The organism is Enterococcus salsurae, from assembly GCF_054784955.1.
Genome location: NZ_BAAHWY010000005.1, coordinates 173,015 through 221,611, shown reverse-complemented (window position 1 = coordinate 221,611; position 48,597 = coordinate 173,015). Strand labels below are relative to the sequence as shown.

The 48,597-nt window shown below is 40.7% G+C and carries 56 protein-coding genes, 3 pseudogenes and 2 other annotated features (1 of these 61 running past the window's edge); of the genes and pseudogenes, 50 read left to right on the top strand and 9 right to left on the bottom strand.

Annotation, left to right across the window (positions count from 1 at the left end; translation table 11 throughout):
- The first annotated feature begins 145 nt into the window (after positions 1–145).
- The 5 genes from ACYVRS_RS13350 to ACYVRS_RS13330 all read left to right on the top strand — a co-directional run bounded on the left by ACYVRS_RS13350 (position 146) and on the right by ACYVRS_RS13330 (position 4,207).
- Positions 146–703, top strand: coding sequence for a YopX family protein (locus ACYVRS_RS13350; RefSeq protein ID WP_461203546.1), 558 nt, complete (start codon positions 146–148; stop codon positions 701–703).
- A gap of 81 nt (positions 704–784) precedes the next feature.
- Positions 785–973 (top strand): hypothetical protein, encoded by a 189-nt coding sequence (locus tag ACYVRS_RS13345; protein ID WP_461203545.1) that lies wholly within the window; start codon positions 785–787, stop codon positions 971–973.
- A 282-nt stretch (positions 974–1,255) separates the two neighbouring features.
- Complete coding sequence (locus tag ACYVRS_RS13340) at positions 1,256–1,669, top strand: ArpU family phage packaging/lysis transcriptional regulator (protein ID WP_312540914.1); 414 nt, start codon at positions 1,256–1,258, stop codon at positions 1,667–1,669.
- Positions 1,670–2,123: 454 nt separating this feature from the next.
- Complete coding sequence (locus tag ACYVRS_RS13335) at positions 2,124–2,954, top strand: terminase small subunit (RefSeq protein WP_461203544.1); 831 nt, start codon at positions 2,124–2,126, stop codon at positions 2,952–2,954.
- The gene (locus ACYVRS_RS13330) at positions 2,939–4,207 is read left to right on the top strand and encodes a PBSX family phage terminase large subunit (protein WP_461203543.1); all 1,269 of its coding nucleotides are present in this window, start codon (positions 2,939–2,941) and stop codon (positions 4,205–4,207) included. The genes ACYVRS_RS13335 and ACYVRS_RS13330 overlap by 16 nt, the downstream gene beginning before the upstream one ends.
- A 23-nt stretch (positions 4,208–4,230) precedes the next feature.
- On the opposite strand, the gene ACYVRS_RS13325 is transcribed toward ACYVRS_RS13330, so the two are convergent.
- Positions 4,231–4,731, bottom strand: a complete 501-nt coding sequence (locus ACYVRS_RS13325) for a DUF2321 domain-containing protein (protein ID WP_461203542.1) — start codon at positions 4,729–4,731, stop codon at positions 4,231–4,233.
- 55 nt (positions 4,732–4,786) lie between these two features.
- Between ACYVRS_RS13325 and ACYVRS_RS13320 the strand changes: the two genes are divergently transcribed.
- The 24 genes from ACYVRS_RS13320 to ACYVRS_RS13205 all read left to right on the top strand — a co-directional run bounded on the left by ACYVRS_RS13320 (position 4,787) and on the right by ACYVRS_RS13205 (position 23,775).
- A complete protein-coding gene (locus ACYVRS_RS13320) occupies positions 4,787–6,286 on the top strand; it encodes a phage portal protein (RefSeq protein ID WP_461203541.1) in 1,500 nt (499 codons plus the stop codon).
- The gene (locus ACYVRS_RS13315) at positions 6,246–7,907 is read left to right on the top strand and encodes a phage head morphogenesis protein (protein WP_461203540.1); all 1,662 of its coding nucleotides are present in this window, start codon (positions 6,246–6,248) and stop codon (positions 7,905–7,907) included. Before ACYVRS_RS13320 ends, ACYVRS_RS13315 begins: the two co-directional genes overlap by 41 nt.
- Positions 7,908–7,920: 13 nt before the next feature.
- The gene (locus tag ACYVRS_RS13310; protein ID WP_461203539.1) at positions 7,921–8,250 is read left to right on the top strand and encodes a hypothetical protein; all 330 of its coding nucleotides are present in this window, start codon (positions 7,921–7,923) and stop codon (positions 8,248–8,250) included.
- Entirely contained in the window at positions 8,247–8,441 is a 195-nt protein-coding gene (locus ACYVRS_RS13305; protein ID WP_461203538.1) for a hypothetical protein, read from the top strand. Before ACYVRS_RS13310 ends, ACYVRS_RS13305 begins: the two co-directional genes overlap by 4 nt.
- A 136-nt stretch (positions 8,442–8,577) precedes the next feature.
- Positions 8,578–9,159, top strand: a complete 582-nt coding sequence (locus ACYVRS_RS13300) for a phage scaffolding protein (protein WP_461203537.1) — start codon at positions 8,578–8,580, stop codon at positions 9,157–9,159.
- A 19-nt stretch (positions 9,160–9,178) separates the two neighbouring features.
- The gene (locus tag ACYVRS_RS13295) at positions 9,179–10,111 is read left to right on the top strand and encodes a hypothetical protein (protein WP_016608630.1); all 933 of its coding nucleotides are present in this window, start codon (positions 9,179–9,181) and stop codon (positions 10,109–10,111) included.
- Positions 10,111–10,407 carry a hypothetical protein gene (locus ACYVRS_RS13290; protein ID WP_461203536.1) on the top strand — a complete coding sequence of 99 codons (297 nt, stop codon included), beginning with the start codon at positions 10,111–10,113 and terminating at the stop codon, positions 10,405–10,407. The genes ACYVRS_RS13295 and ACYVRS_RS13290 overlap by 1 nt, the downstream gene beginning before the upstream one ends.
- Positions 10,408–10,441: 34 nt before the next feature.
- Positions 10,442–10,975 (top strand): hypothetical protein, encoded by a 534-nt coding sequence (locus ACYVRS_RS13285; RefSeq protein ID WP_461203535.1) that lies wholly within the window; start codon positions 10,442–10,444, stop codon positions 10,973–10,975.
- 8 nt (positions 10,976–10,983) lie between these two features.
- Positions 10,984–11,301: a head-tail adaptor protein gene (locus ACYVRS_RS13280; RefSeq protein WP_461203534.1), complete on the top strand. Its 318-nt coding sequence runs from the start codon at positions 10,984–10,986 to the stop codon at positions 11,299–11,301.
- Positions 11,301–11,699 carry an HK97 gp10 family phage protein gene (locus ACYVRS_RS13275; RefSeq protein WP_461203533.1) on the top strand — a complete coding sequence of 133 codons (399 nt, stop codon included), beginning with the start codon at positions 11,301–11,303 and terminating at the stop codon, positions 11,697–11,699. The genes ACYVRS_RS13280 and ACYVRS_RS13275 overlap by 1 nt, the downstream gene beginning before the upstream one ends.
- A 3-nt stretch (positions 11,700–11,702) precedes the next feature.
- Positions 11,703–12,083, top strand: a complete 381-nt coding sequence (locus ACYVRS_RS13270; protein WP_461203532.1) for a hypothetical protein — start codon at positions 11,703–11,705, stop codon at positions 12,081–12,083.
- A 1-nt stretch (position 12,084) separates the two neighbouring features.
- Entirely contained in the window at positions 12,085–12,705 is a 621-nt protein-coding gene (locus ACYVRS_RS13265; RefSeq protein ID WP_461203531.1) for a hypothetical protein, read from the top strand.
- A gap of 15 nt (positions 12,706–12,720) precedes the next feature.
- Positions 12,721–12,945: a hypothetical protein gene (locus ACYVRS_RS13260; protein WP_461203530.1), complete on the top strand. Its 225-nt coding sequence runs from the start codon at positions 12,721–12,723 to the stop codon at positions 12,943–12,945.
- Positions 12,942–13,484, top strand: a complete 543-nt coding sequence (locus tag ACYVRS_RS13255; protein ID WP_461203529.1) for a hypothetical protein — start codon at positions 12,942–12,944, stop codon at positions 13,482–13,484. The genes ACYVRS_RS13260 and ACYVRS_RS13255 overlap by 4 nt, the downstream gene beginning before the upstream one ends.
- 95 nt (positions 13,485–13,579) lie before the next feature.
- Positions 13,580–13,801 carry a hypothetical protein gene (locus tag ACYVRS_RS13250; protein WP_461203528.1) on the top strand — a complete coding sequence of 74 codons (222 nt, stop codon included), beginning with the start codon at positions 13,580–13,582 and terminating at the stop codon, positions 13,799–13,801.
- 10 nt (positions 13,802–13,811) lie between these two features.
- Positions 13,812–15,950, top strand: coding sequence for a phage tail protein (locus ACYVRS_RS13245; protein WP_461203548.1), 2,139 nt, complete (start codon positions 13,812–13,814; stop codon positions 15,948–15,950).
- Entirely contained in the window at positions 15,940–16,674 is a 735-nt protein-coding gene (locus tag ACYVRS_RS13240) for a phage tail protein (RefSeq protein ID WP_461203527.1), read from the top strand. Before ACYVRS_RS13245 ends, ACYVRS_RS13240 begins: the two co-directional genes overlap by 11 nt.
- The gene (locus ACYVRS_RS13235) at positions 16,656–19,448 is read left to right on the top strand and encodes a phage tail spike protein (protein ID WP_461203526.1); all 2,793 of its coding nucleotides are present in this window, start codon (positions 16,656–16,658) and stop codon (positions 19,446–19,448) included. Before ACYVRS_RS13240 ends, ACYVRS_RS13235 begins: the two co-directional genes overlap by 19 nt.
- Positions 19,449–19,460: 12 nt before the next feature.
- A complete protein-coding gene (locus ACYVRS_RS13230; RefSeq protein ID WP_461203525.1) occupies positions 19,461–21,668 on the top strand; it encodes a BppU family phage baseplate upper protein in 2,208 nt (735 codons plus the stop codon).
- Positions 21,669–21,684: 16 nt separating this feature from the next.
- The gene (locus tag ACYVRS_RS13225) at positions 21,685–21,900 is read left to right on the top strand and encodes a hypothetical protein (protein WP_461203524.1); all 216 of its coding nucleotides are present in this window, start codon (positions 21,685–21,687) and stop codon (positions 21,898–21,900) included.
- A 70-nt stretch (positions 21,901–21,970) separates the two neighbouring features.
- Entirely contained in the window at positions 21,971–22,264 is a 294-nt protein-coding gene (locus ACYVRS_RS13220; RefSeq protein ID WP_461203523.1) for a hypothetical protein, read from the top strand.
- 1 nt (position 22,265) lies between these two features.
- Positions 22,266–22,511 carry a phage holin gene (locus ACYVRS_RS13215; RefSeq protein ID WP_461203522.1) on the top strand — a complete coding sequence of 82 codons (246 nt, stop codon included), beginning with the start codon at positions 22,266–22,268 and terminating at the stop codon, positions 22,509–22,511.
- Between the two features lie 44 nt (positions 22,512–22,555).
- Positions 22,556–22,807 carry a DUF5960 family protein gene (locus ACYVRS_RS13210; protein WP_461203521.1) on the top strand — a complete coding sequence of 84 codons (252 nt, stop codon included), beginning with the start codon at positions 22,556–22,558 and terminating at the stop codon, positions 22,805–22,807.
- Positions 22,808–22,809: 2 nt separating this feature from the next.
- Positions 22,810–23,775: an N-acetylmuramoyl-L-alanine amidase gene (locus ACYVRS_RS13205; protein ID WP_461203520.1), complete on the top strand. Its 966-nt coding sequence runs from the start codon at positions 22,810–22,812 to the stop codon at positions 23,773–23,775.
- A gap of 171 nt (positions 23,776–23,946) precedes the next feature.
- Here the strand turns inward: ACYVRS_RS13205 and ACYVRS_RS13200 are convergent, their stop codons facing one another.
- The 5 genes and pseudogenes from ACYVRS_RS13200 to ACYVRS_RS13180 form a co-directional block, all read right to left on the bottom strand.
- Entirely contained in the window at positions 23,947–24,564 is a 618-nt protein-coding gene (locus ACYVRS_RS13200; RefSeq protein WP_461203519.1) for a hypothetical protein, read from the bottom strand.
- Between the two features lie 109 nt (positions 24,565–24,673).
- Positions 24,674–24,832, bottom strand: a pseudogene (locus ACYVRS_RS13195) (LysM peptidoglycan-binding domain-containing protein); the annotation flags it as partial.
- Between the two features lie 1,032 nt (positions 24,833–25,864).
- Positions 25,865–26,065, bottom strand: a complete 201-nt coding sequence (locus tag ACYVRS_RS13190) for a hypothetical protein (protein WP_461203518.1) — start codon at positions 26,063–26,065, stop codon at positions 25,865–25,867.
- A gap of 107 nt (positions 26,066–26,172) precedes the next feature.
- The gene (locus tag ACYVRS_RS13185; protein WP_461203517.1) at positions 26,173–26,457 is read right to left on the bottom strand and encodes a hypothetical protein; all 285 of its coding nucleotides are present in this window, start codon (positions 26,455–26,457) and stop codon (positions 26,173–26,175) included.
- 183 nt (positions 26,458–26,640) lie between these two features.
- Positions 26,641–26,997 carry a hypothetical protein gene (locus ACYVRS_RS13180; protein WP_461203516.1) on the bottom strand — a complete coding sequence of 119 codons (357 nt, stop codon included), beginning with the start codon at positions 26,995–26,997 and terminating at the stop codon, positions 26,641–26,643.
- 542 nt (positions 26,998–27,539) lie between these two features.
- On the opposite strand from ACYVRS_RS13180, the pseudogene ACYVRS_RS13175 reads away from it, so the two are divergent.
- The 5 genes and pseudogenes from ACYVRS_RS13175 to ACYVRS_RS13155 all read left to right on the top strand — a co-directional run.
- A pseudogene (locus ACYVRS_RS13175) lies at positions 27,540–27,659 on the top strand (cell division protein FtsK); the annotation flags it as partial.
- Positions 27,614–27,973: a zeta toxin family protein gene (locus tag ACYVRS_RS13170; protein WP_461197546.1), complete on the top strand. Its 360-nt coding sequence runs from the start codon at positions 27,614–27,616 to the stop codon at positions 27,971–27,973. The pseudogene ACYVRS_RS13175 and the gene ACYVRS_RS13170, both read left to right, overlap by 46 nt.
- The gene (locus ACYVRS_RS13165) at positions 27,952–28,026 is read left to right on the top strand and encodes a hypothetical protein (RefSeq protein WP_461197924.1); all 75 of its coding nucleotides are present in this window, start codon (positions 27,952–27,954) and stop codon (positions 28,024–28,026) included. Before ACYVRS_RS13170 ends, ACYVRS_RS13165 begins: the two co-directional genes overlap by 22 nt.
- Positions 28,027–28,052: 26 nt before the next feature.
- Entirely contained in the window at positions 28,053–28,178 is a 126-nt protein-coding gene (locus tag ACYVRS_RS13160; RefSeq protein ID WP_461203515.1) for a hypothetical protein, read from the top strand.
- A gap of 23 nt (positions 28,179–28,201) precedes the next feature.
- Entirely contained in the window at positions 28,202–28,978 is a 777-nt protein-coding gene (locus ACYVRS_RS13155) for a class C sortase (protein WP_461197923.1), read from the top strand.
- A 49-nt stretch (positions 28,979–29,027) separates the two neighbouring features.
- On the opposite strand, the gene ACYVRS_RS13150 is transcribed toward ACYVRS_RS13155, so the two are convergent.
- Complete coding sequence (locus ACYVRS_RS13150) at positions 29,028–29,975, bottom strand: Gfo/Idh/MocA family protein (RefSeq protein ID WP_313540207.1); 948 nt, start codon at positions 29,973–29,975, stop codon at positions 29,028–29,030.
- A gap of 12 nt (positions 29,976–29,987) precedes the next feature.
- The gene (locus ACYVRS_RS13145) at positions 29,988–30,863 is read right to left on the bottom strand and encodes a MurR/RpiR family transcriptional regulator (RefSeq protein WP_054115005.1); all 876 of its coding nucleotides are present in this window, start codon (positions 30,861–30,863) and stop codon (positions 29,988–29,990) included.
- Between the two features lie 205 nt (positions 30,864–31,068).
- Between ACYVRS_RS13145 and ACYVRS_RS13140 the strand changes: the two genes are divergently transcribed.
- From ACYVRS_RS13140 to ACYVRS_RS13105, 8 genes and pseudogenes are all read left to right on the top strand, one after another.
- Positions 31,069–32,091, top strand: a complete 1,023-nt coding sequence (locus ACYVRS_RS13140; RefSeq protein WP_461197545.1) for a Gfo/Idh/MocA family oxidoreductase — start codon at positions 31,069–31,071, stop codon at positions 32,089–32,091.
- A 133-nt stretch (positions 32,092–32,224) separates the two neighbouring features.
- Positions 32,225–32,683 (top strand): heme-binding protein, encoded by a 459-nt coding sequence (locus tag ACYVRS_RS13135; protein ID WP_313540215.1) that lies wholly within the window; start codon positions 32,225–32,227, stop codon positions 32,681–32,683.
- Positions 32,680–33,657, top strand: coding sequence for a Gfo/Idh/MocA family protein (locus ACYVRS_RS13130; RefSeq protein WP_461203514.1), 978 nt, complete (start codon positions 32,680–32,682; stop codon positions 33,655–33,657). The genes ACYVRS_RS13135 and ACYVRS_RS13130 overlap by 4 nt, the downstream gene beginning before the upstream one ends.
- Positions 33,658–33,669: 12 nt before the next feature.
- A complete protein-coding gene (locus ACYVRS_RS13125) occupies positions 33,670–35,100 on the top strand; it encodes a 6-phospho-beta-glucosidase (protein WP_461197544.1) in 1,431 nt (476 codons plus the stop codon).
- Positions 35,101–35,124: 24 nt separating this feature from the next.
- Positions 35,125–36,171 carry an NAD-dependent epimerase/dehydratase family protein gene (locus tag ACYVRS_RS13120; protein ID WP_461203513.1) on the top strand — a complete coding sequence of 349 codons (1,047 nt, stop codon included), beginning with the start codon at positions 35,125–35,127 and terminating at the stop codon, positions 36,169–36,171.
- A gap of 159 nt (positions 36,172–36,330) precedes the next feature.
- Complete coding sequence (locus ACYVRS_RS13115) at positions 36,331–37,656, top strand: dihydrolipoyl dehydrogenase family protein (RefSeq protein WP_461203512.1); 1,326 nt, start codon at positions 36,331–36,333, stop codon at positions 37,654–37,656.
- A 305-nt stretch (positions 37,657–37,961) separates the two neighbouring features.
- Positions 37,962–39,392, top strand: a pseudogene (locus ACYVRS_RS13110) (AbgT family transporter).
- Positions 39,392–39,574: an AbgT family transporter gene (locus ACYVRS_RS13105; protein ID WP_461203511.1), complete on the top strand. Its 183-nt coding sequence runs from the start codon at positions 39,392–39,394 to the stop codon at positions 39,572–39,574. The pseudogene ACYVRS_RS13110 and the gene ACYVRS_RS13105 overlap by 1 nt, the downstream one beginning before the upstream one ends.
- Before the next feature lie 441 nt (positions 39,575–40,015).
- Here ACYVRS_RS13105 and ACYVRS_RS13100 read toward each other — a convergent pair whose 3' ends face one another.
- Positions 40,016–40,375: a hypothetical protein gene (locus tag ACYVRS_RS13100; protein WP_461197541.1), complete on the bottom strand. Its 360-nt coding sequence runs from the start codon at positions 40,373–40,375 to the stop codon at positions 40,016–40,018.
- 185 nt (positions 40,376–40,560) lie between these two features.
- Here ACYVRS_RS13100 and ACYVRS_RS13095 point away from each other — a divergent pair, with 185 nt between their 5' ends.
- The 8 genes from ACYVRS_RS13095 to trpA all read left to right on the top strand — a co-directional run.
- Positions 40,561–41,823, top strand: coding sequence for a glycosyltransferase (locus tag ACYVRS_RS13095; protein ID WP_461203510.1), 1,263 nt, complete (start codon positions 40,561–40,563; stop codon positions 41,821–41,823).
- 50 nt (positions 41,824–41,873) lie between these two features.
- Positions 41,874–42,086, top strand: a binding site (T-box leader).
- A gap of 50 nt (positions 42,087–42,136) precedes the next feature.
- Positions 42,137–42,408: a binding site (T-box leader), on the top strand.
- 61 nt (positions 42,409–42,469) lie between these two features.
- Positions 42,470–43,858 carry an anthranilate synthase component I gene (gene trpE / locus ACYVRS_RS13090; RefSeq protein WP_461203509.1) on the top strand — a complete coding sequence of 463 codons (1,389 nt, stop codon included), beginning with the start codon at positions 42,470–42,472 and terminating at the stop codon, positions 43,856–43,858.
- Complete coding sequence (locus ACYVRS_RS13085; RefSeq protein ID WP_461197538.1) at positions 43,855–44,442, top strand: anthranilate synthase component II; 588 nt, start codon at positions 43,855–43,857, stop codon at positions 44,440–44,442. The genes trpE and ACYVRS_RS13085 overlap by 4 nt, the downstream gene beginning before the upstream one ends.
- Before the next feature lie 3 nt (positions 44,443–44,445).
- A complete protein-coding gene (gene trpD / locus ACYVRS_RS13080) occupies positions 44,446–45,495 on the top strand; it encodes an anthranilate phosphoribosyltransferase (RefSeq protein WP_461203508.1) in 1,050 nt (349 codons plus the stop codon).
- A gap of 23 nt (positions 45,496–45,518) precedes the next feature.
- Positions 45,519–46,277 carry an indole-3-glycerol phosphate synthase TrpC gene (gene trpC, locus ACYVRS_RS13075; RefSeq protein WP_313539874.1) on the top strand — a complete coding sequence of 253 codons (759 nt, stop codon included), beginning with the start codon at positions 45,519–45,521 and terminating at the stop codon, positions 46,275–46,277.
- Positions 46,274–46,936, top strand: a complete 663-nt coding sequence (locus ACYVRS_RS13070) for a phosphoribosylanthranilate isomerase (protein ID WP_313539871.1) — start codon at positions 46,274–46,276, stop codon at positions 46,934–46,936. The genes trpC and ACYVRS_RS13070 overlap by 4 nt, the downstream gene beginning before the upstream one ends.
- Complete coding sequence (gene trpB / locus ACYVRS_RS13065; protein WP_461203507.1) at positions 46,917–48,110, top strand: tryptophan synthase subunit beta; 1,194 nt, start codon at positions 46,917–46,919, stop codon at positions 48,108–48,110. Before ACYVRS_RS13070 ends, trpB begins: the two co-directional genes overlap by 20 nt.
- Position 48,111: 1 nt before the next feature.
- Positions 48,112–48,597 carry the 5' portion of a tryptophan synthase subunit alpha gene (gene trpA / locus ACYVRS_RS13060; RefSeq protein ID WP_461203506.1) on the top strand. Its footprint extends 279 nt past the window's final position, so the window shows 486 of its 765 coding nt (coding positions 1–486); it begins with the start codon at positions 48,112–48,114; its stop codon lies off the right edge, out of view.

The following is a 48,597-nucleotide window of genomic DNA, read 5'->3' as shown; positions in this document are numbered from 1 at the left end:
TGGGTGGAATTATCCTGATGAACTTGACACAGAAAATCTTAGTTACCTTTTTAGCAACGTTCTAGAAAATGCTAGAGCTTTGGAACAGGAGGAAGAGTGACTGATAATTCCGCAATCGTCAGCGATAGCGAACAGGAGGGATAAAATGATACCAAAATTTAGAGGTAAAAGAAAAGACAATGGAGAGTGGGTTGTAGGAGTTCCGATTCCAAATAGCTTTTGCGACGTGGTCCACATGATTCCTATTCTTTTGACAGACAAAGTAGCCTATCCGCCAGAACGACTACATGAATATTTAATTGAAATAGTGCCTGAGACACTTGGGAAATCCACTGGTTTGAAAGGGTATATGTCAGATTCACACGAAGACGATGAAGAAAAGGACGTTTATAGAGGTGACATCATTGATATCTTTTGGGAAGAGTGGCCAATGGGCTATTACCAAGAAAATCATATGATCGGTGTGGTTGATAAAGACGAAACAGGAACAGCATGGATTATCAAAGATGCCAAGTATGATTTCGATACTCCCAAACCTATACCTAGTGAAATTGATGGTATTTCTGTTTCCATGAGTTTACCTGATGCGGAAGATTTAGAAGAAATATTTTTGCACAATTTTAACTTAACATCTAGCGATATAACTATTTTAGGCAACATCTACGATAACCCAGAACTATTGGAGCAAGCCAATGAAAGTTGATTATTCTATCATCATAATACTGTTGCTGATGATCGCTGGTCTAAGTTGGCTATCCTATACGATAACTGAAAGGGGCAAACAATGAAGAATGTCTATAAAGTTATTTTGATCATATTTGTTTTTCTGGTAGTTGCAACATTCTCCTACACGATTAAAAATCAACAGAACAAGATTGCTAAACTGGAATCAGAACTGCAACTGCTGGAAACTAAGTACAAGATTATTATCAATGACCCGTTAGCAAGAGACGCCATGGAAGCAGGAGGATAACTATGACAATTGCAGTGTTAGTGTTTTTAGGATTCGTTTTACTAATGGTGGGGAGTGTCGTGATCGGCAAGGCTACCGATAAAAAGGAGCAGAGTTATGGAAGAAGCAATCATTTGGAACAAGATGGCTTTGATCATCGAAGTGATCGTCACAGAGCAGTTAAAAGAGATTGAAAAAAACGCAAAATAAAAAGCATTAAGCAATCGCCCAATGCCCCCCAAAATAATGATTTTGTCCCCGCCAAGGTAAATTCATTATACCAAATAAAGGGGCGATTGAGCAATGTTGCTATTAAGAGAAGTAGATTTTCGAAGAACTAGGCAGAACGCAAGAAACATTTTGAAAAATTATCGACGTTGGGAACGGATTGCTGGTCGTTCAAAGATAGATGTCCGTTCCCCAATTATTACTGACATGCCTAAAACACCTAGTAACGGCAATAAGTCAGAAGATGCAATTATTCAAATGATGGACGCAGAGGCGGAAAGAGACGCTATCGTATTGGCACTAATGAGATTGAGTCTAGACAGCCGTCAAGTTTTGTATTATTCATTTTGTACTGTTGATCGCTACACTAATGTTTGGATCGCAGATAAGATGGGATATGCTGTAAGGACCATCGAAGATTACAAAGCTACTGCGTTGATAGAGTTTGCAGAAGCCTATCGAAAAGGTAAATTAGTAGAATATTGCTGAATCGCCGTGGTTTTTATGTGGATTACATGCGGTTTATCATCGGTTTTATGTATTAAAATATATTATCAATCATTGTAAATATCAGGGCGCACTCCTTTATGATTGTTGGCAGATTTCTCCTTTCTGAAAATTCATTACACAGCGCCCTGTTTTTAATTAAGACGGCAACCAAAAAATTAAAATAGAACGGAGTTGAGTTCACTCCTCTCTTCATTCGCTACGCCGTCTTTTTATTATGTTGCTGTGCCAGACCGGGGAAATGGAGAGGCTATGCATAAGATGTGTACGACTCGTAAGTGAGGTTCAAGTCCTCACCAGTGACTTTGGGGAGTTGTCTGTTAGATTACTCACACAATCTTTGATACTTCCTACTAAGTAAAGATGAAAAAGAAAGCGGTCCTAATGTGGGCCGTTTTTTTGCTGTTAAAAACATTATGAAGGCGGTGGCGTTGATGTGCAAAAATGGGAGTTAGCATACATAGATTATCAAAAAGGCATGAAGTACAAAGACATAGCCGCCAAGTATGAGGTATCTATCAATACAGTTAAGTCTTGGAAGTCTAGAAAGTGGAATGCACCTCCTGAAAAAAAGGTTGCAACCAAGAAAGGAAAGGTTGCACACAAAAAAGAGGTGCAACCAGTAATAGACAATGACGATCTAACAGAGCAACAAAAGTTGTTCTGTCTTTATTACTTACAAAGCTTCAATGCCACCAAGGCTTATCAACAAGCCAATCAATGTGCCTATAATACCGCTAGGACAGAAGGAAGTAGAGCCCTTGCAAATCCTAACATAAAAAAGGAATTGTATCGACTTAAAGCAGAATTGCAACAAGATACTTTTGTCGGTATTAAAGATCTGATTCATGAGTATGTAAAGCAAGCATTTGCGGACATTACTGACTTTACTGAGTTTGGCAATGAAGTTAAGGTCGAAACAGAGTTGAACGAAGATTTTGAACCAGTTCCTGTTTTAGATCCTGAAACAGGTGAACCAATTACTTACTTAACCTCATTTGTGGCTTTAAAAAACTCCAATGAAGTTGATGGCACACTCATTCAAGAAGTCAAAAAAGGCAAAGACGGAGTTTCTGTCAAACTCTATGACAAGCAAAAAGCAATGTCAGAACTCATGAAATATCTTGGCGGTGATCGATTGCGAGAAGCGCAGATTGCAGCGGCTATTGCTAAGAATAAGGATGGCAGTGAAGAGTTTGATATGGAAGATGATGGGTTCTTGGAAGCTTTGGAATCTGAAGGTGAAGAACTATGGCCAGAAGAGTAAAACAGGCAGTATTTAAGTTCAAACCTTTCAGCAAAAAACAGAAGATGATTCTTACTTGGTGGACCAAGAAGTCTGCTGTCAAAGATAAAGATGGAATCATAGCCGATGGCGCTATTCGTTCAGGCAAAACTATTTCAATGTGTTTATCTTATGTCATGTGGGCTATGTCAACATTTGACAGCAAAAACCTTGGAATGGCTGGTAAAACTATCGGATCATTTAGAAGGAACGTGCTTTTTTGGCTAAAGCTAATGCTTCTATCGAGAGGTTATCGTTACAAAGACCATCGTGCTGACAATATGTTAGAAGTCACAAAAAAAGGTAAGACCAATTACTTCTATATTTTCGGTGGTAAGGATGAACGATCGCAAGACTTAATTCAAGGTATTACATTAGCTGGCATGTTCTTTGATGAAGTAGCGCTTATGCCAGAATCATTTGTAAACCAAGCGACTGGGCGTTGTTCCGAGAAAGGTTCCAAGTTTTGGTTTAACTGCAACCCAGATGGTCCATATCACTGGTTCAAAATCAATTGGATCGATAAGCTAAAAGAAAAGAACCTAGTATATCTCCATTTTACCATGGATGACAACCTTAGTTTGGATGAAACAATTAAGCAAAGATATCGGAATATGTATTCTGGTGTATTTTACCAACGATATATTTTAGGTCTTTGGACGGTCGCTGAAGGCATTATTTACGATATGTTTGATCAAGCGAAGCATGTATATCAAAAAATTTTTGATCTTGCGACTGGTGAAACCTATGTCAGTGTTGACTATGGTACGCAAAATGCCACCGTCTTTCTAATGTGGCAAAAAAGCAAAGATGGAAAATGGGTATGTGTCAGAGAATACTACTATTCTGGTAGAGATAAGAAGAAACAAAAAACTGATAGTGAGTTTGCTGCCGATTTAGTTGAGTTTCTTGGTGGCATAAAGCCAAAAGCAATCATCATTGACCCATCAGCAGCTTCCTTTATTGCTGAACTAAGAAAATATGGATACTTCATCAGAAAAGCCAATAACGATGTGCTTGACGGTATAAGATTCGTTGGGTCTCTTTTGAATGAAGATAAAATAGCTTTCGCACCGAATTGTATTAACACTCTGAAAGAGTTTAGTGCCTATATTTGGGATGTGAAGGCTGTCAATCGTGGGGAAGATAAACCTACCAAGCAAAATGACCATGCTATGGATGCTGTTAGGTATTTTTGTTATACGGTACTCAAACCAGATGGATGGTTGTACTAAAAAAGCCTTCAAATAGAAGACTTTTAGGGGAACAACATTTTTTTTGCCGTTTCAGAGACAACATCAACTAAGAGTTCTTTTAAACCATCTTTCACTATGGATCCTGTTCCGCTTAATATCTGTTTGAATTTAACTGCAGCAACCTTTGTTCTGGGGGTGTCTACAAGTAAATCAGGTATGGACTTTTCGACACTTGCTATTTGCTTGTTGGAAAGGGAGCTATCTAGATTTAACAGCTCGATTGTGCTATCCATAATTGATACAGTCCATGGATAAGGCTCTCCGCAATGCCTGCAAAAATTTGGAACAGATGGATTTATTTCAATCGGTAACATATCGCTTTCGAATATTTCTCCGTCAATAGGTTTATTGCATTTTTGGCAGGTACAAATTATTCGTTTTCCACAATCTTCACAATACTGATTAGGCTTTGGGTCACTATCTCGATCGCTATCAGACCATATTTGATGGCCGTTCATGCAAACTTCTTGAGTGTAATAAATTAGATTATCCTCATGTCTCACATTTTCACCTCACCTTCTATAAGTGATTATATCAAAAGAAAGGAGTGATTCTTCATTGGATCCGAAATATTTTTTATCTCAGGAACCCAAGACGTTAGCATCTGCAGTGCAACAAGCAGTGAATTCAGATCGTACAGCAAGCTATAAGCGAAAAATGCGTAAGGGTGTCGATTATTACCAATACAAACATGATATTTTACACTTCCGATTGTTCTATATGGACAATGAAGGCAAGGTACATGAGGAAACATCAAGAAGCAACATCAAAATACCACATGGCTATTTGACAGAGCTAATTGATCAAAAGGTCCAATACTTGTTGTCAAATCCTGTTGAAATCAAGACAGAACAAAAAGGGCTACAGGAATTACTTGACCAATACATTGACGAGGACTTTCAGTTGATGCTGCAAGAATTGGTCGAAGGTGGCAGCCAAAAGGGTTATGAATTCGTTTATACGAAGTTAGGTGAGGATCGCTTGTCGTTTCAAGTGGCTGATAGCCTAAAAGTAATCGAAATCTATGATGCAGATTACAATTTGATTGCTATTATCCGCTACTATGATACCGACATCTATCAAGATGGCAAGACGATGCGTGTCACTCGTTCGGAGTTGTGGGATAGTGAGAAAGTCTGGTACTTCATTAGCGAAGGCGGCTATTTACAAAGCTTTAAGCTTGATCCTAAGGTGGAAGTCAATCCTTTGTACCATGACACAAGATTGAACCCAGAAACCAAAGAAGCATACGGACGATCAATTGGGAATGCGCTTGGCGTTGCTGATTTTATTCCCTTTCTACGATATGACAACAATAAATACCAAACTACTGATTTAGATCCGATTAAACCACTGATTGATGACTATGATTTAATGGCTTGTGCATTGTCCAATAATTTACAGGACTTTGATCAGCCATTTTTTGCAGTAAAAGGTTTCAATGGTGACGGCTATGAACAATTGATCAACAACCTACGATCGCGCGGAGCCGTTGGTGTCGGAGATAATGGTGGTCTTGATGTCCATACTGTCAACATCCCCGTTGATGCTCGTAAAGCCAAATTGACGGTTGATAAAGAGGGTATCTACAAGTTTGGCATGGGATTTGATTCGTCACAGGTCGGTGATGGCAATGTGACAAATGTGGTTATCCAGTCCAGATACACCTTGTTAGACCTAAAGTGTAATAAAGCAGAGATCCGCTTGCGAAAGATCATCAAACAAATGCTCGAATTGATCGTTGCGGATATCAATCAGCGCCATAATACTGCATATGATACATCTGATTTGGAAATCATAATCACTCGTGACACAATGATCGATGAAACAGAAGTTGAGGAACGTGAGAAGACCAAAGCAGAGCGCAAACAGATCGAAATTGACAACATTTTGAATGCTGCAGTCCGTTTGGACGATGAAACAGTACTCAAATACATCTGCGAAGTCTTTGATCTTGATTATGAAGAGATCAAGAAGCTGATGGATGAACAAGACTATGAAGAGGATGTGGTTCCTGATGTCGAAGTACCAGAAGGAAATAGAATCACTACTCAATAAGTCCGAATCAAATATCAGCAAAGAGTTGCAAGCCTTATATAAAGATTTGGCCAACGAAGTGACAAAGGAAATCATTGAACTGAATGATCAGATTGAAAAAGATGATAAATTCAGTAAAAAGCTGCAAAAGGAGCGCCTTGAGTCGATTCGTAGTCAAATGTATGCCAAAGCTAACCAACTCGAAGGAAACCAGCAACGTAGTATGTATGATTTTTTGACGCATGATGCCGGGACTGCTTATAACGAACTCTTTTATGAATTCGAAATGACCGAGGAAATACCTCTTTCCTTTTCCATGCTAACAGAAAAGCAAATCACTACCATAATCAATACACCAGTTGCGGGCAGGAAGCTTTCTGCTCGTTTAAAGGGTAATTCATCAAAGATGAAGAAAAACCTCAACAGAGTGCTTGTAAGGGGCTTTGGTAAAGGGTGGTCAACTCAAAAAATGGCTGCCCAGATTGCTGAAATTGGTGGGGCCAATTATCGAAGAGCCATGAATATCGTACGAACAGAATCAGGGCGTGTCACAAGTGTTACTCGTCAGCAGTCACAACAGCATGCCAAAGATCTTGGTATCAAGGCGCAAAAGAAATGGATATCAACATTAGATGGTGATACCAGGAACACGCACAGACAACTTGATGGCCAGATTCGAGATATCGATGATTATTTTGAGATTGCTGGCATGAAAACTTTGCAACCGCATATGTTTGGTGTGGCGAGCGAGGACTGCAACTGTCGGTGCCGTACAATCAATGTGATCAAAGGATATGAACCGAAACTGCGACGTGACAATGCAACTGGTGAAGTTTCTGAATACAAGAATTATCAGGAGTGGGCAGATAGAAAAGAAAGCGTTCAGCAACCAAATACTAAGCAAGCCAAAGTTTTCGGAAAAACAAACATGGAAGAAATGGTCGGAAGTGAGAATTATTCATCATTCTTGGAGAGCTTCGATGCAATCCCTGACGAACGTGTAAAAACACTGCTCCTCGAATTGGGAGATCAATTATCCTTCAACGCATTATCTAACGATAAAAGCTACAGACAAGGCAATACTATTCAGTTGTCTGAAAAAGCGTTTAAAGGTAGTCACGATAATAAGCCTATGCAAACTGTCTATCACGAATTGGGGCATTTTATTGATAGTACGAGTGTTGAAATATTAGATAGTGACTTTGATAATATCTCAGCGATTCCAGGTTACAAGATCAAAAAGGCAATCAAGGACGATTTATTAGATCTGTTCAATAGTGATCTAGAGGCTGCGAATGGAAAAAATCATCAGAAGGTGAAAAACCCGAAAAAATTAACTATTTTCCAACAAAGCGACATCGTTCGCAAATATAAGAAGCTCGCAGAAGAAAATCCATTTATGTATTCTTCTTTATCAGACATGATGGAGTCTACTGGCGCATTCATAGAAGGTCCATTAGGATCTGGCCATGGTTTGAAATACTGGAAAACTTCTGGCAAACAAGAAACAGAATTTTTTGCCCACATGTTTGAAACTGTGGCTAATGAAGATTCGAGAAAAATGATGTATGAGCTTTTTCCAACGGCTTCACAGAAATGGGACCAGATGCTAGATGATATCATTAAAAAATTGAAAAAATAAAGGAGGAACAGACATGAATGACTTCCATGAAGCGGTTTTAACCTTGAAAGTACCAACATGCCTTGCTGGTGCGTACAAAAAAGCAATTGAAGATGAAAATAGTCGATATTCTGTAAAGAATGAACTGAAAGATTCAAATGGTAAGGTCACGCTGACGGAAATTAAACCTGTCTGGAATGGCAACCATGTGAGTGTGGAAATTGTCGAATCTTTACAGGAACAAGAATCGACTTTGAAAATTGCTATGATCAGCCACACGTTGCCTAACCTGCAGCAATCGGTCAAATGGTATGAAACCAATGGGGCTACAGTAGTATCTAAGAGTTGGGAGGAAGTAAAATGACCGGAGTAAAAGCAGATACTATAGGCAAAAAGCAATCGCTAATTATTAGCGGCACGCCTATGATAGTAAGCCAAGCATTGGAACCAACCATTATCATTGGGAAATACAAAGTAGATATGCAAACACTAGAAAAACTGATTGAGTTTGCTCAAAGCGGTAAACTAGACAAAATTATGTCATCTGAAGACTAGGGACCTGATCATTTATTAGGCCTTTTTATTTTGTCCTAAACATGACGTTAAAAGGTTTATCCGGCAGATATGCCGTCAAAAATATCAACCCACAGTGTCGTTGCACTGTACAAAAAAGCGTAAGGGAGCAATAGAAATGAACAGAGAGCAATTAAGAGTATTAGGTTTAACTGAGGAACAGGTTGATGCTGTTGTGGCGGATCATGCACGAGTTGTCCAAGGAGTTCAAACACGACTGACTGCAGCAGAAAATCGTGCGACTGAACTCGAAGGACAATTAGATGCAGCGGTGAATAGTGAAGAAATTCAAAATTTGACACAGCGTGCAGAGCAAGCAGAAAGCCGCGTTTCAGAACTTGAGGGGCAAGCCAACCAACGTACTATTGACGATTTAGTAAATGCGGCTTTAACAGAAGCAGGCGTTACAGATCTAGAATATGCGCGTTTTAAATTGGGAGAAGTTAGCCTTTCGGAGGACGGTAAGTCGATTGAGGACTTGGATAATAAAGTGAAAGATTTGAAAGCACAAATTCCCACCTATTTTCAAGGTACGGATGATAACCAAGATCCGAATAACAATCAACAAAATAATAACCCGAATCCGTTAGACAATTTCCAACGAATCAATCCAAACCCTGGCAATGGTAAGCAGTCTGACCCTGATCCAACACAAGCAATGGTAGATGCATTCACCTCAGATTTACCACAAAACAAATAAAAGAAAGAAGGAAAAATAAATGGCAGCAATTATTAACTACGCAACAGCGTATCAAACAGCGTTACAAACACGTTACTCGCAAAATGGACTGTTGTATTCTCAACGTCTTTGGAATTCACCATCGAATGGATTAATCAAGTTCACTGGTGCTAAAACGATCAAATTACCTAAATTATTGATTTTATCTGGTCGTAAGGACCGTACACGTAGAACAATCACAGGAATTGATGCGAACTACGAAAACCAATGGGAAGAGTACACGTTGCAAAATGAGCGTTATTGGTCAACTTTGGTGGATCCATCAGATATTGATGAGACGAACTATGTAACGTCAATTGCCAATATCACCAAAACTTATAATGACGTTGAAAAGATTCCTGAAATGGATAAACAAATGTTTTCAAGTTTATTCGCTCGCAAACAAGCGATTGACGGAGCAAATTCGTTTACTGAGTTAGAATTAACTACCTCAAATGTTTTAGATACCTTCGATGACTTAATGCTGAAGATGGACGATGCAGAAGTGCCTACTGAAGGCCGCGTCCTTTATGTAACGCCTACAATCAAAAAAGTTTTGAAACAGGCAGAAGGTATTTCGCGTTCATTATCAGTTCAAAACAATAACCAAACTATCGATCGTCGTGTTTCACGTTTGGATGAAGTGGAAATCTTGCCAGTACCTTCTGGACGCTTCAAAACGTTGTATGACTTTACTGATGGGGCAAAAGATATCACTGGTTCTCAACAAATCCAAATGATGTTGATCCATATTCCATGTATGGCGGCACCTCAAAAATATGACTTTGTTGCCTTGGATGAGCCTTCTGCTAAGACTTCTGGGAACTATTTATACTATGAACAATCGTATGATGACGTTTTAGTATTCGAACAAAAATCAGCTGGTCTTGAATTTGTAATTGAACCTGCAGCTGAAGCAGGGGGTGGAGAATAATGCAAGTTAAAAAGGAAAATCGGGTACTGACTATCTCCGAACAAGAAAAGGACTATTATTTGAAACAAGGTTACGATGTAGTCGAAGTTAAAAAAGGGAAGTTTGATGTAGTAGAACCTGCTACTGGCGGCCGGACGTATTCAATTGCTGAGTACAATGCTGTAGTGAAGGAAAGTGACGATTCAAAAGAACAAATCGCCAAACTGGAAGCTGAAAACAAAGCATTGAAAAAGCAGGTCAAAGAATCAAAAAAAGATGCAACTGATGCTGCTGCAAAAAAAGAGGATGGCAAATAGGCTGTCCTCTTTCCTTTAGAGAGGAGACAGACTTATGATCATATCCTTGGAAGATGCAAAGAAGATTTATCCTGATACGACTCAAGAGGATCTAGATGGTATCGAAAAATCAATTCGAATGCTGACTAATAATCCTTTTCAAAATCGGAAGGTCCGTTTTAAACAAATACGATTCGAAAATGAAACGACGATTACCGTTTTGGGTGATATTCAAGGTCTTAGGGCAGAAGATACTATTCAAGTTTCAGGCAGTAAGTGGAACGATGGTTTGTATGTTGTGGATGCGATCGATGGGCAACTTATAAATCTAGAAGGAAACCCTAGATTATTCACTGGGACAGATCCAGATGCTTTTTTAACCAAGATCGAGTATCCGGCAGATATATTGTCAGGGGTTAGAAAACTCTTGACCTATGATGCTAAAATGCGCGATAAAGTTGGATTGAAATCCAAGACTGTTTCTCGAATGTCTGAGACTTACTATGATCAGAACAGCGGTGAGTCAGTCAATGGCTATCCAGCTACTTTAATGTCTTTCATTAACAAATACAAGCTATTGAAATGGTAGGTGGTTCGATGTTTCCCTTTGAAATCAGACGTGAACAGGAAACTGGTGAAAAAGATGAATTGAATCAGCCTATCGTTGAATGGCAAACGGTACACGAGATTTTAGGTTGGTTGGATATGATCACAGGCTCTGATGAACAAACCTACCAAAATAGCCTTCTGGCCACGTCTAGCCATATATTTTTAACAGAAGACACAAGCTTTGAAATATTATCTACCGATCGCATTCTTAACCCAAGATCAGGCATTGAATACGAAATAACCTATGTCGATGATGTGATGGAATTATCTGATCACCTTGAGATTTATTGTAAGAGGTGGGCTTAATGAAATTTCTTGATCACTCTGACGAAGCCAAAGAAGTTTTAAAGGAAGCAACGATTCAATGGCTTTTTCAAACTTGCATGTTAGTTGAGGGGCAAGCCGTTGCATTAGCAGCAGTCCATACAGCTAGACTAAGAAATTCCATTGATTATGTTGTTGATGAGGCGGAATTGATTGGTTATGTAGGAACAAACGTTGAATATGCCATATATGTAGAAATGGGAACGGGTGAATTTGCTGAAAATGGAATGGGACGTAAAGGTGGTTGGGTCTATCAGGATCCAAGTGGGGAATGGTTCTTCACTTGGGGACAAGAACCCCAACCCTATTTACGACCATCATTTCGTAAAAACAAATCACAAATAGAAGCGTTAGCAAAAGAAATATTTGGAGGAATTTAGCTGATGAGCCAACGTATTGATGTAATCAACTATTTAACGGGGCTTTTCAGTGAGATTGTCCCCGAAACGCACTATCTAAAGAACAAAAATAAAACTGTTGTGTATCCTTATCAAACCTTTTCTCTGACTGGTGAGCCGACTCACTTTGCAGGACAAGGATTCTTTATTGATGTTGATCTGTTTGATAACAACAAGAGCGACGTAGCAATCGAAAAAGCACTGTCAGCAATGATGGAATCATTTAACAATGAGCCTTTCTATCAAGTGACAGATAAGTTTTTGGTTCAGATACAGTATGACGCGGACAATGATGTGCCGACTGGATCAGACACTTTGCAACGTCGGAATATAAGGCTTTACGCCAAATTTGATTGGAGGATTTAGAATGGCAATTACTAGCGATACTTTACCTAAAAGTGGCTATACTGCTGATACACCCAAGCGCTACCTTTTAAATGCAGGTGCGTTAGTTCGGAATTTAACCTGGGATGCTACGGCTAAAAAGTGGACATATGATCTACTTGGAGCAACAAGCGGTGGATCTAAGTTGTCTTTAAAGAACAATTTACGCCAAGTGGAAGTTGATGGTGTATTTACCACACCAGTAGGCGGTGACATGATTGAGTCAAGCGAAGGGACCTTTGAAGTGAATGTCATTGAACACACTCGTGACAACGTCAAGATGGCCCTTTTTGCTGATGTAGAAGAATCGGATGATGAGAAATATCCAGCCGGATATGATGTGATCACGCCTAAACAGAAAATCGAAGAGTCAGATTACATTGAAAATCTTGGCTATATCGGCACAATTAGCGGATCAGACAAGCCGGTTATTATCATCATGGATTTTGCTATCTGCACGTCTGGATTGGAATTTGAAGTGAAAGACAAAGCAGAAGCGATTTATCCGCTGACATTTGCTGCTCGTACGCCAATGGAGGATGTGACTACTACCTCTTTACCAGTCAAGATCCTAATGCCCAAAGAGCCTGAATTAGAGCCGTAGAAAGGATGAGTACATTTGAAATATAAAGTAATTTATCCATTTATTGAAAAAGGCGTTAAATATTGGTCAGGTGATATTTACACCAATAAAGACAAAAAACGAATCAAAGAACTATCCACTGATAACAACAAACTGAAAAAAGTGCTAATTGAGCCAATCGAAACCGATAAGGTTAAAAAAGAAACTGCCAAAACAACCAAAAAAGTAGACGGTGCCCCAGAGGAGGAAAAAGCTAAATGAGTGAAACCAATGATCAATTAACCATAGACCAGATTGAAGCTGCAAAAAAAGCTGCTGAGATCAAAGCAGCTGAAAAGAACAATAAAATTAAAGAACGGTTGTTGGGGTATTCCATGCGTGAACTCGAAGCCAATGATTTGTTCAAAGTGATCGAAATTGTTCAAATTTTGAATGTCACTGAATTAGTGACTGACTTCCTAAAACAAAAAGATGCTGCCAAAATCCAAACTCAAAAAGCGCAAGGTTTGGCACTGGTAGCTAGCAAAAAATCTGAGGGTGAGCAAGAATCGCTTGCAGAACAAGTGAAAGCTATCCAATCAGATATCTCAGCTCAAAGCTTTGATTTAGTAGCTAAGGCAGCAAAATTCATCATGAGTCATTCTAGTGAAATCAAAGCTGAACTAAATGGCCTTTTAGCAGATTTGACTGGGAAAACACCTGAAGAAATCGGAAAAACAAATATTGTTACTTACGGATTGCTGGTGAAGGATTTTTTCTTAAAGCCGGAATTACGAGAAGCGTTAGAATTGCTCTTTTAATTCAAAATCACGGCGGCATGCACAAGTTTAGGGACACGTTATTCAAAAGATATAACGATGTCTCTTTTTTGTTGTCCACGATCAAGTGGAAAGACTTGCCCGAATTTCTATCCGTGCTATTCGATGGTGAATTTGATGATCAACTGTGGCAAATCTATCTATCTAATCCGTTTCGTACTGATTCATTTGGTGATTTTAAACAAAAAATCATTGAAAGTGCTAGACCAAAAGAGCAGGTAGAAACAGAGGCTCAAAAAGCCGCTAAAAATGCATTAGCAATGTTAGAAGACATGGGAGGTGATGGCTTTGGCGTTTAATGTCTTTGAAATGTTTGGGACCATTGATGCTGATAACCAAAAAGCAAATGATGCCATTGACGAAACAACAGGCAAAGCCGAAAAATCAACCTCCATGTTCAGTAAAATTGGCGGCGGTCTGAAAGTAATCGGTACTGGTATGGCGGTTGCAGCTGGTGTAGCAGGAGCGGCTGCAGTCGGCCTAAGTCAAAAAGTCATATCCGCTTACGCTGATTACGAACAGCTTGTAGGTGGGGTAGATACGCTGTTTGGTGATGCATCTAAAAAGGTGCAACAATTCGCTGATGATGCATTTCTAACAGCTGGTCTATCAGCAAATGAGTACATGGAGACCGTCACAGGCTTTAGTGCTAGTTTGCTTCAATCGCTAGGTGGAGACACCTCAAAAGCGGCAGACGTGGCGAATCAAGCTGTAACCGATATGTCTGATAACGCCAATAAAATGGGTTCAGACATCGGTAGTATCCAAAATGCTTACCAAGGGTTTGCTAAACAAAACTATACAATGCTAGATAACCTTAAGCTGGGATACGGCGGTACTCAAGAGGAAATGAAACGTCTCCTAGCTGATGCTGAAAAAATTTCGGGTATAAAGTACGACATTTCCAGTTTTGCTGATGTAACAGAAGCTATCCATGTCATGCAGACGGAAATGGGGATCACAGGTACTACTGCATTGGAAGCTACAGAAACTATAAGTGGATCTATCGCAGGAATGAGTTCAGCATGGCAAAATCTCCTAGCTGGAATGGGGAATGCAGATGCTGACGTAGGTAAACTGGTTGATAATCTGGTTGAACAGTTTGGACACGTGGTTAAAAACATAACTCCTGTTTTAGGTACCATTGTATCTGCCTTACCACCACTGTTAAATGGCTTGTTAACTGCGATTGCTGACTTATTGCCAACTTTACTATCGGCGGTTACCGATCTTTTTAATCAAGTCTTGCAAACGTTACTAACTCTTCTGCCAGGACTGATTCCGGTGGTGGTTGATACGCTATTGAGTCTTGTACAGACGATTGTTGATAACCTACCACTGTTTATAGATGTGGCCATGCAGATTATTACGGCTTTGGTTGCAGGTATCGCACAAGCTTTGCCAACATTAATACCGGCAGCAGTTCAAGTGTTAATTACAATTGTGCAAGGATTGATCAATAACTTACCTATGCTGTTGGATGCGGCATTGCAATTGATTGTAGGTTTAGCACAAGGACTGATTACAGCGCTACCTATGCTGATTCAAGCGTTACCGACTATTATCAATAGTTTGGTAAGTTTCTTCATTGGATCCATTCCGATGATCATTGAAGCGGGTATACAACTGTTGGTTGCTTTGGTAGAGGCATTGCCAACAATTATCCAAGCAATCGTTAAAGCTATACCTCAAATCATCACTTCTGTGATTTCAGCACTCAGCGATGCAACCCCAGAATTAATTAAAGCGGGTGTTACCTTATTTATCGCGTTGGTTGAGAACTTGCCGCAAATCATTATTGCTATCTTAGCAGCAGTGCCGCAAATCATGGTAGCTCTTATTGATGGTTTCTTAAGCTATATTTCCGAATTAGGAGAGGTAGGTTGGAAACTTATCACAGGATTCATCGATGAGTTCACCTCTGTCGATTGGGGCGACGTTGGCATGAATATCATCAAAGGTATCGGCCAAGGGATCAGCAATGCTGCTGGTGGTCTATGGGAAGCTGCAAAAGGCGTATTTGGTGGATTCAAAGATAATGTACTTGGTTTCTTTGATATTCATTCACCGTCTGGATGGGGGCGTGATGCAGTAGGTAAATTCATTCCGCAAGGTATTGCGGAAGGTATCGAAGAAGATGCCTACACAATGCAGGATGCATTAACCGCTGCAGCAAATAAACTTACTTTTGATACTAGTAACTTAGGTGCAAATGTAGATTTAAACCAAATTAATCCAAATGCGATAAATCCAGAAGCAATCACAGATGACTTAGCAAACGGAAACGGAAACAAAAAATCAGGGGATATTTTTAATATCACTTTACAAGCCTTGGGCGAGTTAACAGATTTACAGCTGATGGACATGGCTAAGAAACTTGTCACATTTATCAAGGAATTAAAGGATAGAGAAGATGCACCGATGGGAGGCGTTTTTAGTGGGACTTAAACCAGGTCAATTTAAAATTAATGGTTTGGACAGTGAGGAGTTCAATGCTTACTTGCGTTCAAGACCACAGCGCCTTTCAGCGGGGCGTGTCATAGAATTGAAACCAAGACCCGGCAATGATTCGGTTGTAGTAGATTTCGCCTATTACAAAAATGTTGAATGGAAAATCCAATGTACTGCAAAAGCGGAAAGTTTGGATCATGTACCACATTTAGAAGACCGGATAAGATCTTGGTTGGATATGTCTAATTACTCTGATTTTACGTACAGCTTTGATGCACATTATATTTATCAAGCGGTTGTGGTAAGCCCGCCGGTGTTCAGCGGAACACACAAGGATGCTGAATGGGTACCATTTGAGTTCACAATCAGCCTACGGCCATTTAAGCAATCAAGAACAGGCCTTAGATGGTTGAGCAACGAGAAAAAGATACACAATATTGAAAAGTATCCTGCGAAACCTAAAATACAAGTTTTAGGTTCGGGGGATATCTCTTTTTGGATCAATGAGAAAAAATTTGAGTTAACCAATATTGGCAATGAAATAATCATCGATTCTTCATTAGAGGAATCATATCGCATTGTTGATGGAATACTTGAAAGTCAAGATAACAAGACCAAGTTTATTGATTTCCCGATTTTACCTGAAGGTCTTACAACTATAAGGTGGCAAGGAAATGTCACAGAATTTAGACTAATGCCAAGGTGGTGGACAAAAGTTTGAAACCTAGAATTTATGAACCAACTGAAAAAGACTTTAGTCATAACGGCCTAGGGATCATGATAGATACCACTCGATGTGATGTGACAGAACAAGCGAATGGCAAATATGAGGTCGAGATTGAACATCCTTTAATCAGCCGATTTTCGAATTATTTTGAGAATGGCTACCAAATTAAAGCCAAGCCGAACGATCAAGAGGAATATCATATCTTTGAAATCAAGAATACTTACAAGGATACAATCGGTAATACTATTTTGATTTATGGACAGTCGCGAACATATAAACTTGGAAATCGGGAAGTGCAGCATGTGGCTATTGACTCAAAAAATGGTACTGAAGCAATGGCCGCCATTGAAAATGGGATGGACGAGCCAAGTGATGTGAAACTATTTTCTGATATCCAAACTACTTCTAGCACTGTTTTTGAAGCTCGTAACGTGCTAAGTTGCATTGCCGGTGAACAAGGAAGTATGTTGCAATATTGGGGCGGAGAAATCAAACGGGAACCGTTCAAGCTATCTCTGCTGAGAAGAAGAGGCCGCGATAATGTCGGTACTGTTCGCTATGGTAAAGATTTAATTGGGCTAAAGGTTAAATTTGATTGGTCCAGTATTGTTACCAAAGTGTTGCCATATGCTGATTTGCAAAATAGCGATGATGGAACGACAAAGCGTATTTACGGAAACGCGGTTTTATCTGATTTGGCAACTAATTATCCTGATGTCTATTCCAAGCATATTCAATTCACCGAAGAGCAGGGAGTAAAAGATTTAGCAAGTCTTAATCGAGTTGCTGCCAATTATTTTAAATCAATAAATTCCGGATCCGATAAGCCAAAAATCAGTATTGAGTTAGAGGTAGAAAAACTAACTGATTCCGAAGAGGCAAAAGAGTTTGCCAAAATCCGGAATTATGGATTGTTTGACACTTTTTCTGTTTATCACAAGCTTTATGATATCCATATCGAAACCAAAATTAACAGTGTTGTGTATGATTCTTTGACCGAAAAGAACAAGAAAATCTATGCCGGTGATGCTCAAATGGCATTTTACACCAAGCAAAGCTATGAATTGCAAGAGACCATCAAAACTTTGACTAAGAAGGGGTATATGTCTGAATTTGTGGACTACGTAACCAATTTGATTAATGGTGTTGAAGGTGGCAGTGTTTTGCAATATCCAAAAAACAAACCCCATACAACTTACTATATGGATACAGATTCACGGGATACCGCTAAGGATGTAATTGCGATCAACAATCAAGGTTTAGGCTTTTCTAGAACAGGTTGGCTTGGTCCTTTTGTTAATGCATGGGGAATTGACGGTACCTTGAACGCAGACTTTATTCGTGCTGGGAAAATACAAACAGATATTATGGAAATCTCCTTTAATGGCTTAGGTGACTTGCTACGTATGGTTTCCGGAACTTTGCAACTTTGGAATGATGATCTAAAAATTATGGAACTTACCAAAAAAGGTCTGCAATTCTGGAGTGGTGAAAAATCGCTTGGTACTATCGGAACCGCCGGCGAACCATTTCCGGACTTAGTGGATCAAGATGGTCCTGTTTCGATGGACGGGAAAGCTTTGATGATTCGCGGTGATGCAGATAATGATTATATTGCACTATCCGCAAAAACTGGCACAGGTATCATTTTGGGCAATGGCAAAGGATTGTATTTGATTGATGATAACATTCGTATTATCGGAGACATAACGTTGTCAGGCAACTTGGATGTTCGTGGAGATTTAAAAATAAATGGGCAGCAAGTGTATCCTGGTGGTTCGGGTGGTGGTGTTGGTCCTAGTGGATCAACATACGATCCAATCAATATCGGCAGCAATATCACAGGAAATGCGAATATTGTTGCGTGGCTTGAAAAGTATACTAAATTCTATGGTATTTCAGATTATATCGGTTTAGCTTATGCCTTAATCATGGTTGAAAACCCTGGCACCAATGGTTCAGACGATATTATGCAATCTTCTGAGTCTGCAGGACTGGCGCCAAATACGTTGAGTGGTGAGGCTTCTGTAAAACAAGGATGTAAACATTTGGCTGAACAAATCAAAAATGGGCAAGATCAAAACGTGGATATCTGGGGCGTAATGCAAGGTTACAACTTCGGTAGTGCTTATATACCGTGGTTAGCAAACAGAGGCGGTAAAAACACTACTGACCTTGCTGAAGTATATTCTCGTGATGTAGTTGCGCCTTCTTTAGGCAATACAACTGGTGCCACTTACTCATATGTCAATGCAGTCTCGCAAGCTGACGGACGTACTTACTTGTACCTAAACGGTGGTAACTTTCACTACGCAGCAATGATTCGTCAGTATGTGCAAGTAAACGAAAGTACCGGCTATGTAGTACCAATCAGTAAGCCAGTAACTGTCACAAGTGAATTTGGTTATAGAACACACCCCATTTCAGGTGAATATACTTTGCATAATGGTATTGATCTGGTTAACGGAAATGCTACAACTCCTATTTATGCTTCAGCTGCTGGTGAAGTTGTCATTTCTGGAAGCTATCCAGATTGGTATGGGAATTATGTGGTTATTAAACACAGTGATGGATTGTATACTGGCTACGCACATTTAAGTCAATTAAGCGTTAGCCAGGATGAGACAGTAAATCAGGGTCAAAAAATCGGCAACATGGGGACTACAGGCCCTAGCACTGGCCCGCATTTGCATTTCCAATTTTTTACAAATGGGCCTTGGCCAAGTTCGGATGATTTTATCAATCCGCGCGAACATATTGATTTTTAGGAGTGATGAAATTTGGTAGTAAAATATCCAGTTACACTATCAGTAACCGAGTCTAATAACGTTGGCTTAATTAAAGTTCGTCAAGCAGATGACGAATCACAAATTTTAGAGGTGACAACAACAGAAAACGGTGTAATCAAGTCTTTTAATGGCCTAACACCATTCTTTTGTTTAATGGCACGAGAAATCACAGGTCAAGGAGTATCTGAAGAACCCGTAAAAGTTTTTGATGCAGCTAGCGGGACTTTGAAATACACTTTATCTGCAAATGCTATGCAGATGGTTGGTAGAAACGAAGCCTATTTTAGCTTCAGAAAAGAATCTTCAAGCGGAAGATGGGTAGAGCAATTTTCCACAAAATCGTTCTTCTATACTGTAGAAAAATCTATATATACACAACATTTCAAAGATTCTAATTATTGGTTTACTTTTAATGAACTTTACCAAAAATTCTTAAACTATCAAGAAAATGGGAAAACATCTTGGGAAGATTTCGTTAATCAAAACAAAGAAATTATAGAATCTATAGATCCGAACGGTGAGTTTTTAGTTAAACTCAATGAGAAGATAAATAGTACCAACGGCGTAATAAATAACGCTTCTGACAGAAATGTTAATCTTTCTGAAAATCTGATAAATAGTAATAATGTATTATCAACGAGTGGATGGAATGGTAATTTTCAAAATGGATTTGTCCATGTAAGCGGAAATGAATCACCACTATCCATTGCAGTTCCCAACTTAGTTGCAGGAGAATCTTATGTCGTTTCTTTTACTGCTACTGATTTAGGTACGAGCGATCCCGAAAGTGATTACTACGTGACTTTAGGCGGATCAATTAAATACAAAACCTATATTGGACAATCTGATTCTAATGATTTTGTCCATGGAATTAATACTTTAAACGGTAATGATCCATTAACAATCACACCTCGATCAGGATGGACAGGTTCTATAAAAAATATAAATGTTAAAAAAATCAATCAATTCGCAAAAGCAACATTATCAATTAAATCATCAGAAAATGAATTGATAAATGAGTTTAGAAATGACAATGACGGGAGTAATATTTTCTGGGGATTAGGTGCTGGGAAGAAGAATGTCAGTGGGTATCAAAATACAGCGTACGGACACGAATCACAAGCAAACCTAATGTCTGGGTTTTGGAATACATCAGTAGGATATCGAGCACTCAATAAAGCCACGAATGCAAGTCGAAATGTAGCGTTAGGATTTATTGCTTTAGAGAACTTAATTAGTGGTGACAGAAATATTGCAATCGGGCCATTTTCCCAACAAAGAAACGAAACTGGAAGCGGGAACGTTACATTAGGTGCCGATTCCGGGTGGTACATCAAAGACGGCAACAACAATATTGCGTTGGGTACAGTAGCGCTTGGCTCTAACACATCACCTGAAAATGTGATCGCATTAGGCGAAAGCGTAATGGCTCATTCGCAAGGCGGGACACATGTCTTTGCAGCTGGGAAATACGCTTTGGCATATAACCGAGGAGATTATAATATTGCAATCGGTTATTTAGCACAAAATGCAAACACTACCGGAAGTAACAATACATCTTTTGGAACACAATCTATGTATAGAAACGTTGATGGTAGTAGCAATGTCGCGTTGGGTAGGAGAGCTCTATATGGCAGCGAGCATGGAAACAACAATGTAGCACTAGGGGATAATGCTTTGGGAGAAGGGACTGGCGGTAGTGATAATGTTGCAATTGGGAGGGAATCATTACTCAAAAGTCTTTCAAGCAATAACGTAGCAATTGGTATGCAAGCTCAAAGAATGGCTACTACAGGGACAGAAAACGTTGCGGTTGGTAATCAAGCATTGAGAAATAATGTTGCAGGGGTTCGAAACGTCGCGACAGGTACAGCATCTTTGATGAATGCTACAAGCTCAAAAAACAGTGCGTATGGATTTTATGCAGGTAATGAACTGACAACGGGCGAAGAGAATACGCTGCTAGGTTACTTTGCTGGTGGCGGATTAAAAACAGGTTCTCGAAATATCTTAATTGGCTCTAATACGTCATTAGGTGCTAATACTGATGATTACATCAATATCGGTAACACGATTTACGGCTACAGAGATACTAAAATCACGCAATTGGTTAGATTATTATTGCCAGATTTACCAAAGACTAGACCATCTAAAACAGGCGAAGTTTGGAATGACGGTGGGACGCTGAAAATAGCATAATGTAGGAGGAAAACAAATGAAATACACATTAAACGACAACGAAATGAACTATATCTTAGATTTGCTGGCTGAACGACCTTATAAAGAAACGGCTCCTTTGATAGTGAATATCCAAAATCAGTATGATGAACAAACAAGACTAAATCAAGAGAAACAAATGCAAAAAGAATCTGAATACTTGGAGATTGTGGAAAAAGCTAAAAAGTACGATGACTTAAAAAAAAGCGAATAAAGAAGTAGCGGCGGACAATCATCATCGGTTGTCTGCTTTTTTATGGCATATTTTAGAAAGAAGGCGACGTATGTTAAATGTAGGGGAACTTGCAACATGGGCGGGATGGATAATGACAATCATAGGTATGCTGGCTTTCGTGATCAGACCTGTGATGTCTAATTTCACAAAAATCGCAGACAATTTGACAAAGCTTGCGCATAATCTTGATTTACTAACCAGAGATTTAGAAGCAAGTAAATCAGATCGTGTTGCAATTCATGATGAATTAAAGCGACATGATGAGCGTTTGGATAAGCACAACGATCGCTTGATTGAACATGGCGAACAATTAAAGTCTTTATGGAAAGAAAGAGGGAAGTAATATGAAACTAACAAACAAACAGTATGATTTAGCAAAAAAAGTTTTAACCGTTGGGGTGCCAGGTATCACGGCGTTTATCGTAACTCTAGGTGGTTTATATGGATTTTCAACAGAAATCATTGTTGGGACGATCACGGCTGCAGCGACTTTAGCCGGTGTGTTCTTGAATATAGCTAGTTCTCAATATCAAGATGATCAGAAACCCAATTACGGTGATGGCCAAGAATATACAGACAAGAAGGAGTAGCCAATCGGCTGCTCTTTTTTAATACAAAAATTGGAGGGATAAACATGAGAAACAAAGCAAAATTTATCGAAGACTTTGAAGCAGTAGCGAAACCAGAAATTATCGAGGCTGTAGATCCAGTACAAGATGCTGCACACACAATGAATCAATTAGGCGAATCAGAATATCACCTTACTGGCAATTTTACAAAAGACGGCCAAGACAAGACTTTCAAATTTGAAGTTAAGAAGCGTGAAAAAACGGATGATTCTTCTGAAGAAATTGATGATTATTTTTACATCGGAAAGGGGGAGTAAACATGGTCAAATATAATAATTCAACCTCTCATAGAGGACATAATGCTATTGTGCCGGGAGCAAGTGGTTGTGGATTAAAAGAGCATGAAGTGGCACAAAAAATCCATGATAAGTTTCGTGCAGCTACTAAGGCTGTAGATGCAACAGACAATGTTGGACGAACTGCTAACGATAACTTGTACAATATTGTTCGAAAGATGAATGCTGTTGGCAAGTCTTTCCACGTCAGTCACCATTTGAACGCCTTTAACGGTACTGCAAATGGGTTTGAAGTTTGGTATTACGCTGGCAATGAAGAAGCACGCAAATTGGCGCAAGCTATCTGTGATGCAGTATGTGCGGTTACTGGATGGGTCAATCGTGGAGCAAAAGCTACAACATCATTGTATGTCATTCGGGCATCAACAGGCGCTGCGGTATTAATTGAGTGGGGCTTTGTCGATAGTCAAAAAGATATGGACATTATGGCCAAGAAAATGGATGCTGCAGTCAATGCTGCATTGAAAGTGTTCGGATATTCTGCAAATTCATCTAGCAACAACAATACATCCACAAGCAAGCCAGCTGCTTCAACAAGTTTTAAAGTGGGAGACAAGGTGAAAATCATTGATGCGCTATACAAGGATAGTACAGGCGCTGGTCGGTCGACTGCTAGTCGTGGTAAAACTGGCACAATTAAGCGAGTTGTGAGTGGCAAAAAACCGTATTTGATCGATAGCCTTGGCTGGGCCCACAAGAACGATATTCAACTGACTACCAGCTCAACTACAACTGCTAAAAAAGTAGGGGATACAGTAACAGTGCAAAGTCATTCCACTCAATACCAGACCGGCCAAAACATTCCATCGTGGGTTAAAGGCAAGAAGTATAAAATCAAACGGATTAAATCTGTTAATCAATCTAAATCTAAAAAAGCATACTTGTTGGACGGAATCAATTCATGGTTCTTGGAACAAGATGTCAAGTAACATTGAACAACAATAAGCTTCCATGGTAAACAAATAGCCCGTTTCGGCGGGCTTATACATAAGGAGATGTTATGGTGAAAACTTTTTTTGAACGAATTCTAGATCTTCCGGAATTAAAATTGCTCCTTGATTATTGGTATGTTTGGATACCTCTCCTAATAGTATTATTAATTATGTCAAAATATAATAAGAGAAATTGATACCGACTTCAGAGATGGAATATTTATAATTTTGTGCTCCACCACCACCAATCATTATGGACTGCAAATGTTTATTAACTAAGCCTAAATCACTCAATCTACTTAAAGATCCCGTTACTAATATTTGGTCAACACCGTCCATTACCGGTATTCCAACAGTGTTTTTATTTCGAAATAAAAGGATTAATACACTAAGTTCAAGCGAAGTTAATTCTGCAAGAATATTTACAAAGAGCTCATCCATATCTAAAGAAGGTTTTGTCGAATTCAGCAGTAAATTTTTATAAGAGTTAACAAAAAATTCAATTTTATTTGTTGATTTAGATTTTTCTATTTCATCGTGAATAGTCTCAATAATGCCTATTAACTGATCGCTATTTTCTTCACCAAGAATGAAAGAGTTTAATTGAGAAACCTTATTATTAAGTTCGATATAGAAATTTTCAATTCTCTTGAATCTTTTTTCGTTTTGAGCCCCAAAATAGAGCGTTTGCAAGGGACCGCCAACGTATGGGATAGCACCTATGCTAGCTTCTACTACTAAATTGATGTAATCTTTAGGAGACAAATTTTCTTGATTTTCTTCCATAATAAATATCCTCATTTCTAAATATTATTTTGGCAATATTATATTACATCAGCAATGCGAACAGAAAGAGAACGAAGAAACCCCTTACTCGTTTGAGTAGGGGGCTTTTTTATTTAACTCTTAATGTATCACCGGGGTACAGCATAAAGTTGTTAGGATCGATACCATTAAGTTCATATAGTTTCTCAACGGATATCCCAACACGTGCAGCTATTTGATCAAGTCCTTCACCAGATTGCACTGTGGTGTATTCCTCAACAGGTTGAGCAGGAGCAGTATAACTATAGCTTGGTTGTGTTTGTTCCTCACTACTAACCGGAACTTCTACAACTTGGGTACTTTCTTCTGAATAAGCAGCCACACTTTCGGAAGAATAAACTTCAGATTCTGTAGAATTAGAAGCGAAAGGTGACTCGGTTAATTCCAAGGAAGCTGCATCTGTATATTGTGCAACTAGATCTTTGGAAAGTTGTCCATTAAATTGCATTAGAACTAGATTATCTTCATCAACTGCTGTGTAAGAGAATAGCATTGCAGAATCTTTTCCCAGATCGTCGTAATACTGTTTAGTGGCTTTTAAGTCATCCAAATTGTCAAAAGTTAGCAGCCGAGCATTACGCTGGTCATTTTCATTATCCGTTTCAACCAAAGAAAATATTTTGGCGCTTGTAGCTGACATAGGTGCAATGCCAAAGTCTTCTTTGGTCATATCTCGTGGATTGTATACGACTAGTGATTGTTGTGTAAATGTCTCAATAATATCGTCTAGATCTGTAGCTGCTGATTCAGATGATACGGTTGTTTCTTCTGTAGATGATGAGCTTGTCTCAACTGCTTCTTTTTTCGTATAGGGCTTCAAAACCAATTTTTCTGCATCTGAATCATCGTCATTCTTTTTTTCATCGGGAGTAAAGATTATATTCTCATCCTCTTTGGAGACAGTGTAATAAACATTCGCATCTTCATCATCTGTATCTTGAATTTTGATAGAATCTTTATCTAAAACATACTCAAGCTTATAACTCATCTGATCTATGATTTGTTTGGCTAAATCCTCACCCAATTGTTCCCACTCATCTTTAGCAGTAGATGCCATGCTATCAGTATCAACAGTTACAGACATTACATGATCAGAAAAAGATATGATCATATTCGGATCATCTTCCTTCGAAGATTCAGCAAGCCAATCATGTGTCTTCAAGTCTTCTGTGGTGATTTTTTGGCCACAAGCAGTCAGCAACAAAAATGTAAATAAAACACAAATTCCCACACTAACTTTTTTCATTTTTATCCCCCTAACTTATTTGAAAATATCCCATATACTAAACGTTGTTTTTCTATAAATCTTTGCTTTAGTTGCTTTGATTGGTGATTTAGCAAACCCCATACCTTTTTTGCCATAGCCGGGCACTAGTGCTTTTTTCACCTTTCTTTTGGCTTTCCCCGTAGTTCTAGCTTTTAAACTCTTTTTTATACTTGGTTTTCTCAAGCCAACTTTCATTTTTACCCTCTTTTCATATTTTTATTCTATTGTATCAAAAAAGCCCTATCATAAGATAGAACTTTTTGTGGTAGTCATAATAATCATGCTCGAAAACATTTTAACAATCATTTTAAAATGTTATGACCTATAACTGAGTTATTCTTCATTGCTTCAAATTCAATCATAATCTTTGTTTTTCCTATCACTGTATATTTGCGGACAACAAATTGTTTTCTACTATTATATTCACCAGCAACCACGATACTCATTCCTTCGTCTACATCAGCCAAAAAGTTTAAGCTGTGTGCTGCAATTAAACAATTCACTCCATCAAGCGAGAAACGCACTAAAGGGATTTTCGCCATCTTCAACACACGTATCTTCGATACAGTACCTTTCAATGATTTCATATTGATCGCCTCCATAAGACTGAACATAATACCGACTATCATTCATACCTAAAACTACACCAACATAAAATTGGATACATTTACTGCCAAATAGACACTCTTGTGATTCTGAGATAGAAAGAGGAAACTCTGATAAAAATTCTGAATAGGTAAGGTAACCTAGTTCGTATTGGGCAATAGTATTCACAGAACATCAAACCATTTCTTCTCATAGTAAAATTCTATATTTCTGATTTCCTCGTATTCGATCAGCGTTGTATCAATATAGATACCCAACTCATTGTGGCCAGAAAGAAACCCAATCACATCTGGCATAAATTTGTCCATCTGGGTGTAGTTAAGTTGCACAGCAAGTTTTTCCCTTTTCAAAAGGGCCTCTTGCAGAAAAACTCCGATTTCTTCTTCATCCATTTCTTTTTTTGGTGGACAGTTATATGCTAACTCTTTATTTACACGATCTATATCCGCTACATGTTCCGATAAGAAAAAGCCCATCCATTTTAATTTTTTACGATCCTCATAAGGTTTAATCATTCCCATAATTATCACTCCTTACGAAAATTATACGAACGTTTGTTCTCTTTGTAAAGCGAACAAGAATATAAAAAAATAGATTTTCGAAAGCTGCTTTCATTTTCTTCGCCAATATTCCGCCCATCCGATAAGTAACAATACATATTCTTAGTGAAGTATAGGTATTGAGTAGAATATAGGAAATTGATGAATCCAATTAAATCAATGACGAACAGGGAACGAGAAGGAAAAATAAATACTGTTAAATAACGCGATGATATAAGAGGCCTTCATGGCCGTTCTGAAAATGGATGAGGATGAACCGAAGAAGTAACATTTTTAAGATTAGTTCTTATTAAATCAATATTTTCGTGTGGCTGATAAAGTGTGATTTAGTCATTTAAAAAAGTTTAAACTAGCATACGGTTGTCACAGAATAAAAACATTGTCAAAAATGGAATATTTTTCCTTGAAGGTTTTTTAACCATCAGTGTATGATGAAAGCATCTCAAGAAGAGGTGCTTTTTTCGTATCTGAAAATATAAGTGGTGACTTACTTAAAGCTTTAAGGACGAGGTTATGCGGATACAGGAGGAAGTGTGTATAGTGAGTTTTATACGCCACTTGTACCAAAAGGGTATGAATGCTTGAAATCCATCAAACAAGTCGCACAATCAAAAGAAAAATGACAGAGGATTATTCTTTACAGTATGCTAAAGAGAATAAAAAAGTATTAATTTTTTCTATTACTGAGGGGAAAGAAGTAGAGGAAGAAAAGACTGCCATTTTTATGACCGGAAGTCCTGGTGCTGGAAAGACTGAGGCTGCACAAACTTTGATGGCATTGAATGATAATCTTTGTGTAATCGATGCTGATAAATTTCGTGAACTATTTCCAGGCTATGTCGGGAATAATTCAGATGAATTTCAACGAAGATCAGCACTTTTGATACACAAGGCTTCTTACCAGCAACAGGTGGCATCGGGATCATCATTTTCCTAGTTTTAGGTTCATTGACGATGGGTGGAACAATCTACTGGTTGAAAAAAGCCTAACTAAACAGTAAAGGAGGGAAGGCACGGTGAAAAAAAAGACGACTAGTAAGATGTCCAAACAAAAGAAGAAACAAGTGGTCGCAAGTGTCATTTTCTTGATTGGTTTCGCCATTTTCACGTATCCCTTTTACCAGAATGCCTTCTCTCAATAATTTGATCAACAAATCATTCGTCAATTTCAAAAAAAAGTGCCGCTCAGCATGAAGCAGAACTCGCTGAACTGAAAGCAGAGATGGCCGCAGAAAATGTACGGAAACAAGCGGAAGCTGATTTATTGGCAAAAGAATTGGTCGCTGCAGAAGCACTTTTAGCTACTGCAGCGGAATCGAGTGCTGCTGAATCTCAAGACTACTTTGTCAAACATACATTAGGGGTCTTGACGATTCCAGCAATCAATGGAGAAATGCCGATCTATGATCAGGGAACTGAAGCATTTCTCAGTAAAGGGGCTTCTTTACTTATCGGATCCTCTTTACCTGTTGGCGGCGAAAGCACCCATGCCGTGATCATGGCTCATCGAGGAATGCCTGAGGCGGAATTGTTTTTGAAGCTCCCACAGGTCAAAGAAGGTGATCTCTTTTTCATTGAGATCAACGGTGATACTTTAGCTTATGAAGTCGAGCAGATCAAAATCATCGAACCGACAGATATCCAAGATTTGTTGATTGTCCCAGATGAAGATTATGTGACGTTGATGACTTGTACACCTTATATGGTCAACTCTCATCGCTATCTGGTCAGAGGGAAGCGCACAACCTATTTAGAAGAACATGCACAGTTAAAAGACACAGTTCGATGGAAAACTTGGTTGAAAATCATCGGAACGATCGTCGGGATCCTCGCTATAGCGGGTGTAGTTGTTTTTTGGCTCAACCGAAAACAAAGAACCCCGCAAGGAAGCACCAAACAAAACCACAGGTACGTTGGTAAGACATTCCCCAATGTCAAATAGAAAAAAGGTCAAGCGCGGCACTTAAACTGCCCAACTTGACCTTTTTATTTTATAATAATGCTTTTAACTGATCTGAAAGAGCGATACTGGCAAGACTATCGTTGAATGGCATCAATGGGTGTTCGATCTGGCCTTTTAATAAAGCTTTTGTGACGGCTTCGATTTCAGAATGAAAATCATCCACATCATAGCCAATATCATAAACAGTTTCCTGACCATCTTTAGTCAACACAAACATTTCCGGGCGATGGAAATTCGGAATCGTGATGTATCCTGTTGTGCCAACGATTTCGGCGGTGGTGTCTTTGGTCGTATCAAAGCCGGTTTCAATGAAGGCCTCAAACTGATCGTTGTAGAATCGGGCGTAGACATAGGTGTCGACACCGTTCTCTAAAATCGTGCGATCCAAAACTTCAGCAGATAATTGATTTGATGGTGCGAAGTCTTGAATAAATGCCAGATTATAGATACCCATGTCTAACAAGGCACCGCCTTGTTCAGGCAGATAATGATAGGAGGCATGTTCTTGCGGCAAGTCACGACGAAATGTCGTAGAGACGCGTTTGATTTCACCAATCAGGCCTTCTGCGATCAAGGCTGTCAATTTGCGATAGGCTGGTGTGAAGCGTGGTTTCATGGCTTCCATAAAGAAGACCTGTTCTGCCAACGCTTTTTCCTTCACTGCGTGCATTTCTTGCGCCGTCATGGTAGCTGGTTTTTCACATAAAACAGCTTTTTTGGCTGTCAGCGCCTTGATGATCCATTCATAGTGATAAAGATGCGGTAGTGCAATATAAACGACATCAATCGTTGGATCATCCATCAAGTCTTGATAATCATCAAAGGCCTTTGCACAGGGGAACTTTTCCCTAAAAGCATTGGCTTTCTCCATGGTTCTACAAGCGACCCCATATAACTGTGCATTTTCAACATGTGTTAAACTTTCAGCAAAGCGTGCAGCAATATTGCCCGCCCCAATAATTCCCCAATTGATCATCATCATTCTCCTTTATTCTTCCCGCGGATATTCAGAGAGAATACCCAACTCTAATATTTCTTGTTTTCTGCGTAATTCAACGATATTTTTTTGATATTCTTTGGCATACATGATGGCAAATAAGGCATCTAGAATATATTCAAAGGCCACTTGCGAAGAAAATGTGCCGACTTTCAAGAAATCCAATTCATCATGAGAAGCTACGATGGCATGAGTGGCCAATTTGTTGATTTTCGCTTTCGGATTGCCTGTGATCACGATTGAAGGGACACCCACTTCAGCCATCAGTTTCAAGATCTTTTGATACTGGGCATTCTTGCCGCGATACGTGATAAAAATCGCGCAATCATTGGGACACAGATTTGCGGCATTCCATGCATCGTCGCCATACTCATCGGCGACGATCAAATATTTATTGATCTTGACCAGTTTATTTTGAAAACTGCGGGCGCGAATCTGGGAATCCCCCAATGCAAAAAGAAAGACTCTTTGGGCTTGCTCAATCAGTTGTGCCGTCTGTTCCATTTCAACACTATCAATTTGTGCGTGGGTCTTATGAATGGTATTAATCGTCAAGTCTGCCATTTTCTTTAGGATATCTGTGGTTGGATCCGTTGAAGCGAAGGGAAAATTGGCGTCGACAAAGCGCGGATGAAACATTTGGTTGTGCGCCATTTCCGCAATTCCTAAGCGAAAGTTTTTGAAGCCATCGTAGCCCATTTTTTTCGCTAATCGAATGACAGATGAGTGTGACGTATAGGTATGTTTGGCTATTTTTTCGACATTTAGCGAAGGAATATCCGTCAAATTTTGCAGAATATAATCAGCGATCCTTTTTTCCGTATCGGTCAATCCATCTTGCAATCGTAATTTATCGATCAGTAACATCTAACCACCTCACTTCTATGATAGCTTACTTCAGTGCAAATCAGAAGCAGAATTTGTTTTTGCAATGAAATTCTGGTCAAAATGTTCAGACTTTTTCGTGTTTTTTTAAATAGCCTGTTCAAATCAACCCGATCATCGAGAAACCCTTTTCATTTTGACGAATATAACCAATAATGAGGGCATCAAAAGATTTGGAGGGACTTACATGTTAACAATTGCTTACATTGGCAATGGGAAAAGTGCCAATCGCTATCATTTACCTTTTTCTACGAAACTGAAAGACAAGATCAACGTCAAAACGATTTATTCTCCTGTAGAAGAAAAGAATTGGGCTAGGATCGAAGGGGTCAATTATACGACGGATATCAATGACATTTATGGCGATCCGGAGATCCAGCTAGTCGTGATCTCTACTCCCAGTCATTTACACTATCCCCTTGGGAAAGAGGTGTTGCTGCACGGTAAGAATGCATTGATCGAGAAGCCCTTTGCGGAAACATCGGCGCAAGCCAAAGAATTGTTTGCGCTAGCCAAAGAAAAAGGGTTATTGGTGCAGTGTTATCAAAATCGCCGCTTTGATTCTGATTTTCTTACGGTTCAAAAAGTCATTGAAAGTGGCGTGCTTGGGGACTTGATCGAAGTGGAAATGCACTACGATTATTTCCGCCCAGAAGTACCTCGTTCAGTCCAAGCGTTTTCTTTGAATACGAGTTATTTATATGGACATGCCTGCCACACACTCGATCAAGTCATTTCGTATTTTGGCCGGCCAGATGATGTCCATTATGAAGTACGGCAATTATTAGGAAAGAACCGCATGAACGATTATTTTGATTTGGATTTGTTTTATGGCCGCTTAAAAGTGTCTGTCAAGTCTAGTTATTTCCGCTTGAAAGAACGTCCTAGCTTTGTCGTGTATGGTGAAAATGGTGTCTTTGTCAAAGAAACCAAAGACCGCCAGGAAGAGCACCTTAAAGCATTCCATATGCCTGACAATACTGATTTCGGTATCGATTTGCCGCAGCATTATGGCATATTGACGTATATCGATCAAAATGGCGATTATCATGAAGAAAAAGTCATTTCTGAAGTTGGGGATTACAGTCGAGTGTATGAAGGGTTATACGAATCGATCATCAATGGCAAAGACAAGATCGTCAAAGATGAAGAAACGATTTTGCAAATCGAGATGTTGGAAACAGGTATTCAGCAAATTCAAAAAGGATAAGGGAACTATGCATTAGTAAAAACCGCGGACAAATTGGCTTATGATGCAGAATTGGAGAATGAGCGTCTAGAGGAACAAGAAAAAATCAATACACAATTTGCCGAAGAAGGCATTGTAGAAAAAGGATGATTTGATGGATTTTAATGAACTACTGGAACAAGAACGCCGCTTGCATTTCACGTATTTTGATAACGATTTGGCGTTGCGGATCGCTTCTGAAATCAATGATTATGTCACAAAAACTTATCCAAAACCAGTAGGCATAAAAATCTCACATCGTGGATTACCCATTCTTAGATTTTTGATGAATGGGCGTAAAGAAAGTCCTTGGTTGGAAAGAAAAGAAGCAACTGTATTAGACAGTGGTCACAGTTCGCTTTATACCTTTTATCAAAAAGCGCAAAACCCGCTTTTTGCGCAATGGGAACAGGATAGCCGTTATGCCGTTTGCGGCGGCGGCTTTCCGATTGTCGAAAATGGGGAAGTGACGGGTACGATCTGTGTGTCCGGTTTGGATCACATGGAAGATCATTTGATCATTGTCCATGTATTAACGAAACTATTAACAGAACAACTGGGGGAAGCAATATGAAATTAGCTATATTTGGTGCAGGTATGATCGTTCATGATTTTATGACTTTTGTGCATGAACTGCCAGAAATCGAACTAACCGCTATCTTAGGCACAGAATTAGATTTGCCTGGGATGGCCTCTTTGCAGGAAGCACATGGCATCAAGAAAATCTACACTGATTTAACGGAATGTTTGGCTGATGACGAAATCGATACAGTCTATGTCGCACTACCGAATCATTTGCATTATACTTTCGCAAAAGCCGCTTTGCTGCAAGGTAAACACGTGATTTGCGAAAAACCGTTTACCTTGAAAAAAAGCGAGTTGCTGGAACTTGCTGCGATCGCCAAAGAAAAACAGGTGATTTTGATCGAAGCGATCACCAATCAATATCTAGCCAACTATAAAGCCATTCAAGAACAGCTGACTTCTTTAGGTGCGTTGAAACTGATTGAGTGCAACTACTCGCAATATTCTTCTCGCTACGATTTGTTCAAAGAAGGAACAGTACTGCCAGCCTTTAATCCGAAAATGGGTGGTGGGGCATTGATGGATATCAATATTTATAACATCCACTTTGTGATTGGCCTGTTAGGTGCACCCAAAGAAGTTCGTTACTTTGCAAATATTGAACGTGGGATCGATACAGCAGGTGTGCTAGTATTAGACTATAAAGAAACGAAAGTCGTCTGTATCGGTGCCAAAGACTCGACGGCGACGATTCGCTCGACGATTCAAGGGACAAAAGGGTCAATTATCGTGAACGGCCCAACCAATGTGTTGGACAGTTATGCGTATGAGGCGTTGAAAACACCTTCAGTTACATTGGATCATAAAGTCAATCAACATCGGATGTATGAGGAATTCAAAAAATTCCAACAGGTGATTGCAGAAAATGATCAAGCCTTTGCGGAAGATCGCATGGCACATAGTCAGCGGGTGATGGATGTCGTTGAGGCAGCACTCGCAGATGCGCAGATTACTTTAGGATAGGAGCGACAAAAAATGGTACAAGAAAATTTCCTCTGGGGCGGCGCGTTGGCCGCCCATCAGTTTGAAGGTGGTTGGAACGCCGATGGCAAAGGACCCAGTGTGATCGATGTGATGACTGCAGGTGCCCATGGTGTGCCGCGGAAAAACACGGAAACGATCGAACCAGATACGTTTTATCCCAACCATGAAGCCATTGATTTTTACCATCATTATAAAGAAGATATCGCGTTATTTGCTGAGATGGACTTGAAATGTTTGCGGACTTCTATTGCTTGGAGCCGTATTTTTCCAAATGGTGAAGAAGAGCCAAATGAAGCTGGATTGGCTTTTTATGACAAGGTTTTTGATGAATTATTCGCGCATGGTATCGAACCAGTCATTACGTTGTCCCACTTTGAAATGCCCCTGCATTTGGCACAAGCCTATGGCGGGTTTCGCAATCGCAAAGTCATTGAATTTTTTGCTCGTTTTGCAGAAACGGTCTTTACGCGTTTCAAAGACAAAGTCACCTATTGGATGACCTTCAATGAAATCAACAATCAAATGGATACTGACAATCCTTTGTTTCTATGGACCAATTCTGGTGTCAAAGTCGCTGAAGGAGAAAATCCGCGGGAAGTGATGTTTCAAGTTGCCCATCATGAATTGGTTGCCAGTGCGAAAGCTGTCATCATCGGTAAAAAGATCAACCCTGACTTTCAGATTGGCTGTATGATCTCTCATGTACCGATTTATCCATTTTCATGTGATCCAGCAGATATCATGGCTGCACAAGAAGCGATGCATCAACGCTTTTTCTTCTCTGATGTACATGTCCGCGGCACATACCCTAGCTATGCGCTAAAGGAATTTGCCCGTGAAGGCTATGACATTCAAATGGATCCAACAGATGCCGCTGTTTTGCGTCAGGGGACAGTGGACTATGTTGGTTTTAGTTATTATATGTCTACAGTGGTGAAACATGGTGTCAGCAATCAAGCTTCTGACAAGGTCAATGGCGGCTTGGCGAATTCAGTTGAGAATCCTTATATTCAATCTAGTGATTGGGGATGGTCGATCGATCCTACTGGTTTGCGCTATACATTGAACCATTTATACGAACGCTATCAACTGCCGTTATTTATCGTAGAAAATGGCTTTGGGGCCATTGATCAACCGGAAACAGATGGGACGATCCATGATCAAGAACGAATCAACTATCTGCGGGCCCACATCGAAGCATGGCAAAAAGCTGTGGACTATGATGGCGTTGATTTAATAGGGTATACACCTTGGGGCATCATTGACCTTGTATCATTCACAACAGGCGAGATGAAAAAACGCTACGGTATGATTTATGTAGATCGTGATAATGCCGGACACGGTACAATGGCCCGCAGCAAAAAAGATTCTTTCGACTGGTACCAGCGGGTCATCGCCACAAATGGCGAATCATTAGACTAAATTCGTAGAAGGTAGAGGTGCATCATGAAAAAAGTATTGATCATTGGCGGAACGGGTACGATTTCATTGCCAATTACCAAAAAATTAGCTGAAAATCCAGACAACCAAGTCTATGTCTTGAATCGCGGCAACAAAAATGACGTGCTGCCGGAATCGATCCATATGCTTCGAGGTGACATCACAAATACAGACGCAATGGCGCAGCTGCTTGCAGACCACTCTTTCGATTGTGTGATCAACTTTATCATATGGAACGCCAAAGATGCAGAGGACAATATCGCCTTATTCACCGGAAAAACAAAGCAATTTGTCTTTATCAGCACCGTTGCTGTCTTAAATCATGAAGCCACCTGTTTGATCAATGAAGCCACACCGATCGGCAATCGGTATTCTCCCTATGGACAAAATAAAGCTGCTGCTGAGGCACGTTTTTTGGCGGCTTATGACACAGATGGCTTTCCAGTGACGATCATTCGGCCAACGCAAACCTATTCGAAAGATCGGATTCCCCTCAGTATCAAAGGCAAAAATTGCTGGGGTGTCGTTCAGCGCATGATCGAGGGCAAAGAAGTTATCATTCATGGTGAAGGGCAGTCGCTGTGGGCAAGTACCCATGCGGAGGATTTTGCGGAAGGATTTGTTCCCATCGTAGAACAGCAAGCCTTCATTGGCGAGATTTGCCAAATCATGAATCCTGCAAGTCATACATGGGATATGCTGTACCAAAGATTGGCAGATTTATTAGGTGTTGCGTATCGGCCGGTGTATATACCCACGGATCTCTTGCGTCATGCCGCAGATTACGATTTTGACCAATCGATTCAAGGGGACAAACGTTGGGCCAATCTCTTCGATATCAGCCGATTGAAGACGGTCGTTCCTGATTTTTCTCCACAGATTTCCTTAGAAGAGGGATTGAAGCGTTATTTGGCTTACATGACAGATCATCCAGAATTAAAACAATCTGATGCACATTTTGATCAATGGTGCGATCAAGTAATTACCGAATATCGCGGTATTCAGAAAGATTTTCTGACAAAATTGACATTGATTGAAGAAAAACTAAGCTAACACCAGAAGACGTCAAGTATGTGGCGTCTTTTTTTGTATGTCCTCTCTCAGCACAGAAGTGAATAGGCGAGGTGTCAGCGAATCCTTTGTTGTCTGAACGTATATTCGATATACTGAGAATAGAGGATGATTTGACCAACAATCAAAAGGAGTGGTGAGATGAAAACATATGATGTCGTAGTTATCGGGGCAGGACCGGCTGGATTGGCTGTTGCGTACCCATTACGGGCAGAGGGAAAGAAAGTCGCCATCATTGAACATGATTTGTGGGGTGGTACGTGTCCAAATCGAGGCTGTGATCCGAAGAAATTGCTGATGCGTGGCGTTGAAGTCATAAAAGCGGCAGAAGTGATGGCTGATTCCGGGGTCTCTGGTCAATTGACGCTCGATTGGCCGCAACTTCTTGCGTTCAAAAAAAACTACACAGACGGCGTGCCAAAAAGCACCAAAGAAGGGCTGGATCAAGAGGCAATCGCTACGTATTACGGACAAGCATCCTTTGTTGATGCCCACACAGTTGCCATCGATCAAGTACAAATCCGTGGCGAAAACATTGTTTTGGCTACTGGGCAACGACCAGCTGTTTTGGATATACCGGGAAAAAACTTTATCCGCTCTAGTACGGATTTTTTAGCACTGGAAGAGATGCCTGAAGAGATTGTTTTTATTGGGGGTGGCTATATTACCTTTGAACTGGCCGTCATCGCGCAGGCTGCAGGTGCCAAAGTCCATATTCTTCATCATAACGAGCAGCCTTTAAAAGGATTCGATCCAGACTTGGTACAAGACTTGATGGGCTATCTTGCCGGACAAGGGATGATGTTTCATTTAAATACTGCACCTAAAGAAATAAAAAAAGAAGGCAATCACTTTGTAGTTGAAACGGATCATGGCAGCGTTAGTGGTGCGTTGGTAATTGGTGCCACTGGCCGCATACCGAATCTTGAATCTTTAGCGCTAAAAAACACAGCGATTGCCTATGATTCTCATGGTCTCTTGGTTGATGATCATTTGCGGACAAAAGAGCCCCATATCTATGCAATCGGCGATGTCTTGTCTAAAAAACAGCCCAAGTTGACCCCTGTCGCTAGTTTTGAAGCGGCATATGTCGCAGCTTCTTTGTTGGGAAGTCAGGAAGCAATTGACTATCCAGTGATCCCCACCGTAGTATTTGGTCACTTAAAATTGGCCCGAATTGGCGTCAGCGAAGCCGTATTACAAGAAAACAGCGAGGCTTACCATAGTGAAGTCATTGATCTGTCCACGTGGTATACCTACCGCAGAATCAATGACTCGCAAGCAAAAATAAAATTGGTTTATGACAAAGAGGACAACCTTGTCGCAGTGACGATTCTAGCAACGATCGCTGATGAAGTGATCAATGATTTTGTTTATCATTTGGGGTTGAACATCAACTCAAGTCAATTAAAGAAAATCATTTTCGCGTATCCGACCCCTTCAAGTGATCTGACTTCTCTGATTTAGAAAGGGAACAAATGGTTATAGATTGAGGATCAACCAATCCAGATTTTTGGATTGGTTTTTTTATGAATGAGATGCAAAGAATTTAAACTGTCTTGGCGTAATAAATAGACAAAAAAAGTCCATACTAGTTTCCGCTAGTACAGACCCAATTATTATGTCATGTTTAAACTAGCACAAGAACCTTAAATCAAACTTAAATAACAACAGTTTTAAAACTTTAGTTATTTAAATATTTTTTTAAATTTGAAAAATCGCTATATAAATACTCTTAAAAACGGTTGTTAAAGATAATTATATACACTTTTATGTTATACTATTCTCGAAAAGGATGTTTTTATAAATCTGAAACAATTTGTGAAGGAAGTGACAACATGCAAGAAGAACATAAAGTCAAAAGGATGGATCGACTACTTGATACGGTTGAACGGTTTGGCAATAAAGTCCCGCATCCGGCAATCATTTTCCTTATATTGATCGCAGCTGTGATTGGCTTATCTGCTGTTTTTCAATTGACGGGTGCTTCGGCAGTTCTGGAATCGATCGATCCAGATACCCATCAAGTGACGGAATCGGTTGTTGCCGTGGAGAGTCTTTTAGGAGTTGACGGTATTCGATTTATGTTAACTTCTGTTGTGCAAAACTTAATGAGTTTTCAAGCACTAGGGGTTACCTTGGTGGCGATGATTGGCGTAGGATTTGCGGAAGAAATCGGGTTGATTGCCTCTTTGATCCATAAACTAGTGAAAGTCGTGCCCAATCGATTATTGACGGCCATCCTAGTCTTTCTAGGTGTATTGTCAAGTATCGCTTCTGACGCAGGTTATTTGGTTTTGATTCCTTTGGGTGCAGCAGTCTTCTACAAAGTTGGGCGACATCCGATTGCCGGCTTATCTGCTGCTTTCGCAGGTGTTGCTGCAGGATTCGGTGTGAATATTTTGATTACGCCGATCGATGGCATGTTGACAGAGATTGCGAATGATGCGGTACAGATCGTTGATCCTACTTACCATATCGATTTAATGGCAAATATTTATTTTTAGATTGCTTCAACGATTCTAGTCGTGATCGTCTGTACATTGATTAACGAGAAATTGATCGAACCTCGATTAGGGACGTACGATCGAAGTCAATTTGACGGCAATTTAGAGGAACAACCCGATGACCGTCGAGGATTACGCTTTGCGCTTTACGGCTTTACAGCGGTCGTTGTGTTGATCATGGCGATTACGCTGCCTTCTGGTGCGCCTTTGCGTCATGCTGAAACCAATCAGATCATCGGTTCAACCCCATTCATGGATAGTTTGATTGCTATCATCATGCTGCTTTTCTTGATCCCGTCGATCTGTTATGGGCTAGGGGTAGGGAAAATCAAGTCGAGTTTGGATGTTGTCAATCCCATTGTGAAAGTCTTCAGCAATCTAAGCGGTATGATCTTTCTTTTGTTGATCATTGCTCAGTTTATTGCTTACTTCAATTTTACAAATATGGGGACTGTCTTGGCGATCAATGCTGCGTCAGTCATTGAAAGCATGCAGCTGGGTGGATTGCCCCTATTGCTTAGTTTTATTTTCTTGATTTTGCTTTTAGATTTTATTCTGGTAGGGGCTGTACCAAAATTTGCCATCTTGACACCGATATTCATCCCGTTGTTGTATCAATTGGGTGTTGCACCAGAGGCTGTGCTGGACGCGTATCGTGTCGCTGATTCCCCAGTTAATATCACATTACACCTCTGATGCCTTACTTTGCCTTGATCGTCACGTTTGCTGCAAGGTACCAGAAAAAGACAGGAGTCGGAACAATCGTAGCTTTGATGCTGCCGCATACAATTGTTTTAACGATTGCTTGGATTATCTTATTCATCATCTTCTATGTATTCAATATCCCGTTGGGGCCTGGAGCAGGCATGTATTTATAAACACAAAAAGGAGAACGCAGCCGCAGCGTTCTCCTTTTCGTTCATTTATACACAAATTTTCGTATCTTAGCGTTTTTTACTTAAAAATCGAATAGCCATAATTAGCAAAACCGCTGATAAAAATAACCCAATCAAATAGTAAACCAACACACGGTAAGGTTCATAGTGACGATAAGTAAAAATCTTGAACATGAAGTAGGCCATTGGTACTGCCGAAAGAAATGTTGGAAAGATTTTTTTGCGCCATCGGATATAAAATGAGCCGATTACAATGAAAACAAAGGCTGGTATCCAAAAGATAAGATGTCCAATAAGTTCGATCTTTCACACCTCCAGTGATATAAAACTAAGCATACGCTTTATTTTTAAAATCAAAGGGTGAAAAAAAGGAAAATCTGATGAATTTGTTATGAAAACAACTAGAGAAAAAGGCTCGATCGTTTAATCAAATAAATAAGTGCTAGCAAGCAGCTCCCAAAGGATACCACCGAAAAAAGCACCAATAAAGTAAAGCATCAGTGTTTGTGGCACAAAAGGGACTTGACTCCAGACAAAAGCAAATAGACAGCCAACGATAAACATATAACTTGAATACATCATCATGCGGATTATCCTCTTAAAAGAATCCGGCATCCAAAAGGTCAATGCGAGAAAGACGATTAAATTGATCAACCTTAATCCATCAAGCGTTGTAAAGGTGCCTTGGAAAAACATTTTGAGGCCATCGACCAAATAGAATAATAGGAATAGAGAGATACACGTAGAAAAAAAATTGCGTTGGATCCGTTTTTTATGCGCCATGATCGAACTCCTTCTCTTTTTCTCTCTATTATACCAAATAATTAACCTTTCAGTATTTAAAAATCCCCATACGTCATTTAGCCAACAATCGTCAAATAGAAAGGTTTTCTTAAAGACTGTGAAAACTTTATACTGTTGATAACAAGGAAAAAAGTAAAGTAAGGAATAAAGAAAGGAGCAAAGAGATGAAAACCATTGTTTTTGCGCCAGCTGTTTTCAATTTAGCTGAAACCACAAGAATGCTCGAAGTAGCCAAACAATTGCAGTACACGTATCATTGTCAGTTCATCGGTTTCTCACAAACCTTTGCCTATTTGATCAAAGCAGCTGGTTTTAGTTATGACCTGCTGAGGCCAACCCTAACAGCGGAGCAAGAAAAACAAATCATGGCACTGGATCAAGGGAAGTCTTTAAAAAATCCTTTTACACAACAAATGGTTGCTCAACGAGTAAAAAGCGAACGCGCTTCTCTGGCAGCCTATCAACCTGAGCTGATCATCACAGGGTCAAACGTGACAATTTTCTTATCTGCAAGAATCAAGCAGATACCCCTAATCTATATCAAGCCTTATGCAGGAAGCAGCGCATTTTGGTCGGATCCAAATGCGCCTTTGCCTTTGTTTATGCGTTATTTTGGCCCTTTGAAGACATCGCTGTGGGCATCGATCCGTCATCTAATCGTCAACAGCACTTGGAAACCTGCAGCCTTTAAAAAGACTGCAGCAGTTTATGGTCTGCAATTGCCCTGCAGGAGTCTAGCACTAATGAATGGCGATCTTAACCTGATCACCACGCCGGCGCTTTTTATCTCATCGAAAGAGTTGCCAGCCCAGGATCACATTGTAGGCCCAATCTTTGCTGAGATTGACGGGTCACTACCCAAAGAGGTGACACAGTTTATCGCTTGTCAAAAAAAGAGGGGGAAAAAAATCATGTATTTGGCGATGGGAAGTTCAGGTGATCCCCAAGTACTGCAAAAAATCATCCACTATTTCGCAGACAAAAAAGAGATTGCCATCATCGCACCGATTAAAAAACTCATGGGACAAAAAACCGAACCTCCGTCAAATCTCCTCATTTGCGATTATCTGCCTACCAATCTTTTAAAAGACTTGATCGATTTTTCCTTGATCCATGGCGGGGAAGGAACCATTCAGACGGCTTGTGCGTCAGGGAAACCCTTTATCGCCATTGGCATGCAATACGAGCAGCGGTGCCATATCGTTGCCTGTGTCAAATATGGGCATGCAGTAGAATTGACGAAGCCTGTAACCAATAAGAAATTAGATCGGGCATTGCAGGCATTGGATGCGGATGCGTATAGCAGAGCAGCAACTTTGCAACAGTCTTTCGATGTTAATGGTGCAGCCAATGCTGCAGCGATGATCCAAGACGTCATCACAAGTAATGAATGGGCACAAGCAACAGATTCTTTTCGAAAAAAATAATTTTTCTATTGACAGACTATTCAGAATCAAGTAACATTGCTAGCAATAAGAGCAAGGCAAGACAAAAGAGAAGTATGTAAGTGCGGTTTTTCAGAGAGCTGGTGGCGGTGAGAATCAGTAAATCAATCTTTCAGAAATGGACTTTTGTGTCGAATGATTGAATGCAGTAGGTTATTCCGGGTACTCCCGTTACAGAGTGAAATCGTTGTTTGACGATGAAGAGATGAAATTTGAGGTGGCACCGTGAGCGATTCGCCCTCATGCAGACAGTTTGTTTGCATGAGGGCTTTTTTTATTATCAATAATTGAATAGTCATTATCATACTAAGAGAAGTACCTGTTGGTTCTTTTGTTACAGAAAGCCAGTCCTGATGAGAATCTGGCACAAAAGAGATAGGGAAATGGCCTTAGCCGATCATGTTTTGAAACCAGAGTAGGAACATGCGGGGATGCCCGTTAACGCAGAAGGTCGTTGTTAGACGACTGATAGAGATGAAACAATATTTTATAGGACTGCATCCAAGTAAAGCTTCCAGTAAAGCATTGTTTCAAATTGAGGTGGTACCGCGATCATTCGCCCTCAAGCAAGTTTTTTTCCGCTTGCTTGAGGGCTTTTTTTATTTTCAATCAGAAAGGATGGACAACCATGTATTTGACTAAAAAAATCACTAGCGATTGTTTGACACCCGTATCGGTGTTCTTGCGGATCCAAGATCGTTATACTTGCTTATTGGAAAGTATCCCACGAGAAGAAGATACCGGTCGATACTCGATCATCGCCTTTGATCCGGTAGCAAAATTGACTTACCAAGAAGGGGTGTTTACAACAGTCGATTTATTGACGCAGACAACAGTTGAAACACCTTGTACTGACCCGCTAAAAGAAATGGAACAGCATGTGCTGCGTCCGCTGCCGCCCATACCGGGTCTTCCAATACAAAGCGGCGCCATCGGGTATGCCGGCTATGATATCGCGGCATGCTACGAAGACATCGGCCATATGCCGCAAGACGAATTAAAGATTCCTGATTTGGCTTTTTTGCTCTTCGAAAGCTTTATCGTGATTGATCATCAACAAGAGACGTTAACGATCATCGTGGAGAACTGTTACAGCCAACGCAGCGAGGCTGAAATGTCCGCCATCTTTGAGAAGACCCAAGCATGCGTACAGCGCCCTCATACTTTAGAAAATCGACCGCCGGCTGAGGAAACACTGCACTTCACAAGTAATATGACCCAGAAACAATATGAAACGATTGTGAACCAAGCCAAAGGGCTGATACGTGCCGGTGATTTATTCCAAGTGGTTCCCTCTCAAAGGCTCAAGACTAAATTTACCCAACCGCCTTTTGATTATTACCGAAAATTGCGGCGCACCAATCCTTCAGCCTATCTCTATTATTTAGATCTTGGAGATGGATTCAAAGTGATTGGCAGCTCACCAGAAAGCCTGATTCGCGTCAAAGGTGACGAAATCATTACGAATCCAATCGCTGGAACCAAAAAACGCGGTCAGACGAAGCAAGAAGACGAAGCATTGGCAGAAGAACTGTTGACGGATGAAAAAGAACGTGCTGAACATTTGATGTTGATTGATCTTGGCAGGAATGACTTAGGCAAAATCGCGGAAATCGGCACGGTCCAAGTGCCTTTATATATGGTTGTGGAAAAATACCGCTATGTGATGCATATTGTTTCTGTTGTGACTGCCCGCCGCCGCAAGCAAGTCACCGCCATGGATGCATTACGCGCAACCTTACCCGCTGGAACCGTCAGTGGCGCTCCAAAAATCAGAGCAATGACGCGAATCTATCAGTGGGAGCCAGTACGTAGAGGTGTATATGCAGGCGCCGTTGGCTATTTTTCCAGAAATGACCAAGCTGATTTTGCCATTGGGATTCGTACATTGGTGGTCAAAGATGGTTATGGTTATGTGCAAGCCGGTGCAGGCGTCGTTTATGATTCAGAACCAACCTCAGAATATCAAGAAACGCTGCATAAAGCGAAAGCCCTGTTGGAGGTGGCAGCAACATGATCCTTTTGATCGATAATTATGATTCTTTTACATTTAATTTAGTCCAGCTATTTCCCAAAGATACGATTCAAGTCATGCGCAATGATGATCCAAGATTGTTCGAAGCAGCAGTAACAGCCACAGGGATCGTGCTATCCCCAGGACCTGGTCGACCAGAGGAGGCTGGCCAAATGATGGAGATCCTGGCAGCCTTCAAAATGAGCAAACCGATTTTAGGTATTTGTCTTGGTCACCAAGCGATCGGTTTGGCTTATGGTGCTTCGGTCATAGGGGCTGCACAAGTGATGCACGGCAAACAATCAGTCGTATCCTATCAAAAGACGGGGATCTTGAAAGGTTTTTCTGGAGAGATGACAGTGATGCGCTATCACTCACTGGTGATCGATCCAGCTACGATGCCCTCGGACTTCGAGGTGTTGGCTGCAGTTGATGATACGATCATGGCCATCCAGCATCGCGAAAAACCGATTATCGGACTACAATTCCATCCGGAATCATTAGGGACGCCCCAAGGTGCCTATTTTATCCATGCATTTCTTGAGCAAACCAAACTCAACCAACAAAACCAACCATTGGAGGGATAAACCATGCCAACAAATCATATCGAAGAGGGCAGGATTCGACTGAATGAGATCCAGCAACAGTTATTTGCTGGTCAAGACTTAACACATCAACAAATGCGTTGTTTTGCGCAAGGGGTGCTCACTGGCACCTATGCAGAAAGTCAATTAGGTGCTGCGTTGATAGCACTGAAATACAAAGGCATTACAGCAGAAGAACTGACCGCACTGGCCCAAATCATGCGGGAACACGCGATAGCGATTCCTTATCAAGGGGAGGCCATGGACAATTGCGGGACTGGCGGAGACCACGCCAATAGTTTCAACATTTCGACGACTACCGCTTTTGTTTTGGCGGCAGGGGGGATCACGATGGCCAAGCATGGCAACCGCAGCGTGTCTAGTCGTTCTGGTAGTGCAGATGTTTTAGCCAGATTAGGTGTCAATATCATGTCGGCACCGGAGCAGATTGCGGATATGTTGTCTTCTATTGGGATTGCCTTCTTATTTGCGCCATCTTTACATCCAGGCATGAAAGCTGTGATGAAAGTCAGGCAAGAGTTAGCTACACCAACGATTTTTAATTTATTGGGTCCACTGATCAATCCAGTCCCACTTACAACACAATTAATGGGCACCTATGCTGGGGAAACCCTTGCAGATACGGCCCAAAGTTTAGCTGCACTAGGGCGCAAGCGAGGGATGGTCATTCACGGTCATCAAGGGATGGATGAAGCCAATTTAGCCGGACCTGTCCAAATCAGCAGCTTTCATGACAACAATGTTGAACATCTCGTTCTTGACCCAAATGAGTATGGCTTTGCGCCTGCACCGATTGCAGCGATCGTTGGCGGAGATGCCACCCGCAATGCGACAATCTTGACCGATGTGTTACAGGCTAAGCCTTCTGTATACTTAGAAACGGTTGTGTTGAATGCCGGATTGGGTTTCTATGCCCATGGATCCGTCAGAACATTTTCAGAAGGGTTTGACTTGGCTAGAGCATGCATTGCTTCTGGCGCTGCCTATGACAAATTACAAGACTTGATCACAGCATCTACTAAAAATATTGCCTAATAAACCAGCAAAGGAGCGCTAAAATGGATTTCTTAACACGTATTTTAACCACGAAAGCCGAAGAAATAGCCAATATGCCTGAGGAACCGCTACTGGATACAAAAAATCGTCCATCCTTGTATCAAACGATACAACAATCCCCAGAGCATATGCATCTGATTGGTGAAGTCAAACGCGCATCTCCATCCAAAGGCGTGATCAATCAGACTGTTGATTGTGTTGCGCAAGCCATCGCCTATCAACAGGCAGGTGTCAGCGGGATTTCTGTCCTGACCGACGAGCAATACTTCAATGGATCGATTGAAGATTTACGCAAAGTCAGTCAAGTTGTGGACATCCCTTTATTGTGCAAAGATTTTATCATCAGCAAAAAACAATTGCTTCGGGCAAAAAATGCAGGGGCAAGTATCGTTTTACTGATCGTTGCGGCGCTATCTGATCACCAACTTGCCAATTTACATTCAGATGCCTATGCGTTAGGACTGGAAGTGCTGGTTGAAGTCCACGATCAGCAAGAGCTGCAACGGGCACTAGCGATAGGTGCCAAGATCATCGGTATCAATAACCGTGATCTGCGGACATTCAATGTGTCCATCGACGTAAGTGTCGCCATGGCACCGAAACAAGCCGATACGATTTTTATTAGTGAATCTGGGTTTCGAACAGACCGTGATGTGGCTCAGGTGGCACGGGATTATCAAGGGATATTGGTGGGGGAAACCTTGATGCGCAGCAGGGATATCGCAGCAACCGTCAAAGAACTGCAGGTGCCTCGCCCATGACAAAAGTGAAGATTTGCGGGTTGACCCAATCCCTTCATGTTGACGCCTCGGTTGCTGCCGGTGCTGACTATCTGGGTTTTGTATTCGCCAAAAGCCGGCGTTTGACCACACCAGAAGCCGTGCAAGCAATCACTCAGCATGTTCCGCCGAATGTCGCAAAGGTCGGTGTTTTTGTCCAGCCGACTTTTAGCGAAATAAAACAGGTGGCGAAGATCGCTGGCTTGACCCATATTCAATTGCATGGACGATTGACAGATTCTGTCCAGCAAGCACTTGTTGTCGGTGCTTTTCAGCAGCTACACCTGTCAGTCATCCAGGCTTTCAATGGAGAAACAGCAACTTTGCAGAAAGAATTGACCCAGTCGCCAGCCGATTTTGTGTTATTGGATGCGCCAGCTGAAGAAACTGTCTACGCTGGAGGGAATGGGCAGACTTTCGATTGGGATACATCTGCTAAGGCAATCACCGTCAGCAAACCCCTATTCATCGCAGGTGGCTTGCATCAAGACAATGTCCAGCAAGCCATCAGCTGTTTTCATCCGTATGCTGTCGATATCTCTAGCGGAGTCGAGACCAATGGACAAAAAGATATCGCTAAAATCACCGCATTTATCAAAAAAGTGAAGGAGCTGTCAATCAATGAAACAACCAACAAATAAAGGCTTTTTCGGACCCTTTGGCGGTCAATTCGTACCAGAGACCTTGATGTTCGCACTACAGCAATTAGAAGCAACCTATCGCGAGGCGCAAGCGGATCCCGTCTTCCAAGCAACTTTGGCAGCATATCTGAAAGAATATGTCGGGCGGGAAACACCGTTATACTTTGCTGAAAATCTGACAAAAGAACTAGGCGGGGCCAAAATTTATCTCAAGAGAGAAGATTTGAACCACACCGGGGCGCATAAAATCAACAATGCGCTAGGACAGGTTTTATTGGCCAAGCGGATGGGGAAGCAGAAAGTAGTCGCAGAAACGGGTGCTGGTCAACATGGCGTCGCTACAGCCACAGCTGCTGCACTTTTCGGTATGGAATGTACGATTTTCATGGGGGCTGTCGATGTCAAACGGCAAGCGTTGAATGTGTTTCGGATGGAGTTATTGGGCGCGAAGGTCATTTCGGTCACATCAGGGAACCATACGTTGAAAGATGCTGTCAATGAAGCCCTACGGTATTGGGTCGCGGCAGTTGAGGATACACATTATGTTATGGGCTCTGTGTTGGGCCCTCATCCTTTCCCAGAAATCGTCCGTGATTTTCAAAGTGTGATTGGCAAGGAAACGCGGCAACAGATTTTGGCTAAAGAAGGCCGCTTGCCTGACTTGGTGATGGCTTGTGTCGGTGGCGGCAGCAATGCCATGGGGATGTTTTATCCATTTGTCAGTGATTTGTCTGTTCAATTAGTCGGTGTTGAAGCAGCTGGCCTAGGGGTTCAGACCGCTGAACATGCAGCGACGTTGACCAAAGGCAGTATAGGGATTCTCCATGGTGCCAGAATGCACTTACTCCAAAATGATGATGGTCAAGTCATTGAGCCCTATTCGATTTCAGCTGGATTAGACTATCCAGGGGTTGGTCCTGAGCATTCCTACTTAAAAGAAATCGAAAGAGCAACCTATCAAGCGATCGATGATCAAGAAGCTGTCGCAGCTTTTTATCGCTTGTCACGTACGGAAGGCATCATTCCGGCATTAGAAAGTGCCCATGCCATCGCGCAAGCCCTTAAAACAGCCCCTCAGATGCGAAAGAAGCAGTTATTAGTCATTTGTTTGTCTGGCAGAGGCGACAAGGATGTGCAACAAATCAAAGAACGTGAAGAAAGGCAGGGAATTTAAGATGGCACGATCATCATTTACCACATATATGTCTCAGCAAGCTGTAGAAAAACCGCTTTTTGTCCCTTATATTATGGCTGGCGCCAATGGATTGTCGAGACTGCAAGCAGAGATCGACTTATTGGTTTCGTACGGTGCGACAGCCATTGAAATCGGTATTCCTTTTTCTGATCCAGTCGCTGATGGACCGATCATCCAGCAAGCTGGTATTCAAGCACGGGCACATGGCACAACGTTCAAAAAGATCATTCAACGTCTGCAGCAGCTAAAAACAGATGTACCTTTGATCCTGATGGGGTATGCCAATTCATTTTTTCATTATGGTTTCCCAACTTTGCTTACGGATCTTGAAGGAACCGCAGTCAAAGCATTGATCATTCCTGATCTGCCTTTTGAGCATCGTGATTTAGTCGCGCCATTGTTGGCGTCAACCGATATCGCTTTGATCACCTTGATTTCTCTTACCAGTCCCATCGCAAGGATCAAA

Excerpts from the sequence above, each read along its gene's own strand:
- ACYVRS_RS13350 (WP_461203546.1), top strand. The coding sequence starts at position 146 with ATGATACCAAAATTTAGAGGTAAAAGAAAAGACAATGGAGAGTGGGTT.
- ACYVRS_RS13345 (WP_461203545.1), top strand. The coding sequence starts at position 785 with ATGAAGAATGTCTATAAAGTTATTTTGATCATATTTGTTTTTCTGGTA.
- ACYVRS_RS13340 (WP_312540914.1), top strand. The coding sequence starts at position 1,256 with ATGTTGCTATTAAGAGAAGTAGATTTTCGAAGAACTAGGCAGAACGCA.
- ACYVRS_RS13330 (WP_461203543.1), top strand. The coding sequence starts at position 2,939 with ATGGCCAGAAGAGTAAAACAGGCAGTATTTAAGTTCAAACCTTTCAGC.
- ACYVRS_RS13315 (WP_461203540.1), top strand. The coding sequence starts at position 6,246 with ATGTCGAAGTACCAGAAGGAAATAGAATCACTACTCAATAAGTCCGAA.
- ACYVRS_RS13310 (WP_461203539.1), top strand. The coding sequence starts at position 7,921 with ATGAATGACTTCCATGAAGCGGTTTTAACCTTGAAAGTACCAACATGC.
- ACYVRS_RS13305 (WP_461203538.1), top strand. The coding sequence starts at position 8,247 with ATGACCGGAGTAAAAGCAGATACTATAGGCAAAAAGCAATCGCTAATT.
- ACYVRS_RS13300 (WP_461203537.1), top strand. The coding sequence starts at position 8,578 with ATGAACAGAGAGCAATTAAGAGTATTAGGTTTAACTGAGGAACAGGTT.
- ACYVRS_RS13295 (WP_016608630.1), top strand. The coding sequence starts at position 9,179 with ATGGCAGCAATTATTAACTACGCAACAGCGTATCAAACAGCGTTACAA.
- ACYVRS_RS13290 (WP_461203536.1), top strand. The coding sequence starts at position 10,111 with ATGCAAGTTAAAAAGGAAAATCGGGTACTGACTATCTCCGAACAAGAA.
- ACYVRS_RS13285 (WP_461203535.1), top strand. The coding sequence starts at position 10,442 with ATGATCATATCCTTGGAAGATGCAAAGAAGATTTATCCTGATACGACT.
- ACYVRS_RS13280 (WP_461203534.1), top strand. The coding sequence starts at position 10,984 with ATGTTTCCCTTTGAAATCAGACGTGAACAGGAAACTGGTGAAAAAGAT.
- ACYVRS_RS13275 (WP_461203533.1), top strand. The coding sequence starts at position 11,301 with ATGAAATTTCTTGATCACTCTGACGAAGCCAAAGAAGTTTTAAAGGAA.
- ACYVRS_RS13270 (WP_461203532.1), top strand. The coding sequence starts at position 11,703 with ATGAGCCAACGTATTGATGTAATCAACTATTTAACGGGGCTTTTCAGT.
- ACYVRS_RS13265 (WP_461203531.1), top strand. The coding sequence starts at position 12,085 with ATGGCAATTACTAGCGATACTTTACCTAAAAGTGGCTATACTGCTGAT.
- ACYVRS_RS13255 (WP_461203529.1), top strand. The coding sequence starts at position 12,942 with ATGAGTGAAACCAATGATCAATTAACCATAGACCAGATTGAAGCTGCA.
- ACYVRS_RS13245 (WP_461203548.1), top strand. The coding sequence starts at position 13,812 with ATGTTTGGGACCATTGATGCTGATAACCAAAAAGCAAATGATGCCATT.
- ACYVRS_RS13225 (WP_461203524.1), top strand. The coding sequence starts at position 21,685 with ATGAAATACACATTAAACGACAACGAAATGAACTATATCTTAGATTTG.
- ACYVRS_RS13220 (WP_461203523.1), top strand. The coding sequence starts at position 21,971 with ATGTTAAATGTAGGGGAACTTGCAACATGGGCGGGATGGATAATGACA.
- ACYVRS_RS13215 (WP_461203522.1), top strand. The coding sequence starts at position 22,266 with ATGAAACTAACAAACAAACAGTATGATTTAGCAAAAAAAGTTTTAACC.
- ACYVRS_RS13210 (WP_461203521.1), top strand. The coding sequence starts at position 22,556 with ATGAGAAACAAAGCAAAATTTATCGAAGACTTTGAAGCAGTAGCGAAA.
- ACYVRS_RS13205 (WP_461203520.1), top strand. The coding sequence starts at position 22,810 with ATGGTCAAATATAATAATTCAACCTCTCATAGAGGACATAATGCTATT.
- ACYVRS_RS13200 (WP_461203519.1), bottom strand. The coding sequence starts at position 24,564 with ATGGAAGAAAATCAAGAAAATTTGTCTCCTAAAGATTACATCAATTTA.
- ACYVRS_RS13190 (WP_461203518.1), bottom strand. The coding sequence starts at position 26,065 with ATGAAAGTTGGCTTGAGAAAACCAAGTATAAAAAAGAGTTTAAAAGCT.
- ACYVRS_RS13185 (WP_461203517.1), bottom strand. The coding sequence starts at position 26,457 with ATGAAATCATTGAAAGGTACTGTATCGAAGATACGTGTGTTGAAGATG.
- ACYVRS_RS13180 (WP_461203516.1), bottom strand. The coding sequence starts at position 26,997 with ATGGGAATGATTAAACCTTATGAGGATCGTAAAAAATTAAAATGGATG.
- ACYVRS_RS13170 (WP_461197546.1), top strand. The coding sequence starts at position 27,614 with ATGCTTGAAATCCATCAAACAAGTCGCACAATCAAAAGAAAAATGACA.
- ACYVRS_RS13150 (WP_313540207.1), bottom strand. The coding sequence starts at position 29,975 with ATGATCAATTGGGGAATTATTGGGGCGGGCAATATTGCTGCACGCTTT.
- ACYVRS_RS13145 (WP_054115005.1), bottom strand. The coding sequence starts at position 30,863 with ATGTTACTGATCGATAAATTACGATTGCAAGATGGATTGACCGATACG.
- ACYVRS_RS13140 (WP_461197545.1), top strand. The coding sequence starts at position 31,069 with ATGTTAACAATTGCTTACATTGGCAATGGGAAAAGTGCCAATCGCTAT.
- ACYVRS_RS13135 (WP_313540215.1), top strand. The coding sequence starts at position 32,225 with ATGGATTTTAATGAACTACTGGAACAAGAACGCCGCTTGCATTTCACG.
- ACYVRS_RS13130 (WP_461203514.1), top strand. The coding sequence starts at position 32,680 with ATGAAATTAGCTATATTTGGTGCAGGTATGATCGTTCATGATTTTATG.
- ACYVRS_RS13125 (WP_461197544.1), top strand. The coding sequence starts at position 33,670 with ATGGTACAAGAAAATTTCCTCTGGGGCGGCGCGTTGGCCGCCCATCAG.
- ACYVRS_RS13120 (WP_461203513.1), top strand. The coding sequence starts at position 35,125 with ATGAAAAAAGTATTGATCATTGGCGGAACGGGTACGATTTCATTGCCA.
- ACYVRS_RS13115 (WP_461203512.1), top strand. The coding sequence starts at position 36,331 with ATGAAAACATATGATGTCGTAGTTATCGGGGCAGGACCGGCTGGATTG.
- ACYVRS_RS13105 (WP_461203511.1), top strand. The coding sequence starts at position 39,392 with ATGCCTTACTTTGCCTTGATCGTCACGTTTGCTGCAAGGTACCAGAAA.
- ACYVRS_RS13100 (WP_461197541.1), bottom strand. The coding sequence starts at position 40,375 with ATGGCGCATAAAAAACGGATCCAACGCAATTTTTTTTCTACGTGTATC.
- ACYVRS_RS13095 (WP_461203510.1), top strand. The coding sequence starts at position 40,561 with ATGAAAACCATTGTTTTTGCGCCAGCTGTTTTCAATTTAGCTGAAACC.
- trpE (WP_461203509.1), top strand. The coding sequence starts at position 42,470 with ATGTATTTGACTAAAAAAATCACTAGCGATTGTTTGACACCCGTATCG.
- ACYVRS_RS13085 (WP_461197538.1), top strand. The coding sequence starts at position 43,855 with ATGATCCTTTTGATCGATAATTATGATTCTTTTACATTTAATTTAGTC.
- trpD (WP_461203508.1), top strand. The coding sequence starts at position 44,446 with ATGCCAACAAATCATATCGAAGAGGGCAGGATTCGACTGAATGAGATC.
- trpC (WP_313539874.1), top strand. The coding sequence starts at position 45,519 with ATGGATTTCTTAACACGTATTTTAACCACGAAAGCCGAAGAAATAGCC.
- ACYVRS_RS13070 (WP_313539871.1), top strand. The coding sequence starts at position 46,274 with ATGACAAAAGTGAAGATTTGCGGGTTGACCCAATCCCTTCATGTTGAC.
- trpB (WP_461203507.1), top strand. The coding sequence starts at position 46,917 with ATGAAACAACCAACAAATAAAGGCTTTTTCGGACCCTTTGGCGGTCAA.